The sequence below is a fragment of the Listeria marthii genome (genome assembly GCF_014227425.1).
GTDB classification, from domain to species: domain Bacteria; phylum Bacillota; class Bacilli; order Lactobacillales; family Listeriaceae; genus Listeria; species Listeria marthii.
Map to the genome: position 1 here is coordinate 115,344 of NZ_JAASWB010000001.1, position 57,671 is coordinate 173,014.

General features: G+C 39.4%; 57 protein-coding genes and 1 riboswitch (1 of these 58 only partly in view). Of the genes, 9 read left to right on the forward strand and 48 right to left on the reverse strand.

The genetic code is table 11. From position 1 onward, the window contains the following. From asnS to HCJ55_RS00670, 13 genes are all read right to left on the reverse strand, one after another. On the reverse strand, positions 1-376 hold the 5' portion of the coding sequence (gene asnS, locus HCJ55_RS00610; RefSeq protein WP_008948231.1) for an asparagine--tRNA ligase. It extends 917 nt beyond the left edge of the window; 376 of the gene's 1,293 nt are visible here — the first part of the coding sequence; its start codon is at positions 374-376; its stop codon lies beyond the left edge, outside the window. 13 nt (positions 377-389) lie between these two features. Then, positions 390-1,571, reverse strand: coding sequence for a pyridoxal phosphate-dependent aminotransferase (locus tag HCJ55_RS00615; protein ID WP_185502041.1), 1,182 nt, complete (start codon positions 1,569-1,571; stop codon positions 390-392). Between the two features lie 22 nt (positions 1,572-1,593). Then, the gene (locus HCJ55_RS00620) at positions 1,594-2,115 is read right to left on the reverse strand and encodes a cell wall elongation regulator TseB-like domain-containing protein (RefSeq protein ID WP_185502040.1); all 522 of its coding nucleotides are present in this window, start codon (positions 2,113-2,115) and stop codon (positions 1,594-1,596) included. A 107-nt stretch (positions 2,116-2,222) separates the two neighbouring features. Continuing rightward, positions 2,223-5,009 carry an ATP-dependent DNA helicase DinG, 3'-5' exoribonuclease type gene (locus tag HCJ55_RS00625; protein ID WP_185516631.1) on the reverse strand — a complete coding sequence of 929 codons (2,787 nt, stop codon included), beginning with the start codon at positions 5,007-5,009 and terminating at the stop codon, positions 2,223-2,225. Positions 5,010-5,105: 96 nt separating this feature from the next. Beyond that, positions 5,106-5,489, reverse strand: coding sequence for an aspartate 1-decarboxylase (gene panD, locus HCJ55_RS00630; RefSeq protein ID WP_003728013.1), 384 nt, complete (start codon positions 5,487-5,489; stop codon positions 5,106-5,108). Positions 5,490-5,492: 3 nt separating this feature from the next. After that, positions 5,493-6,350 (reverse strand): pantoate--beta-alanine ligase, encoded by an 858-nt coding sequence (gene panC / locus HCJ55_RS00635; protein WP_185502038.1) that lies wholly within the window; start codon positions 6,348-6,350, stop codon positions 5,493-5,495. 3 nt (positions 6,351-6,353) lie between these two features. Beyond that, positions 6,354-7,187 (reverse strand): 3-methyl-2-oxobutanoate hydroxymethyltransferase, encoded by an 834-nt coding sequence (gene panB, locus HCJ55_RS00640; RefSeq protein WP_185516633.1) that lies wholly within the window; start codon positions 7,185-7,187, stop codon positions 6,354-6,356. 173 nt (positions 7,188-7,360) lie between these two features. Beyond that, the gene (locus tag HCJ55_RS00645; protein WP_008948237.1) at positions 7,361-7,828 is read right to left on the reverse strand and encodes a thioredoxin family protein; all 468 of its coding nucleotides are present in this window, start codon (positions 7,826-7,828) and stop codon (positions 7,361-7,363) included. A gap of 147 nt (positions 7,829-7,975) precedes the next feature. Then, complete coding sequence (locus HCJ55_RS00650) at positions 7,976-8,953, reverse strand: biotin--[acetyl-CoA-carboxylase] ligase (RefSeq protein WP_008948238.1); 978 nt, start codon at positions 8,951-8,953, stop codon at positions 7,976-7,978. Then, positions 8,943-10,124, reverse strand: coding sequence for a CCA tRNA nucleotidyltransferase (locus tag HCJ55_RS00655; protein ID WP_185516635.1), 1,182 nt, complete (start codon positions 10,122-10,124; stop codon positions 8,943-8,945). The genes HCJ55_RS00650 and HCJ55_RS00655 overlap by 11 nt, the downstream gene beginning before the upstream one ends. 14 nt (positions 10,125-10,138) lie before the next feature. After that, positions 10,139-10,543 carry a methylglyoxal synthase gene (gene mgsA / locus HCJ55_RS00660; RefSeq protein WP_003723016.1) on the reverse strand — a complete coding sequence of 135 codons (405 nt, stop codon included), beginning with the start codon at positions 10,541-10,543 and terminating at the stop codon, positions 10,139-10,141. Between the two features lie 15 nt (positions 10,544-10,558). Then, entirely contained in the window at positions 10,559-11,350 is a 792-nt protein-coding gene (gene dapB, locus HCJ55_RS00665) for a 4-hydroxy-tetrahydrodipicolinate reductase (protein WP_185505989.1), read from the reverse strand. Then, the gene (locus HCJ55_RS00670) at positions 11,347-11,682 is read right to left on the reverse strand and encodes a nucleotide pyrophosphohydrolase (protein WP_008948241.1); all 336 of its coding nucleotides are present in this window, start codon (positions 11,680-11,682) and stop codon (positions 11,347-11,349) included. Before HCJ55_RS00670 ends, dapB begins: the two co-directional genes overlap by 4 nt. Positions 11,683-11,822: 140 nt before the next feature. Here HCJ55_RS00670 and HCJ55_RS00675 point away from each other — a divergent pair, with 140 nt between their 5' ends. Then, positions 11,823-12,689, forward strand: coding sequence for a YitT family protein (locus tag HCJ55_RS00675; RefSeq protein ID WP_185502032.1), 867 nt, complete (start codon positions 11,823-11,825; stop codon positions 12,687-12,689). On the opposite strand, the gene HCJ55_RS00680 is transcribed toward HCJ55_RS00675, so the two are convergent. After that, on the reverse strand, positions 12,679-13,785 hold the full coding sequence (locus tag HCJ55_RS00680) for an NAD(P)/FAD-dependent oxidoreductase (RefSeq protein ID WP_185516637.1): 1,107 nt from the start codon (positions 13,783-13,785) through the stop codon (positions 12,679-12,681). The genes HCJ55_RS00675 and HCJ55_RS00680 overlap by 11 nt on opposite strands. 320 nt (positions 13,786-14,105) lie before the next feature. On the opposite strand from HCJ55_RS00680, the gene HCJ55_RS00685 reads away from it, so the two are divergent. From HCJ55_RS00685 to pflB, 7 genes are all read left to right on the forward strand, one after another. Next, a complete protein-coding gene (locus HCJ55_RS00685) occupies positions 14,106-15,242 on the forward strand; it encodes a GGDEF domain-containing protein (protein WP_185503959.1) in 1,137 nt (378 codons plus the stop codon). 25 nt (positions 15,243-15,267) lie between these two features. Beyond that, positions 15,268-16,395: a GGDEF domain-containing protein gene (locus HCJ55_RS00690; RefSeq protein WP_185502029.1), complete on the forward strand. Its 1,128-nt coding sequence runs from the start codon at positions 15,268-15,270 to the stop codon at positions 16,393-16,395. Next, positions 16,392-17,396, forward strand: coding sequence for a glycoside transferase (locus tag HCJ55_RS00695; protein WP_185516639.1), 1,005 nt, complete (start codon positions 16,392-16,394; stop codon positions 17,394-17,396). The genes HCJ55_RS00690 and HCJ55_RS00695 overlap by 4 nt, the downstream gene beginning before the upstream one ends. A gap of 18 nt (positions 17,397-17,414) precedes the next feature. Next, positions 17,415-18,098 carry an EAL domain-containing protein gene (locus tag HCJ55_RS00700; RefSeq protein WP_185505993.1) on the forward strand — a complete coding sequence of 228 codons (684 nt, stop codon included), beginning with the start codon at positions 17,415-17,417 and terminating at the stop codon, positions 18,096-18,098. A gap of 111 nt (positions 18,099-18,209) precedes the next feature. Next, positions 18,210-19,853: an NAD-dependent malic enzyme gene (locus tag HCJ55_RS00705; protein ID WP_185503961.1), complete on the forward strand. Its 1,644-nt coding sequence runs from the start codon at positions 18,210-18,212 to the stop codon at positions 19,851-19,853. Positions 19,854-19,855: 2 nt separating this feature from the next. Then, on the forward strand, positions 19,856-20,863 hold the full coding sequence (locus tag HCJ55_RS00710) for a serine hydrolase domain-containing protein (RefSeq protein WP_185516641.1): 1,008 nt from the start codon (positions 19,856-19,858) through the stop codon (positions 20,861-20,863). Between the two features lie 235 nt (positions 20,864-21,098). Then, complete coding sequence (gene pflB, locus HCJ55_RS00715) at positions 21,099-23,378, forward strand: formate C-acetyltransferase (protein ID WP_185502026.1); 2,280 nt, start codon at positions 21,099-21,101, stop codon at positions 23,376-23,378. A 45-nt stretch (positions 23,379-23,423) separates the two neighbouring features. Here the strand turns inward: pflB and HCJ55_RS00720 are convergent, their stop codons facing one another. The 26 genes from HCJ55_RS00720 to HCJ55_RS00845 all read right to left on the reverse strand — a co-directional run bounded on the left by HCJ55_RS00720 (position 23,424) and on the right by HCJ55_RS00845 (position 49,326). Then, positions 23,424-24,689, reverse strand: coding sequence for a BaiN/RdsA family NAD(P)/FAD-dependent oxidoreductase (locus tag HCJ55_RS00720; protein ID WP_185516643.1), 1,266 nt, complete (start codon positions 24,687-24,689; stop codon positions 23,424-23,426). A gap of 114 nt (positions 24,690-24,803) precedes the next feature. Further along, the gene (locus HCJ55_RS00725) at positions 24,804-25,487 is read right to left on the reverse strand and encodes a zinc metallopeptidase (RefSeq protein ID WP_185516645.1); all 684 of its coding nucleotides are present in this window, start codon (positions 25,485-25,487) and stop codon (positions 24,804-24,806) included. Positions 25,488-25,572: 85 nt separating this feature from the next. Then, positions 25,573-26,169, reverse strand: a complete 597-nt coding sequence (locus tag HCJ55_RS00730; RefSeq protein ID WP_008948253.1) for a DUF1405 domain-containing protein — start codon at positions 26,167-26,169, stop codon at positions 25,573-25,575. A gap of 87 nt (positions 26,170-26,256) precedes the next feature. Further along, positions 26,257-26,802 (reverse strand): proteolytic degradation factor ReoY, encoded by a 546-nt coding sequence (reoY, locus tag HCJ55_RS00735; RefSeq protein WP_185502024.1) that lies wholly within the window; start codon positions 26,800-26,802, stop codon positions 26,257-26,259. A 35-nt stretch (positions 26,803-26,837) separates the two neighbouring features. Further along, complete coding sequence (locus HCJ55_RS00740; protein WP_185503965.1) at positions 26,838-28,091, reverse strand: tetratricopeptide repeat protein; 1,254 nt, start codon at positions 28,089-28,091, stop codon at positions 26,838-26,840. Positions 28,092-28,220: 129 nt separating this feature from the next. Further along, entirely contained in the window at positions 28,221-29,507 is a 1,287-nt protein-coding gene (aroA, locus tag HCJ55_RS00745; protein WP_185516647.1) for a 3-phosphoshikimate 1-carboxyvinyltransferase, read from the reverse strand. A gap of 13 nt (positions 29,508-29,520) precedes the next feature. Then, positions 29,521-30,624: a prephenate dehydrogenase gene (locus HCJ55_RS00750; RefSeq protein ID WP_008948257.1), complete on the reverse strand. Its 1,104-nt coding sequence runs from the start codon at positions 30,622-30,624 to the stop codon at positions 29,521-29,523. Positions 30,625-30,644: 20 nt separating this feature from the next. Continuing rightward, positions 30,645-31,727, reverse strand: coding sequence for a histidinol-phosphate transaminase (gene hisC / locus HCJ55_RS00755; protein WP_185503967.1), 1,083 nt, complete (start codon positions 31,725-31,727; stop codon positions 30,645-30,647). Further along, positions 31,727-32,101, reverse strand: a complete 375-nt coding sequence (aroH, locus tag HCJ55_RS00760) for a chorismate mutase (protein WP_008948259.1) — start codon at positions 32,099-32,101, stop codon at positions 31,727-31,729. Before aroH ends, hisC begins: the two co-directional genes overlap by 1 nt. Continuing rightward, a complete protein-coding gene (gene aroB / locus HCJ55_RS00765; protein WP_185516649.1) occupies positions 32,098-33,195 on the reverse strand; it encodes a 3-dehydroquinate synthase in 1,098 nt (365 codons plus the stop codon). The genes aroH and aroB overlap by 4 nt, the downstream gene beginning before the upstream one ends. A gap of 2 nt (positions 33,196-33,197) precedes the next feature. Continuing rightward, positions 33,198-34,364: a chorismate synthase gene (aroC, locus tag HCJ55_RS00770; protein ID WP_185502018.1), complete on the reverse strand. Its 1,167-nt coding sequence runs from the start codon at positions 34,362-34,364 to the stop codon at positions 33,198-33,200. A gap of 204 nt (positions 34,365-34,568) precedes the next feature. After that, positions 34,569-35,012: a nucleoside-diphosphate kinase gene (ndk, locus tag HCJ55_RS00775; RefSeq protein ID WP_061388095.1), complete on the reverse strand. Its 444-nt coding sequence runs from the start codon at positions 35,010-35,012 to the stop codon at positions 34,569-34,571. An 18-nt stretch (positions 35,013-35,030) separates the two neighbouring features. Further along, the gene (gene hepT / locus HCJ55_RS00780) at positions 35,031-35,996 is read right to left on the reverse strand and encodes a heptaprenyl diphosphate synthase component II (RefSeq protein ID WP_185516914.1); all 966 of its coding nucleotides are present in this window, start codon (positions 35,994-35,996) and stop codon (positions 35,031-35,033) included. 10 nt (positions 35,997-36,006) lie between these two features. Beyond that, the gene (gene menG / locus HCJ55_RS00785; RefSeq protein WP_003726790.1) at positions 36,007-36,720 is read right to left on the reverse strand and encodes a demethylmenaquinone methyltransferase; all 714 of its coding nucleotides are present in this window, start codon (positions 36,718-36,720) and stop codon (positions 36,007-36,009) included. A 22-nt stretch (positions 36,721-36,742) separates the two neighbouring features. Further along, the gene (locus HCJ55_RS00790; protein WP_185516651.1) at positions 36,743-37,510 is read right to left on the reverse strand and encodes a heptaprenyl diphosphate synthase component 1; all 768 of its coding nucleotides are present in this window, start codon (positions 37,508-37,510) and stop codon (positions 36,743-36,745) included. 58 nt (positions 37,511-37,568) lie between these two features. Continuing rightward, positions 37,569-38,138, reverse strand: a complete 570-nt coding sequence (folE, locus tag HCJ55_RS00795; RefSeq protein ID WP_008948265.1) for a GTP cyclohydrolase I FolE — start codon at positions 38,136-38,138, stop codon at positions 37,569-37,571. A gap of 235 nt (positions 38,139-38,373) precedes the next feature. Further along, positions 38,374-38,649, reverse strand: coding sequence for a non-specific DNA-binding protein Hbs (gene hbs, locus HCJ55_RS00800; RefSeq protein WP_003720260.1), 276 nt, complete (start codon positions 38,647-38,649; stop codon positions 38,374-38,376). A gap of 414 nt (positions 38,650-39,063) precedes the next feature. Then, complete coding sequence (locus tag HCJ55_RS00805) at positions 39,064-40,044, reverse strand: tyrosine-protein phosphatase (RefSeq protein WP_185516653.1); 981 nt, start codon at positions 40,042-40,044, stop codon at positions 39,064-39,066. A gap of 101 nt (positions 40,045-40,145) precedes the next feature. Further along, a complete protein-coding gene (locus tag HCJ55_RS00810) occupies positions 40,146-41,162 on the reverse strand; it encodes an NAD(P)H-dependent glycerol-3-phosphate dehydrogenase (RefSeq protein WP_185392097.1) in 1,017 nt (338 codons plus the stop codon). Positions 41,163-41,184: 22 nt separating this feature from the next. Beyond that, positions 41,185-42,495: a ribosome biogenesis GTPase Der gene (der, locus tag HCJ55_RS00815; protein WP_185480910.1), complete on the reverse strand. Its 1,311-nt coding sequence runs from the start codon at positions 42,493-42,495 to the stop codon at positions 41,185-41,187. Between the two features lie 143 nt (positions 42,496-42,638). Further along, positions 42,639-43,784 (reverse strand): 30S ribosomal protein S1, encoded by a 1,146-nt coding sequence (gene rpsA, locus HCJ55_RS00820; RefSeq protein ID WP_185392099.1) that lies wholly within the window; start codon positions 43,782-43,784, stop codon positions 42,639-42,641. Positions 43,785-44,143: 359 nt separating this feature from the next. Further along, the gene (gene cmk, locus HCJ55_RS00825; protein WP_008948270.1) at positions 44,144-44,818 is read right to left on the reverse strand and encodes a (d)CMP kinase; all 675 of its coding nucleotides are present in this window, start codon (positions 44,816-44,818) and stop codon (positions 44,144-44,146) included. Between the two features lie 15 nt (positions 44,819-44,833). Next, positions 44,834-45,796, reverse strand: a complete 963-nt coding sequence (locus HCJ55_RS00830; protein ID WP_008948271.1) for an asparaginase — start codon at positions 45,794-45,796, stop codon at positions 44,834-44,836. Positions 45,797-45,876: 80 nt separating this feature from the next. Then, positions 45,877-46,599: a LysM peptidoglycan-binding domain-containing protein gene (locus HCJ55_RS00835; protein WP_185503972.1), complete on the reverse strand. Its 723-nt coding sequence runs from the start codon at positions 46,597-46,599 to the stop codon at positions 45,877-45,879. A 319-nt stretch (positions 46,600-46,918) separates the two neighbouring features. Next, the gene (locus HCJ55_RS00840; protein WP_008948273.1) at positions 46,919-48,322 is read right to left on the reverse strand and encodes a RecQ family ATP-dependent DNA helicase; all 1,404 of its coding nucleotides are present in this window, start codon (positions 48,320-48,322) and stop codon (positions 46,919-46,921) included. Then, entirely contained in the window at positions 48,319-49,326 is a 1,008-nt protein-coding gene (locus HCJ55_RS00845) for a YpbB family protein (protein ID WP_185516655.1), read from the reverse strand. The genes HCJ55_RS00840 and HCJ55_RS00845 overlap by 4 nt, the downstream gene beginning before the upstream one ends. Positions 49,327-49,479: 153 nt before the next feature. On the opposite strand from HCJ55_RS00845, the gene HCJ55_RS00850 reads away from it, so the two are divergent. Then, a complete protein-coding gene (locus tag HCJ55_RS00850; protein ID WP_185392104.1) occupies positions 49,480-49,704 on the forward strand; it encodes a ferredoxin in 225 nt (74 codons plus the stop codon). Positions 49,705-49,746: 42 nt separating this feature from the next. Here the strand turns inward: HCJ55_RS00850 and ribU are convergent, their stop codons facing one another. The 8 genes from ribU to lysA all read right to left on the reverse strand — a co-directional run bounded on the left by ribU (position 49,747) and on the right by lysA (position 57,519). Beyond that, on the reverse strand, positions 49,747-50,358 hold the full coding sequence (ribU, locus tag HCJ55_RS00855; protein WP_185480916.1) for a riboflavin transporter RibU: 612 nt from the start codon (positions 50,356-50,358) through the stop codon (positions 49,747-49,749). A 188-nt stretch (positions 50,359-50,546) separates the two neighbouring features. Further along, positions 50,547-50,669: riboswitch (FMN riboswitch) on the reverse strand. Between the two features lie 131 nt (positions 50,670-50,800). Continuing rightward, a complete protein-coding gene (locus tag HCJ55_RS00860) occupies positions 50,801-51,319 on the reverse strand; it encodes an acyl-CoA thioesterase (protein WP_070234200.1) in 519 nt (172 codons plus the stop codon). A gap of 15 nt (positions 51,320-51,334) precedes the next feature. Next, positions 51,335-53,125 (reverse strand): ATP-binding protein, encoded by a 1,791-nt coding sequence (locus HCJ55_RS00865; RefSeq protein ID WP_185502011.1) that lies wholly within the window; start codon positions 53,123-53,125, stop codon positions 51,335-51,337. Between the two features lie 99 nt (positions 53,126-53,224). Further along, the gene (locus HCJ55_RS00870) at positions 53,225-53,941 is read right to left on the reverse strand and encodes a response regulator transcription factor (RefSeq protein WP_008948281.1); all 717 of its coding nucleotides are present in this window, start codon (positions 53,939-53,941) and stop codon (positions 53,225-53,227) included. Positions 53,942-54,113: 172 nt separating this feature from the next. Further along, positions 54,114-54,848, reverse strand: a complete 735-nt coding sequence (locus HCJ55_RS00875; RefSeq protein ID WP_008948282.1) for a pseudouridine synthase — start codon at positions 54,846-54,848, stop codon at positions 54,114-54,116. A 2-nt stretch (positions 54,849-54,850) separates the two neighbouring features. Next, positions 54,851-55,447 (reverse strand): SMC-Scp complex subunit ScpB, encoded by a 597-nt coding sequence (scpB, locus tag HCJ55_RS00880; RefSeq protein WP_008948283.1) that lies wholly within the window; start codon positions 55,445-55,447, stop codon positions 54,851-54,853. Beyond that, complete coding sequence (locus HCJ55_RS00885) at positions 55,444-56,193, reverse strand: segregation/condensation protein A (RefSeq protein ID WP_008948284.1); 750 nt, start codon at positions 56,191-56,193, stop codon at positions 55,444-55,446. Before HCJ55_RS00885 ends, scpB begins: the two co-directional genes overlap by 4 nt. A gap of 15 nt (positions 56,194-56,208) precedes the next feature. Continuing rightward, on the reverse strand, positions 56,209-57,519 hold the full coding sequence (gene lysA, locus HCJ55_RS00890) for a diaminopimelate decarboxylase (protein WP_008948285.1): 1,311 nt from the start codon (positions 57,517-57,519) through the stop codon (positions 56,209-56,211). Positions 57,520-57,671 lie beyond the last annotated feature (152 nt).

Sequence of the window (57,671 nt, forward strand, 5' to 3'; positions counted from 1 at the left end):
GGCGATTCGAACGTAGCCATAAATGACGGTGATCCATTAAAAATTCCGTACCGTGTTCTTTCGGTGTGATTGGATAATCATGCGATTCGCTAATCACTTCTACGCCTGATACAGCCATTTCATAACCAAACGGAGAACGTGTATCTTCGTTGATTGTTCCTGTTACAAACAGGCTTGTTTCTTGTGTTAACGCTTTGGCAGTAGCGAAAATATCATCGCCAACTTCTGCTTTTACGACAACGCCTTGCATAAACCCTGTTCCATCACGTAATTGTAAGAAAGCAATTTTACCGCTTGAACGCTTATTCGCAAGCCATGCTCCAATTGTTACTTCTTTTCCGACAAATTCGGATGCTTGATTGATTGTAATTTTCACTTGTCTACACTCCCTATTTCATAAAACTTTTGATTCGATTTATAGCTTCTTGGAATAAGTCTGGATTTGTTGCATAAGAAAGGCGTATATAATCGGGCATTCCGAATCCTGAGCCTGGAATGACTGCGACTTTCGCTTCTTCTAAAAGAGCTGCTACAAAAGCATCTACATCCTGAAAACCTTTTTTATGTGCCGCTTCTTTTACTTCAATAAAGAAATAAAAGGCGCCATCTGGTTTTTTCGGTTTAAATCCTGGAATACTGCTTAATTCTGGATAAAAGCGTTCCATGCGTTCTTCAAAAGCTTGATACATTTTTTCTGGAACTTCTTGGCTACCAACATAAGCTTCAAGTGCCGCATACTGGGCATTGGCTGTTGGGTTACTTGTTAAATGGTCCGCAAGTTTGCTCATTCCAGCAATGATTTCTTTATTTGCCGCTGCGTAACCAATCCGCCAACCAGTCATGGAATAGGCTTTAGAAACACCATTAATGACAATAGTTAGGTCGTATAAACGGTCACTTAGGCTCGCAATAGAGACTAAATCAGCTTTGTTTCCGTAGTATAATTTTTCGTATATTTCATCCGATAAAATGTAAATCTGATGTTTTTCAGCAACTTCACCAATTGCGATTAACTCTTCTTTTGTATAGCACATACCAGAAGGATTATTCGGTGAATTTAAAACTATTGCTTTTGTTTTTTCAGTAATTGCTTGTTCAAAATTTGCTGCTGAAATTTTGAAATCGGCATCAAAACCAGTTTCTACAAAGACAGGAATTCCGCCTGCTAATTTTACTTGTTCTGGATAAGTTACCCAATATGGAACTGGAATAATGACTTCATCGCCCGGATCTAAAATCGTTTGAAACGCAGAATAGAGTACGTGTTTAGCTCCTGTACCTACGAAAATTTGGTTCGTTTCATAGTTTAAGAACTGATCATTTTTGAGCTTATCGACAATCGCTTGTTTTAGCTCAATGATTCCACTGGAAGGCGTATATTTGGTGAAGCCTTTGTTCATGGACTCGATTGCTGCATCGATGATATTTTGCGGCGTGTTAAAATCTGGTTCCCCAGCGCCTAATCCGATAACATCAATTCCTTCTTGTTTCATTTGTTTTGCTTTAGCCGTAATCGCGAGTGTTGGCGACGGGGCTACCCCTTTGACACGTTTTGATAACGGTAAGTCCATTTTATTCCCTCCTCCAATTTAGTTACAAGTTTTCAATTTCTCTGTACCATTCACCTGTTTCAAAGTTAATGTCAAAGTAGTTTAGCTTGTCATTCTTATCTAAGTAGGCAACTTCCCAAATCGGTGTTTCTTTTTCCATGCCTAAGTTCACATGTAAAATTTTCTTTGGGCTTTTTTCTTTTGTTACTTTGTCGCGTGCTTGTTTTTCTGTGATGCCATCAGATGCGAACTTAACATATACTTTGTCGGATTTCTTCTTTGGAACCCAGACGATGATATTCTTATTCTCACTGTTCTTGCCAGTTAATACGTAATACACTTCTTTTGGACCATTGTACAGATAAAATTGATCTGTTGTCTTTAAGTCGACTTGGCCACTTATTCGATCTAAGGCTTCGGTTTCTGCACTAGATACAGGTTTTTCTGCCGATCTAAAGTACAGAAAAGCCAACACGATAAGCACAATAATTATGCCGAGAATAATCGCTATCCATTTGCCAATCTTACGCTTAGGTTTTCTATTTCGCAAAATTATCTCGCTCATTTCTATTTATAAATTACCGAAGTTCGTCCGGCGATATGCATTTTCATTTTCGCATAGATACATTATAGCAATAGCCGCCTAAGATTTGAAGTCATATCAGGAAAAATTTAACCTTCCTTAAAGAATTCACTCACTTCTTCTAATAAATCAGCTTGTTTTCCTTTTAAAATAGGGGCGCTTGGGATGGATTCCAAAAAGGCTTTCCCAAATTTCGTCGTATCTACTCGGTTATCAAAAACAAATACAATTCCCCGGTCGGATTCTCGTCTAATCAATCGACCAAAACCCTGCTTAAATCGCAGAACTGCCTCTGGTAAAGAGTAGGTTTGGAAGGCATTTTCACCGCGTTCTTTTCGAAGCGATATTTGTGCTTTCGTATACGGATCGTCCATTGGTGCAAACGGTAAGCGAACAATTACAAGGCACGATAAGTCTTCACCTGGAATATCAATCCCTTCCCAAAAACTCGTCGTCCCAAGTAAAATCGCTTTATCAAACATTTGGAATTGTTTCGTGAGTCGTGCCGCACTTCCTGCTGAAACACCTTGTGCAAGAACAACATATTCTTCTAACGATTTCTCGTTTTTCATATGATAATACGTTTTTTGCAACATATCGGATGCCGTGAACAGAACGAGCATACGTCCCTTTGTTTTGACAGCAATATGACGAATATATTTAGCCAGTTCCGCCGTGTAGCGCTCGATTGGCGTATCTTTAATCGGTGGCATATCATCCGGAATCATCACGCGCGCATTTTCTTTATAATCAAATGGTGAAGGAATCCGTTTTTCCACGATTTGTTCTTCTTCCAAACCGAGACTTTTCCGTAAATAATCGAATTTACCTTTTACAGTTAAAGTTGCTGAAGTCATAATGACACTTTCTTTTTTCGCGAAAAATTCTTTGCCAAGCGTTGGCTCCACTTCCATGAGTACTGCCTTTAAGCGGATACTCGAAATAGAGTGATTTTTGTCAGCTTGTAAATAAATTGTCAAAATAGGTGATTTTTTATGCAACATTTGTTCCAGCTGCTTCACCATGTTTTTCCAATCCAGTAAAAAGGCATACATTTCTTCTAAAAAGGCACTCTCAGCCTCGCCTAGCTCATTTTCTTCTCGTTTGCCTTGCTCTAATAATGTTTCCATATTTTTTTCGGATTCTTGCAGTAAATACAACACTTTTTCGGCAGCGTAGTAAACTTTGTCATTCCAAGCATCTTTTTCACTGTTTTCTACTAAGACCACTTCTTGCAAATTTTTACGCGCAACGTTCAACTGCATTTTTAAAAGGGCAAAGAATTCTTCTACAGCCTCACCTAGCTTCATTGCCGCAATATCTAAATCATATAAACTATCCGCTTCTGGGAAAGCCATTGCTAACCTTGTTAAAAGAGAATATTTTTCTAATGAACCTAACTGATTCAAAAAGTATTTTAATTTTCGGTAAGAAAGAATAAAGCTTCCTTGCGTGCGGGCACTATCTGCAAAATGATGGGCTTCATCGATTACCGCAAATGCATACTTGGGCAACGTTTCTCTTCCTGAAAAATGATCATTTAGTAGTAATGCGTGATTGACGATAACTAAATCGGCATTTTTCGCTTGTTTAATGTTGAATTTATAGAAATCATGCGCGAGCCACGGATCATGTTTTTCCGATAAAAACCAGCCAGTGTGCTTCATTCGATTCCAGAATAATTCCCCACCACTGGATAAATTCACTTCATCAATATCGCCAGTCGTTGTTTCTGTAAGCCAGACAAGTAGTTTTAGCTTCGTAACAACCACATCATATTGTGCATCGCCTTCTTGCAGTAACTGCTCAAATTTAAATAAATTCAAATAATGGTCGCGCCCTTTAAGTAGACTTGCTTTGACTTTAAATCCTGTTAGTTTCGTTAACAATGGCACATCTTTTTCATATAATTGGGCTTGCAGTAAGTTCGTATATGTACTAATAACAACTGGTAACTCGGCTTGTTTAGCTTGATAAATCGCTGGTAAAAAGTACCCTAATGACTTCCCAATCCCCGTTCCTGCTTCAATCAGCGCATGCTTGCCTGACTTCATCGCTTGGAAAACAAGGTTCATCATTTCAAATTGACCACTTCTAGCGTAAAGCGGCGCCCCTGCTTTCTTAAATAAAGCCATTTTGGCATCATCTGTTTCGGGAAATTCAAGTGAATCGGCCCTACTATAAGTTGGCTTTTGGACTTCTTTTTTACGAATTACTAACCCGCGATGTTCCACAAAAGCTGGATCAAGTGGCTGATTAGCTCGTTCTTTTCTCATTTCGATTTCAAATAATAGCTCTGGTAAATAACTTTTCAGGCTGCCTGAAATAGTCGTCATTTGCCGGATAACTGGTAGCGGCAAATTTTCTAGTTTCTCTAATAATAAAAGTAGCAAATCGGCCGTTACTTCCGCATCACTATCCGCGCGATGCGGCTTATCATGGCCTAGATTAAATTCATCTGATAAATCCTGTAATTTATAACTATCAATACCTGGATACATGATTCTAGCTAATTCCACGGTATCGAGTTTCTTCATTTTGCCAAGTGAAATTCCCGCACGAGTCATTTCCCGTTCTAAGAAAGTCCAATCAAAGGACACATTATGCGCCACAAAAATAGTATCTTCGAGTAAATTCGCGATAATCGGTGCCACATCTTCAAAAAGTGGGGCGTTTTTCACATCTTTTGGAGATATTCCCGTTAATTCTTGAATAAAAGCAGGAATCGGTTTTTCGGGGTTTAAAAAGGTGGAGTATGTTTCCAGCCGTTTTCCAGATTCGACAAAGCAAGCAGCGAACTGGATTATCCGGTCCTCACGTGAAGCTTGATTTCCTGTTGTTTCTAAATCCACGACAATATAACGTTTCTGTTTCATCTGCTCCACCTCTTTCCTTAACTGCTTTTATTCAAAAATAACGATTCAAACAAACGAGTAGCTTGAGCAGAAATCCGCTCAAGCTCCCCGAACTAATTATAAAGTCGTGTGCGCTTTTTCTTCTGGAAGAATCATTTCAATATGATTTTTTTCATCTAAAACGACGATTTTTGGTTCATGTGTTTTTGCTTCTTCCGCAGTAAACATGCCGTAGCTCATGATAATAACTACATCGCCTACTTGGACGTGTCTTGCGGCAGCCCCGTTTAGGCAAATTACGCCACTACCTGGCTCGCCTGGGATTATATATGTTTCAATTCTTGCGCCATTATTATTGTTTACAATTTGCACTTTTTCATTTGGCAGCATATCCACCGCTTCTAAAATAGCAGAATCAATCGTAATACTTCCTACATAATTCAGATTGGCTTCCGTTACAGTCGCTCGGTGAATTTTGCCATTCATCATTGTTCTAAACATTGTTTACCGCCTCTTCACATTTATTAATTCATTATCGATTAAACGAGCTTTCGAGTACTTCACTGCCGCCGCAATAATTATCCCTTTGGACCAATCTGTTACTGGTGTAAATTCGGGATAAGCATATAACGCCAAATAAGCAATTTTCTCGTGGGATGTTTGCTCGTTGATTTTGTCTGTCATTACTTGCACGATTTTTGTTTCATCTGTTTCGCCGGATTCAATAAGCGCTCGACCCATTTGTAAAGCTGCGTGGATTACTGGTGCTTCCTTACGTTCTGTTTCTGTTAGGTAAACATTGCGCGAACTTTTTGCAAGTCCGTCCGCTTCCCTTACAGTGGCAATGATTCGCAAGTTCACTGGGAAAAAGTAATCTTCTACCAAGCCAGAAACAACGGCTACTTGTTGGGCATCTTTTTGACCAAAGTAAGCATTGTCTGGACTCACTAAATGAAACAGCTTCGTTAAAACTGTTACTACTCCATCAAAATGGCCTTCTCGGTCAGCGCCGTCGAGTACCGAAACACGCTTAACGACGTGCAGTTTCGTTGCTAATTCAGTCGGATAGATTTCTTCTACAGTAGGTATAAATAAAATGTCTACGCCGCCTTGTTCTGCGAGCTTTGCATCGTGTGCTTCATCTCGTGGATAGGCATCAAAATCTTCGTTTGGACCGAACTGGGTTGGATTGACGAACACGCTCATAACGACAAAATCATTCTCTTTTCTCGCATGGCTGACAAGCGTCATATGTCCTTCATGTAAAAACCCCATTGTTGGCACGAAACCAATTGAATTATTCGCTTGTTTTTGTTTTAAAATGGCTTCTCTTAGTTCTTGTTTAGTTCGAATGATTAACATCTGCTATTCCCTTCCATAAAGGCCTTTTAAGTCTTCTTCGGCCATCGTAAAGCTATGTTTCACTTCTGGAAATGCTTGTGCTTTTACTTCTTTGACATAGCTTGTAAGTGCTGGTTCAATCGTTTCGTCGATATCCGCATAAGCTTTCACGAATTTGGCACGGCGAGTGATTCCATAACCGATAATGTCATGATAAACAAGGACTTGACCATCTGTTTCCACGCCTGCTCCAATACCAATTGTTGGAATAGAAAGCACTTTGGTTACTTTTTCAGCTAGTTGGCGAGGAATGGCTTCAAGCACAAGTGCAATCGCTCCTGCCGCTTCAACAGCTAAGGCATTATCAATCAATTCTTGCGCTTCTTGAGTGGATTTAGCACGTACTTTATAGCTTCCTGTTAAACCAACACTTTGTGGAGTTAGGCCAAGGTGAGCAACAACCGGAGCGCCGGCTTCTGTTAAACGAGCAATTTTATTAACGACTTCTCCTGCACCTTCTAGTTTGACTGCATGAGCGCCACTTTCTTGAATAATCTTACGTGCATTTTGAATTGTTTCATCAACCGAACCGTGGTATGTCATGAACGGCATATCGGTGACAACAAACGTATCCGGAGCCCCACGCTTCACGGCTTTTGTATGATGAATCATATCAGCAATCGTGACTGGCACGGTTGAATCGTAGCCTAATACTACCATTCCAAGTGAATCACCGACTAAGATCATATCTGCTTCTGCTTGTTCTACGTTCTTAGCAGAAGGATAGTCATAAGCGGTAATCATCGTGATTTTCTCTCCGTTTTCTTTCATAGCAAAAAAGTCTACTGGTCTTTTCATTTTCTTAGCTCCTTTTCGTCCCTGTTAAATTACTTTAATCAAGGCAAAAAACATATTTTTATTAGTAGCGTTAGTATGATCCAATAAAGGTATCATCCATTCATTGCTACCATATGTATAATAACATAAATAGATGCTTACTTAAAGTATGCAAATTGAAGAGAGGTCTATGCTTAGACCTCTTTACTCACTTTATCCATCCATTTGGTTAATTTTTCTGGTTCGTCTGTTGCTGCATAGGTTGATACCACTTTTCCATCCTTTAAATAGACCATTGTTGGGACAGAATCAATATCCATCTCTTTTAAAAGGGCAATCATATCATCGCGGCTTTTTTCGGATGCTTTATCCGTGTTATAGTAAGCCATTTTTTGATCTGGTTGTCTTTTTTCCAGTTCTTTCTTTAGGATTGGTTGAAACGCTTGGCAATCTTCGCATGTTGGGCGGCCAACGTAAACAAATCCAGTTGTTTTATCGGCCATTTTTTGTTTAAAATCTTTGGTGGAAATAGTATTTAAAAAGGTCGAACTTTCTTTTTCAGTTTGGTTCGCCTTCTCTTCGGTTTCTTTTTTATTATCGCCACATGCTCCGAGCGTAAGAACGACGGTAATTAGCGCTAATAGTAATAGGATTTTTTTCATTAAAACAGCTCCTTCGTGTTTATTATACTTGATTTTTTTCAAAAAAGAAAAACTCGAAAAAGTGATTTTCACACTGTGTTTTCGAGTTAAAAGATATGTTTTCAGTTACTTTACTATGGTTAAAACATGGTTTTTCAGGTAGTTTCGTTATTTTTCATTATCTAGCAAAATATCTGCTGAATAGATTGAATGAACCTCGCCTAGCGAATCTTGCAGTAAGAGGACGCCTTCATCAGAAATACCTTTTACTTGTCCGTGGATTTTGCCTTTTGTTGTACTGGCGGTTAGCTTCTCGCCAAAGGGAATTGCTTTTGTTTCCCAAAGTAGTTTTATTGGCGCAAATCCTTTATCAAGGAAAAGTTCATAATATTTCTCTAAAGCTACTAAAATTTCTTGTAATAGTGCTTTTCGCGAGATACTTTCGCCGAGTTCCAGTTTAAGTGAACTGGCTTTGTCTTTGATTTCTTCGGGGAATTCTTGTTGATTTACGTTGATACCCATGCCAATAATGACAGCATGAATAGTTTCTGCTTCGGCTTGCATTTCTGTTAGCACACCGCAGATTTTACGTTTACCGATGTAAATGTCATTGGGCCATTTGATTTTCGGTTCTAGTTTTGTGACATTTTCAATCGCTTCTGTGATAGCAAGTGAGGCGATAAAAGTGAACTGTGGTACTTTTTGAATCGGGATTTGTGGTTTTAAAATCACACTCATCCAAATGCCTTCCCCTTTTTTAGAATTCCAAGGGCGAAGTAAGCGACCTTTTCCCGCGGTTTGCTCATCGGCTACAATAACGGTTCCTTCTGGGCTTGCCTCGATTTGTTGATGGGCAATGATTTGTGTGGAGCTCACCGATTCATGTATTTCTAAATGCTGACCGATGAATGTTGTCTCTAAACCGAGTAGGAGTGCATCTTTCGTGTACTGTTCTGCGGTTGCTGATAAACGGTAACCACGATTTCTGACTGCTTCGATTTCAAATCCTTCTTTGCGGAGTGCCTCCATTTGTTTCCAAACGGCGGTCCGCGAACATCCTAGGCTATCCGCAATTTCTTGCCCGGATAAATAGGCGCCATCACTTTCTGTAAATAACGCCAGTAATTTTTCCCGATTATTCTTCATGAAAGCCTAGCCACCTTTTAATCTGATTTTTTTCATTGTTTATTTCGCTTGAAAGGATGGCACACTCTAGTTTATCAAGTGTTTCCTTTACCCAAGGACCAGCATTTTCTCCGGACCATTTTAGTAAATCAGCGCCAGTAATTGCTAGGTCTTTTTTGGAGTGAATTGGTAGAGCTGCGTATGCTTGGTTGAGCGCTTGTTGCTTGTCTTCTTGGCCACGAAGGACATTTAGTTCATTCACTAAGGAAAAGACTGGCTGCCCAGCATGGTAAAGTTCTTCTGTTTGCCAGATTTCTTTCCTATCGAACGCATCTTGATACGCTTTGTTTACAAGTTGAATAGTCTTATTTGGTAGTTTCCAAGCTTTTAAAAACGCGGTAACGTTACTCGGTTTTACGGCAACTACTAGTCCGAGCCAAATTACTTCTTCACTTATACGTTTTGCCCAGTCCCAGCTAGCAAATTCAGTGAGCGCGGCTTTTTCTCCTTGTAAGCCCGGCAAATATGTTTCCATTTCGACTTTTAGAAGTAGATCCATCGCTCGTTTTACTGCGGGTCCTTTAATCATTTTAATCCATTCGACCGTGATTCGTTCAACGGAAGTGTGCTGTAATAAGGCAATTTGGCTTCCTAAAGCATTTTCCGTTTCTTTATCAAGCTCAAAATCAAGCTGACTAAGAAAGCGGACTGCGCGCATCATTCTTAGCGCATCTTCATGAAAACGTTCCGAAGCTTTGCCAACAGCTTTGATTTCTTTGTGTTGAATCGCTAATTGTCCGGCAAACGGATCGTGTAAATCGAAATGTTCGTCCATCGCAATCGCGTTCATCGTAAAGTCACGGCGTAGTAAGTCTTCTTTTAGCGAGCGAATAAATGTTACTTCGCTTGGGCGCCTAAAATCCTCATACGTCCCTTCTGTTCGAAAAGTGGTCACTTCATAACATTCTTTATTTTCTCTAACGGTAACTGTTCCGTGCGCAATTCCAGTATCATAAGTAGATTGGAAAATTTCCTTTACTTCTTCTGGAAAAGCACTAGTTGCAATATCTACGTCGGAAATTGTTCTATTTAGCAAGTAATCTCTGACAGATCCGCCAACAAAATACGCTTCAAATCCCGCTGTAGTTAATTTTTGCAATACAGGAAGCGCTTTTAGAAAAACGTCATTCATCTGTCATCGCTCCTTTATTCATCATTCCGTCTTAAATCTCGCCAATCGAGGAAACCTGCTCCTAATCCGCGAATTAAAATTTCTGCTGTACCAATATTTGTCGCTAAAGGAATTTCGTATACATCGCATAATCGAATAAGCGCCGTCACGTCTGGTTCATGTGGCTGGGCGGTTAATGGATCGCGCAAGAAAATAACAAGGTCCATTTTATTTTCGGAAATACGCGCGCCAATTTGCTGGTCACCGCCAAGCGGACCTGATTTAAAACGATGCACCGTTAAGCCCGTTGCTTCGATGATTCGTAAACCCGTTGTCCCTGTTGCATATAATTGATGCGGTTCGAGCAAATGTTTATATGCAGTTGCAAATCCAACCATTAAATCCTTCTTTTCATCGTGCGCAATTAATGCGATATGCATCTCATTCACCTATCCTTAGTCTAAAATATTTTCTAAGCCATAAATAAGTGTTTCTAGTTCTTTCGTTTTGCGAACCGAAAGCGCTACGCCAGACATAAAGGAAATTCGGTCATAGGAATCGTGGCGAATCGTTAAGCCTTGTCCTTCTGCCCCGAAAATCACTTCTTGATGTGCTACAAGTCCCGGTAAACGCACGCTATGGATACGCATGCCTTCATATTCTGCTCCTCTTGCACCTTCAATAAGTTCAACTTCTTCGGCTGCACCTTGTTTAACAAATTCGCGAGTTTCCGCCATCATTTCCGCCGTTTTAACAGCTGTTCCACTTGGCGCATCTAATTTATTATCATGATGTAACTCAATGATTTCAACGTTTGGGAAGTATTTAGCTGCTTTTTGTGCGAATTGCATCATCAGTACCGCACCTACAGCAAAGTTTGGCGCAATTAACGCACCGATTTTTTTCGATTCCGCAATCGTTCTTAATTCCGTGATTTGTTCTGGTGTAAAGCCTGTTGTACCAACGACCGCGCGTACACCGTGTTCTAAAATAGTTTTCATGTTACTATACCCAACTTTAGGTGTCGTAAAATCAACAACGCAATCCGGTTTTACTGTTTCTAACATCTCGCTTAAATTACCATAAACTGGTACGTCTAATGAGCTAAACTCAACAATTTCGCGGATATTTTTTTCTTTCGGCTCGTGGTCAAGTACCGCCACCAACTCCAAATCGGCTTCTCTTAAAACGGTTTTTACAACCTCGTGTCCCATTCTTCCTTTAAATCCAGATACTGCTACTCTCATTTTGCTTTTTCCTCCTTTTTCGTCCAGCGGTCTTTATCGCGCTCTTTAAATTTCGCCATAACCGTGTCGTGTGCTTGTTCCATATCAATATCAAGTGAGTTGGCCATACACGTAAGGACAAACAGGCAATCGCCAAGTTCCTCTGCGACGGTTTTAGTTGGTTCACTTGTTTTCTTCGGTTTTTCACCATAATAATGATTAATTTCTCTGGCTAATTCTCCCGTTTCTTCTGTAATTCGCGCCATCATTGCGAGTGGGGAAAAGTAACCTTCCTCGAATCCACCAATGAAATCATCCACTTCTTTTTGTATTTCTGCCATTGTTTTCGCCATCGGTTTTCCCCCTTTTTGTGGTAAACTAAAATTGGTTTTAAGACTAATTGTTAACTTCATTTCATTATACCTAAACAAATACATACAAGTCCATGATTTTTTACTTACATATTAAATAGGTTTCAAGGAGGGAAAAAGCTATGCTAAAAACACTTCGTATGAAAAATATTTGCTTTATTATGCTTGGTACAGCGATTTACGCATTTGGATTAGTTAATTTTAATATCGCTAATAATCTCGGAGAAGGCGGACTGGCAGGGGTAACCCTATTCCTACTCCACTTCTTCCAAATTGATCCTGCTTATTCTAACTTAATCTTGAACATTCCCTTGTTTATTTTAGGTTGGCGTGTGCTCGGTAATCGTTCGCTCATTTATACTGGTATTGGTACAGTGAGTTTGTCGCTGTTCTTATGGATTTTTCAGCGCATTCCTTATACGTTAGATTTACATAGTGATTTGCTGCTAGTAGCGCTTTTTGCTGGTGGCTTTAGTGGAATCGGACTTGGGCTTGTGTTTCGCTACGGCGGGACAACTGGAGGCAGTGATATAATTGCCAAATTGCTTAACCATACAAAAGGAATTAGTATGGGACGCACGCTGTTTGCGATTGATGCGATTGTGCTCGTTGCCTCACTCTCTTATTTGGACGTTCGCCAAGTAATGTACACACTTGTTGCTGTGTTCATCGGTTCTCGGGTAATCGATTTTGTCCAAGAAGGAGCTTATGCGGCTCGTGGCGCACTGATTATTTCCAAAGATAATGACGCGATTGCTTCCCATGTGATGCTCGCAATGAACCGCGGTGTGACGGTACTTGAAGGTCGCGGCGGTTTTTCGAAAAATGAACAAGATGTTCTTTATATCGTTGTTGCAAAAAATGAAATTGTCCAATTAAAAAACATTGTTCAAGCGATCGACCCGCACGCCTTTGTTTCTGTAAGTGTCGTTCATGATGTGATGGGAGAAGGTTTCACGCTGGATGAAAATAAAAATCCTATTTACTAATGTATTTACTTGGTTCGTAGTTTTCTAAAGCTAATTCGACCGAATTTCCGAGGGCCAAATCTGCCAAAATCTTGCCGACATAAGGTCCAGTAGTTAATCCAGAAGCACCAAGTCCATTTGCTAAGAAAACCGATTCAAATTCTGGTAACTGTCCAATCAGTGGCGCAAAATCTGGCGTATAGGGCCTCGTGCCAACAGCTACACGCGCGACTTTACGCGTCAAATCACCTTCCATAAAATGCGTGACTTCCGTTAAAATTTCCGTTTTTCCTGCTGCTGTTGGCTCCGTATTGAAGCCGGCAGCTTTTTCATGTGTGGCACCGACAATAATTTTCCCATTATCAAACGGAACAATCGATTTGGGGCTAGGCGGTAATATCACTGGCCAATCATCCGTTTCAAACTCACTAAAATCAAGTTCCAACAACTGCCCTTTTTGCGCTAAAACATCCGTATGAAATCCAGCTTCTGCTAGCAAATCTGCCAACCAAGCACCAGATGCGATAATTAATTTATCGTAACTTTCTCGTTCCCCGTCAACAAATACTTCCCCGTTTGCCGAAAAATGAGCGCGTCCCGATTTTATTTTCACGCCATTTTCTTTCGCAGCGGAAAGTAACGTTTCACAAAATAAGCCACCATTCACGCGTGCTGCTCCACTGACATAAACAGAACCAAATCCCGGTTTAACGAGCGGAAATTTCTGTTTTGTTTCTGCTTCTGATAATTGTTCAATTTCGCCCATAACATCCGCTTCCAAACGTCTTTCTTTCGCGAGGTTAAACAGTTCCGTTACTTTTTCTTCTGTCTGCCGAAGTGCGAGCACACCAACCTGTTTGTAACCTGAATCGCGGCCAGTTTCTTCCTCCAACATCTGTGCTATTTCCTTATAAAAAGCCGCACTGTTTTTCGCCAGTTCATACCAATATTTATTCCGCCTTTTGGAAAGCCACGGACAAATAATTCCCGCCGCGGCACGTGTTGCTTGCCCCGGCTCACCAGAATCAATTAATGTTACTTCCACATTTTCTTTTGATAATAAATATGCTGCGCTGGCTCCAACAATTCCACCGCCGATGATGACTATTTTTTGCATGATTACACCCCTCTATATCAATTGTGACACAAGTTGACTTTTTCAAGACTCTTTGTAATAATATGTGAAAATAGTTAAGTTTACAAACTACTAAAAATCCTCTACTTCATTCTATCCATTGTACTGAAATCCAGCTTTAATTACAAAAAGGCAGATTTTGGCTTATCTCGTCGTCATTACCACATATCCTCTTAGAGAACGCTTTCGCCCATCGGTTGGTTTTTTGCACTGCGTCTCAGCTAAAAATTCATTTATTTTTTCATTCTGCCTATATTAACTGTTCAGCTGATTAGTTATGCTGAGATATGGGAGATTTTTTTATGCCAAATATTCTTGATTCATTATGGAACAGCATGGCGCTTTTTTTATCAGCGCTTTTTTTTCACGGAATGGCGCTTCGGTCAATTAGAGAAAAAAAGCCCGCTTGGTTCCAAATAAAATTTGCTAATGAAATTATTAATTACGCACTGGGCATTTACTACGGCCTTCTAGGTGTTTATTTTATTATCCGTGGATTGCCTGGCACAGACTCCGGGATTTATACAGATATGTTACTCAATATTTTAATCGTTCTGCATTTGTTCTCATCAGCTGGCCCGGCTACCATTGCGCTATTACTTATCGTAGCAGGAAAACTATTTCTTGGAGATGCGCTATTCGCCAACCTTATTTACGTATTTTTAATTATCGGCTTTCACTTCATTTGTATGGAAGTGGCTAAATTACGCCTTAGTTCCGTTCAAAAAGTCGTTTTAGTGAAACTTAGCGCCATCCCTTTAATGCTATTTTATTTGCATCAAAAAATACATTTGGCATATACGCTGGATGATTTACCGATTTGGATACTCTACTTTGTGGTTTCTTTTTTTATTACCTTTATTATTATTTCAGCATCTTACTATATCGATACGTCCAACAAACTAATTTACGATCTGCAACAATCAACCATCCTTGATCCACTTACTGGTTTAACGAACTTCCGCCACTTTGAAAAAACATTCGAAGCCGCTTTTAATTACGCTACTTTAAAAAAATCGAATTTAAGTGTCATTATTATTGATATTGATTATTTTAAACGGGTAAATGATACATATGGCCATTTAGTCGGAAATGGTGTTCTATCTACTTTTAGCCAAATGCTGTTAAAGATTAGCTTCCCGCCGAATACCGTTATTTCAAGGATTGGCGGCGAAGAATTTGCGATTGTTTTGCCGAATATTAATGTCAGCGAAACACAGCATTTAGCAGAGAAAATCCGCCGAAAAGTGGAGAAAATTGATGTACCGATTGTCGCGTCTGGCTCGGTTATAACTATTTCAGCGGGAATTGCGAATTATGATGGTGAAAATTATCCGAGCGCAAATGAACTACTGCATGCCGCCGATCAAGCCCTTTATAACGCAAAACGAAATGGACGAAACCAAGTACATATTCGCGAGACAGAACCAGTTATTTAAGAGAGTAAAAAGGAGATGAGTCCATTTGTTCGAGCTAATTAATTCATACATAGATAGTTTAGCGCTCTTTCTTGCTATCCTTTTTATCCAAGGGATGTCTTTTCGGAAAATAAGACAATATCGCCCAAATTGGTTCCAAAATGGCAGTAGACGATTATTTCTTTCTATCCTCCTCGGTGTCTATTATGGTTTAGCCGGTATTTACTTTATTTATGAAGGTGCCTATGAAAATAATCCCGTTATTTACACGAATATGCGGATTTTGATTTTAATGGTAACAAGTGTTTTCGGTGGCCGGGTGCCACTCATTTTTGCTTATTTGGTTATGCTTTTCGGCCGAATTAGTTTTGATATTGCATCGCCTGTAACTAGTCGCTATATTATTTTAATGACATTGATTTTCGCCGCATGTTTACTTATTACCTTTTGGAAAAAACAGCGCTTTTCGAAATTTGTTGCGTTGATTATCTTGAATTTCCCAGCCATTCTTTATTATTTCGTGAACAATTTTGACGAAGGTCGGATTTTGCGTGGCTTTGAAATTATTGAATATTTCTTGTTGTTCTTTGTGACCGCCTTGCTCGTGTTTTATGCGTGTAATTATATCGATAAAAGTAATCTTGTCATCCAAAACCTGACCGAAACCGCCATGACCGATAGTTTAACTAATTTGCCGAACATGCGCTTTTTCACCCAACAATTCGCATGGATTTTCGCTAAATCACAAAAAAGGAAAAAAGCATTGTCGCTCTTTATTATTGATATTGATCATTTTAAAGAAATTAATGATTTTCATGGCCATCAAGCTGGCAATACCGTCCTTGCGCAGTTTAGTAGCATTCTTAAAAATCGAACTTTTCCACCAAGAACGATGTTTGCGCGAATTGGCGGCGAAGAATTCGCTGTTTTACTGCAAAATGTCGGTACAGAACAAGCCGCGCTCATTGCTGATTTTTTCCGGGAAGAAATTGAACGGGCCAAGTTCCCCTACAATCCCGCTAGTGGCAAAGTAACCGTATCCATCGGAGTCGCTTCCGCCAGTTCCAAATTTGCAACAACGGAATCTCTGTTTGAAGCTGCTGACCAAGCACTTTATCAAGCCAAACAAAACGGCCGCAACCAAATCGCTATTCATCAGGGGGAAATCGAATGAAACGAATTATTCTTATCTTAATTTTACTCGTCCTACTCGGCACTGGACTTTACTTTTTCCTACGACCTGAACCAAAAGACACTGTGAGCGCACCGAAAGAAACAACTCCTACTTCGACCACAGTGCAACAATATGTAAAAGAAAACTACACCGCCAAAAATGGTTTGATTATTGATTATAAAAATGCCCAAAATCCGCATTACTTAGCCGAGAGCATTGGACTTTACATGGAATATTTAGTTGAAGTAAATGACAGCAAAACCTTCCAAGAACAAGTAACCAGTTTACAAAAAAACTTTATAACGAACGATAGCTTTATTAAATGGGAAGCGACTGACTCGACCACGACGAACGCGATTGTTGACGATTTCCGCATCACCGACGCCCTTTATCAAGCGAGCGAGAAATTCAAGCACAGTGCTTATACGAAACTGGCAGATAAACTATTAACAAATACTAAAAAATATAGCGCCGTTCAAGGTACACCAGTAGATTTCTATGATTTCGTTCATAAGAAAAAAGCTGATACGCTTCATTTAAGCTATTTAAATATCGAAGCCATGCAACAGATTAACTATCGCGATAAAGCCTATCTTCCCATTCAAACCGTGAACGCCGAACCATTTTTTACAGAAGTATTTCAAAATGGACAATTTCACTATGCCGATGCGAATGAAGTTAATATGATTGATCAAATGCTCATCGCGATCGCTTACTATGATGAAAACGGCGATATAGAGCCAAACTTCGATAACTTTTTACAAACTGAACTAGCTTCCAAAGGGAAAATTTATGCACGTTACCAACGAGAAATAAAGAAACCAAGCTCAGAAAACGAATCTACAGCCGTTTATGCCTTTTTGACACAGTATTTTAACAAGACAAATCAAGCTAAAAATGGTAAAATCACCAAAGAGTTGTTAGAGAAAATGGACACGTCAAATCCTGAAACGACCCATTTTTTCGATTATATAAATAAAGAAATAACTCTTAAGAAATAACGGAAAGAAGTTGGACAAATGAAAAAGCCCTCTGTACGTGAGATTATTGATCAAAATCATTTTGATACAATATATGAACCGATTGTTGCTGTTGAAGATACACGCATTTTCGGCTATGAGTCACTCACCCGCTTGAAAACAGATCACTGGAATGCGATTAGTGATTTTATCGAAGAAGCGGAACAGGATGGTCTGCAAAAAGCATTTGAACTGCTCACGCTTCATAACGCAGTGAAACGCTTTAACAAAAGTGGAGATACGCCATTATTTGTCAATATTTCCTATGATACCTTTTTAGAAAATCAAGAAGAATTACATGATACCCTTCTTGATAACGGGAAAATAGTTTTTGAATTTTTGGAAACATCCAAGTTACCACAAGAGCGAATGAACGACTTAGACAAACAACTACAGCTATTCCAGAAAAAACATGAGACTAAATTTGCTATTGATGATTTTGGCTCCGGTTATGCGGACTTACACCGTGTCTTTGCGCACCATTCTGACTTTGTAAAAACCGACCGCTTACTACTTCGAGATTTATTCGAAAGCGACGGCAAAAAAATCTTCTTTGAGCAACTGCATAATTACGTCAAAAAACACCACAAGTCCTTGATTGTTGAAGGTGTCGAAACAAAAGAACAGCTACAATTCCTCCAAGAGATTGGCATTCCTTACGCGCAAGGTTATTATTTTCATTAAGTTTAACAAAAGAAAATCTGATTGTTTTCAGGTTTTCTTTTTATTTTGAATCAGTTGTTATTCTTCTTTCCCCCATGTAAAATAGAATAGAATGAAAAAGGAGTGCTGAAAATGACTTTAAAATCAGGTTTTGACTATCTAAATAATCCGCTATTAAACAAAGGAACTGCTTTTACAAATGAAGAACGGGCAAGCTATCACTTAGACGGATTACTGCCACCAATTATCGAAACAATCGAACAACAAGCCGCGCGCATCGAATATCAAATAGAAAACTTAGAAACAGCTTTACATAAACATCAACTTTTAACCAACTTATATAATGAAAATCGCACACTTTATTATTATGTTGTAACTAAAAATGTCACCGAGTATTTACCACTTATTTACACGCCAACAATTGGCGATGCTGTAATCCATTATCATACAGACTATAATGCTCCAGATGAAGCTTTATTTATCGATGCTTTTGCTCCAGAAAAACTACGTGCATCGATTGAAAACTATGCTAAAAACAATCCGAATATCGATATGATTGTAATTACAGATGGTGAAGGTGTGCTAGGGATTGGAGATTGGGGCGTGAATGGTGTCAAAATCGCTGTAGGCAAATTAGCTGTTTATACGGTTGCCGCTGGACTTGCACCAGACCGCGTGCTCCCTGTTGTGATTGACGCTGGTACAAACAACGAAACACTCCTTGAGGATCCACGCTATTTAGGCAATAAACGTCCCCGACTTTCAGAAAATGAATACGATACATTTATCGCTCAATTGGTCGATGCAATGACAAGCGTTTTCCCAAAAGCCATCCTTCACTGGGAAGACTTTGGGCGCGCAAATGCAAGTCGTATTTTGCATAATTATCGCGAGGAAATTTGTACTTTTAATGATGATATTCAAGGAACCGGTGCGATGGTCGTTGCCGCAGTCCTTGCCACTATTCAAGTTTCTCGCATCCCCTTAAGCGAACAAAAGATTATTATTTTTGGTGCCGGAACTGCTGGTATTGGTATCGCTGACCAACTTAGCGGACAATTAATGCGCGAAACTGGCCTCTCTTTTGACGCTGCAAGAAAACATTTTTACTTAGTTGACCGAAATGGTTTAGTCCTTGATCACATGACTGATTTAACTGCTGGCCAAAAGAAATATACGCATCCCGCTTCTGACTGGGAAAATACGCCGGTAGATACACTAGAACATTTAGTTGAAGCTGTTCATCCAACCATGCTAATCGGCTGTTCTGGCGTTACTGGCGCGTTCAAAGAGAGCATCGTCAAAAAAATGGCGGAGCATACCGAACGACCAGCAATTTTACCACTTTCTAATCCAACCAAATTAGCCGAAGCAACTGCCGCAGATTTGATTAAGTGGACCGATGGAAAAGCACTTATCGTCACAGGAAGCCCGTCTAAACCAGTAGAATACCAACATACTACCTATGAAATTGGCCAAGCAAACAACGCCCTACTTTATCCAGGACTTGGACTTGGTGCCCTTGTTACCCGCGCCAAATATATTACCGACGGCATGCTCGCTGCCGCATCAATGGCTGTCGCTAAGCAAATTTCGCCAAACGAACCCGGTGCTGCCCTTTTACCACATGTCCGCACCCTTCGCGAAACGTCCCGCGCAGTAGCAATTGCTGTCGCCAATCAAGCAATAAAAGAAAACATCCAGCAAACGAAATTAACCAACGTCACCGAAGCCGTAGAGCTTGAAATGTGGCAACCTACTTATAAAGGAGTTTAGTTATGTTCTATAAAACGAAGCAATCACTAGATCAACTCGTCCAAAACGGCTCCACTCCCGGAATTAGTTATCAAATTAAAACTAATCATCTGGAAGAAAATAACATCATGGGGTTAAAAGCTGTTTTTCCAGAAGCAGAAATCTTACCACGAACAACAGAAAACATTTATGATATCGCTTCTTTGACCAAAGTAATTGCTACGACTACTCGTATTTTACAACTTATCGAACAACAAAGATTCCAATTAAACGACCCTATTCAAATGTATTTGCCAGATTTCCGGTACAATAATGTTACGATTATGCATTTACTCACACATAGCTCTGGGCTCGCACAAAATATCCCTAACTTCCAAATGAATGCACCCGAAGATGTAATGCGTTATGTGTACGCGACTAAACAAGTTAATCCACCCGGAACGGAAGTCACTTATGCTGATGCTAACTTCTTACTACTAGGTTATTTAATTAGCAAAATCGACGGCAATTATGAACAAACCATTCAAAAACATATTCTAGAACCCTTAAAAATGACTCAATCAGGGTTTCATCCAACAAATAAAAAACAAGTCATCCCAACTGAACTTGATCAAACACGCGGCTTAATCCAAGGTGATGTCCATGATTTCAAAGCTTGGACAGCCAAATCAGGCACCGGTCACGCAGGCCTTTTTAGTACGCTAGCTGATCTTTCCAAGTTCCGCGATGCGCTTATTTTGCAGCACGGGTCGCCAATCTTATCCGAACAAATGTTACAGCTCATGCAAACCAATCATACTCCTGGCCTCAACCGAAGTCGCGGGCTAGGCTGGGATCTGCGCGATGATTCTGTTTTATATCACACCGGCTTCACTGGAACTTTCATGGTACTCGATTTAAAACACCATGCCAGCTTAATCGTTCTTTCTAACCGTGTCCACCCAAGCCGCGCCAACCCAAATTTCGTTGATAAGCGTGACAGCATTGTCGACACTTTTTTAGAAGAAGTTTCAAACACAAAGGAAGTCTAGCATATTAGCTAGGCTTCTTTTTCTGCCGTTCGCCTCCCGCCATATTTTCGACAAAAAAACTGTATTAACACAGCCTTTGAAAGCCTTTTCTAGTTATATAAAAGAAATTTATTTTCTTTCTCGTTTTATATTGTTTTCATTTTCACAAAGGAGTATGCTGTTCAATGAAGAAAGATTCTAAAGACTAGTTTCTGGCTTTAAGTGAAAAGGAACACAATTGAAGGAGGAAATTATAATGACAAAAGCATGGGATGGTTTTAAAGGAACCGCATGGCAAGAAAGCATTAGTGTAGGACAATTCGTCCAAGATAACTACACTCCTTACGATGGCGACGAAAGCTTCTTAGAAAAAAGTACACCAAGAACAACTAAACTAAATGAAAAAATAAATAAACTAGTAGAAGAAATGGATGCAAAAGGTGGCGTGCTCGATATGGATAACGCTATCGTATCAAACGTTGCATCGCACAAAGCAGGCTATGTTGACCAAGAAAATGAAGTCATCGTTGGTTTACAAACAGATAAACCATTCAAATTAGCATTTATGCCAAACGGCGGTCTTAGAACTGCGGAACAATGTTTAACTGACAACGGCTATTCCATCGACCAAGAATTACACGACTTTTACGTAAAAAATCGCTCGACTGCAAATGATGGTATTTTTAGAGCATATACAGACGATATCAAACGTGCGCGTCACTCCCATATCGTTAGTGGCCTTCCAGATGCATACTCACGCGGAAGAATCATCGGCTTATACCAAAAACCAGCTCTATACGGCGTAGATCGTTTAATCGCTGAAAAACAACAAGACTTGAAAAAAATTGCCATTTCTTCTGATGAAAATATTCGTCTACGTGAAGAAATTTGGTTACAAATCAAAGCACTTAAAGACTTAATCGTTTTAGGTAATGAATACGGTCTAGAACTTGGTCGTCCAGCTGAAAATGCAACCGAAGCTGTACAATGGACTTACATGGGCTACCTTGCTTCTATCAAACAAGCAAACGGTGCTGCAAGCTCATTCGGTCGTATTCCGATTTTCCTTGATATCTACATCCAACGCGATTTAGAAAAAGGCATTATCACCGAATTCGATGCACAAGAATTAATCGAACAATTAACGCTTAAATTACGAATGGTCCGTTTTGCAAGAACAGATGGTTATAACGAACTTTACGCTTCCAACCCTACTTTCGTTACAACTTCTATGGCTGGTATGGGCGCAGACGGTCGTCATCGTGTGACAAAAACAGATTATCGTTTCTTACACTGCCTAGATAACTTAGGAAACTCCGCAGAACCTAACTTAACTGTCCTTTGGGATGCTCGTTTACCTGAAAGCTTTAAAGAATATTGTATGAAAATGAGCGTGAAACATTCCTCCATTCAATACGAAAATGATAAATTAATGCAAGAAGAAGGCTACGGCGATATGCAATGTATCAGCTGTTGTGTTAGCCCACTGAACCCAGAAGCAGACAAAGACAAAGGCGAAACACATAACCTACAATATTTCGGTGCTCGTGTTAACGTCCTTAAATGTCTTCTTGGCGCAATCAATGGTGGTAAAGATGACCTTCACAAAAACCAAGTATTCAACGTTGTAGAACCAATTACAACCGAATACCTTGGATACGAAGAAGTACTAGAAAAATTCGATAAATCAATGGACTGGTTAACAGACACATACGTTGATGCAATGAACATCATTCACTTTATGACAGACAAATACAACTACGAAAGTATGCAAATGGCCTTCTTACCATCCAAAGTAACAGCCAACATGGGCTTCGGTATTTGTGGATTCGCTAACGTTGTAGATAGCCTAAGTGCGATTAAACACGCCAAAGTAAAAACTATCCGCGACGAAGATGGCTTTGTATATGACTATGAAGTAGAAGGCGACTTCCCTCGTTACGGTGAAAATGACGACCGTGCCGATGACATCGCTGTAATGGTCCTTAAAATGTTCAAAGACAAACTAGACTCCCATAAACTTTACAAAGATAGCGAAGCAACCGTTTCTGTTCTAACAATCACTTCTAACGTTGCTTACTCTAAACAATGTGGTAACTCCCCAGTGCATAAAGGACCTGTATTCGATGAAAATGGTAAAATCATCAAAGAACCAGAATTCTTCAGCCCAGGAGCAAACCCTTCAAACAAAGCAAAAGGTGGTTTCTTAGATAACCTTGCAAGTCTTTCTAAATTACCATTCCACTATGCTAATGACGGAATTTCCTTAACTATCCAAGGAGCTCCAAAAATGTTCGGTAAAACAACCGAAGAACAACATCATAACCTAGTTGGTATTCTTGACGGTTACTTTACAAAAGGCGGACAACATATCAACTTGAACGTTCTTAACCACGAAGAAGTAATCGAAAAAATCAAAGCCGGCATCCCAGTAATCTTACGTATCAGCGGCTACTGCTTAAACACCAAAGATCTAAACGAAGAACAAAAAATGGAACTTTGCCAAAGAATGTTCCACGAAAAATTAATCGGTTAAAATAAAAAAGTACCAAATCTGCGAAAAACAGATTTGGTACTTTTTTTATGCGTTCGAAACTTCCGCTGCGTAAGCTCCTGCCGTATGTCCAGTCACTAGCGCGCAAGTAATATTATATCCGCCTGTATAACCATTGATATCAAGTATTTCCCCACAGAAAAATAGTCCTTCCATCAACTTCGACTGCATCTCTTTCGGCTTGATTTCCTTCACAGAAACCCCACCACCAGTTACAAATGCCTTTTCAAAATCAAGCGTACCATTCACCTCAAAAGTGAAATCTTTTAATAACTGAATAAACTGCTCGATTTTTTTCGGACTCACTTGTTTATATTCAGCCGTTTCATCTAGTTCTGCTTTTTCAAGTAAAAACAACAACATTTTCTCTTGTAAAAGCGAACTTAAAGAATTTTTCAATGCTTTCTTCGGATTTTCCTCTAATAATTTATACACATCTTTTGCAAGTTCCCCAGCTGACACATTCGGGAATAAATCAAGACGCATCTTCACCGTACCCGCGCCCGTTTTCTTTAATTCGCGAAGCACAAACATGCTACAACGAAGCGCTGCTGGTCCTGATACACCAAAGTGCGTGAAAATCATATCCATTTGATGGGTAATAATCGGCTTGCCTTTTGCATTTAAAACCGATAGTGAAATATCTCGAAGCGACGTCCCTTGTAACACTTTTTGCTTAATAAAAGGTTCGCTGGATGTAATCGGCACTTCTGTCGGATATAGCTCTGTGATAGTATGTCCCGCTTTTTTCGCCCAAGCGTATCCGTCACCAGTCGAGCCTGTCCGAGGAACAGATTTACCGCCAACTGCGACAATTACCGCGCTAGCTGAAATCTCTTGGCCGTCTTTGAGCGTCACACCTTTAACATGTCCATCCTCGTAATCAACTTGTTTTACAGCTGTTTGCATGTAGATTTTTACGCCAAGCTTTTCCATCCGCTGAATCATCGCCTCGGCAACAGAACGTGCGCTATTCGATACAGGGAACATTCTGCCGTGGTCTTCCTCTTTTAGAGCCACACCTAGTTTCTCAAAAAAGCGAATAATATCTTCATTATCAAACGCATGAAACGCACTATATAAAAAGCGACCATTGCCTGGAATATGCTTTATAATTTCTTCTGCTGGTCGTCTGTTCGTTACATTACAACGTCCGCCACCTGACATAATTAATTTACGTCCCAGTTTCGGCCCTTTTTCAATTAATAGTACTCGTTTATTTTTCTCGGCTGCACTGATAGCCGCCATAAGTCCTGATGGTCCGCCACCAATGACAATTACATCATAATCCATTGTCCCGCTCCTTTGTTTTTATCCGAGTATAAGTATAGCAAGCATTGCGTTCACTGCCAAGCCTTTTTCACCAAACAAAAACCCGAGAAAGCTCTCAGGTCTGTTTTTTAAAATCTAATTTCGATTCATATTCGTAAAAATAAGTAGTAATCTTAGAAGTTCCAGTACAGCTACAGCCATCGCAGCAACATACGTCATTGCAGCGGCACTTAGTACTTTTTTCGCTTGTGGAAGTTCTGATGATGCAACCAGTCCGCCGCTCTCTAATTGAGCGAGTGCTCGTTTACTAGCGTCAAATTCAACTGGCAATGTAATTAATTGGAATAGTACGCCCACTGCCATCAAAATAATCCCTAGTAACATGAAACTAGCAAAGTTTGCGAGCATTCCGATAATCAAGAACACCCATGAAATATTGGAGCTAAACATCGTTATCGGAACAAGCGCCGAACGAAAACGCATAAACGCATAATCTTGTTGATCTTGTATCGCGTGTCCTACTTCATGGGCTGCGACTGCTGCCCCGGCGATAGAACGCCCGCGGAAGTTAGCTTCAGAAAGAAAAACCGCTTTTTTTCGAGGATCATAATGGTCACTTAACATTCCTTTTGTTTCATGAACAGGAACATTCGTTAATCCATTTGTATCCAAAATACGACGTGCAACCTCGGCACCAGTTAAACCGTTTGCTACACCAACTTTGGAATAATGTGCATAGGTAGTTTTTACCCGATATTGTGCCCAAAGTGGGATTGCCGCGACGATAATAAAATAAATAATATACTGACTAAACGACATCTAATCATCTTCCTCCTACTACTTTTTTTCAGTGAATATCCTTATCTCTTAGTATAAATTAACTACCACTAAGACTCAACCTCTTTCACTCATCATGAGGAAATTCTAATGTAAGGTGACCTTTTTTTATGGTTTTTTCATATACAAACCACAAAACCGCAACCGTTAACCAAAAAGTCGCGTAGCCAATTTCCGGCAAGAATTTTTCAAGTCCCATATAAATCGGCATTTGCCCAAATAAATAATCAATGACATCATTATGAAATACCCAAACAGCTGCAATCATAAAATGACCAATCCGAAAACGATAAAACGGTGCATAAAGAATACCTTCCACTGCCATAAAACCATGCGTCAAAATTAACACCACAGAGCCCCAAACTAGCATCCCTTGATCAACCATATAAAAAATATTCATCCCAACTGCCCACAAACCATACTTCACTAAACAAACAAATCCTAGCGCCTCCATCAAAGGCCAGTGCTTTTTCCCAATAAAAGCAACTAGCGCCAAAGTAAAGAACAGAATTGCCGTTGGACTATCTGGCACAAACAGCCAAAAACGCGGCTCTGTTATTTGTAATTGCGGTAAATACCATATGTATCCATAAATCGCTCCAAGTAAATTCCCGAAAAAAAGTACTCGTAAAAAGGCCCGATTTGCGAGCAAACTATATAACAATGTATCCCAGCTCCTTAAAAAAATCCTAGCAAAGCAAGGAAACAACGCGACTTTCACACCATTTCCCTACTCACTAGGATTTATCCCTTATTCTTTTTCCGTATCCATTTGCTGTAAAATTCGAACTAACTTATGAAAAGTTGCTTCATCACGTGTATCAAGCGCCTCATCAATTTGTTGCAATAATTTCTCTCTTGAAAATTGGTGCACCGATTGATAAATAAGTGCGTCCGCCATTTCCTTCTCCTCATCAGCAAGTTTCAGCGCTGTAAAAGGATTGTCTTCACGAACAAGTGCGTATTCGGGAGAGCTCATTGCCTCTTCAAAATGAAGTTCGACATATAACTCTTCGTCCCAATTCAAACGAATATCGTGAAATGCTTTCTCTGGATCAGTCGTCATAATGTTACCTTTAAAAAATAGGAACGGCTCGGATTCAACGCCGTGAGCACTAAGTGAAAGCCCACGCGCACACCCTTCCAAATTATCAACAAAATGAACATATTTTACAATTTGATCATGGCCAGCAATATAATTTAAAACCCACATTGCTTCTCTAGTCTTCATCTGGTGTTTATTTAAAAACCAGCGAATAAAATCTTTCTTCTCGTCTATTGAAATGGATGCCTTCATCTTTCCTCAGTCCCTTCCTGTATTCTTTTTAGCCTTTAATCAACTAAAGATAAAATCTCTGTGTCTTCTGGCTCAAGTTCCAAATAGCTACGCAAAATTTCTTGTGATTTCGCGTGTTCGCCTTCTTCTCTTAAAAATAAACCGTATTCCTTTAAGAACGTAGGATTATTTGTAAAATGTGGATAAGCCAGTTCATAATTTGCTTTTGCTTTATTATATTGTTCTGTTTCCTGATATGCAACACTTACGTCCCAGAAAATTTGTGGTTCGGAAACAACTTCTTCCCCAAGGCCTTCTACTAATTCGATGACCCCTTCATAGTTTTCCTTCGCAAGTAATAATTTGTTCAGTTGCATAATCGCTTCCGAATATTCCTCATCCAGCACGATCGCCTGACGATAAAATTCTTCTGCTTCTTCTGGTAAACGCAGTGTAACAGCCAGTTTCCCAGCTTCTAGGAACATTTCTTTATTAAATTCATCTTGCGTTAAACCATCTTTGAGTACCGCAATCGCTTTTTCCGGTTCGCCATTTTCTTCATAACTTTTCGCTAAATAAGAATAGAGCGTTGTGTACGATGGATCGTGTTCGCGCAAATGTTCCAGCGCGTGAATCGCTTTCGTGTAATCTTTGGCCTGATAAGCCGTTAAACCCATCCCGAAAAGTGTATCGACCGACTCTTTGTCTTCGAGTGCGCGCTCATAGTAAGATAACGCTTCTTCAAACGCCCCACTAGCTGCAAACGCTTCGGCAATCCGTTCATAGACGGACACAGCACCGTTCGAAATAATCGTTAACCCAGCTTCGACAGCCGTTTGATAAGACTGTACCGCCGACGCAAATCTCGCTTGCGATAAATAATATTCCCCTAGTGCAAAATCAATAATCGGCTCATTTGGCGCGATTTGTTTGGCTTCGAGTAATTTCTGCTCACTTACTTCAAACAAACCTTGCATCTGATACAAATCAGCTAACACGAGCAAACTTTCAATATATGCTTCATCTTCTTTGTTCACTTTTTCTAAATAATCTTGCGCAGAGTCGATATCGTCTTTTTCAAGTGCGACCTCGGCTGCTCGGACAAGCAATTCGCCTTCATCCTTGTATTTAGCTAACAGAAGTTCATATAAATCTTCTGTTTCATCTAAAAATCCTAGTGCAAATAATTCTTCTGCTAAATAGTATTGTTCCTCATCTGTTCCCGCTTGCACTACTTCATCAAAATACTTTTTCGCAAGCACCATATCTTCATGCTCTAACGCATGTAACATTTTATTAGCTAATTCCATTTCGGCACCTTCTTTAATAATAAGTCGTTTTTCTATTATACCATTACTTTGCTCATAAGAAAAAGTGATTGCCTCTCTGAAATAAAATACCAGCGCCGATGTTTTCGCACTCAGCACTGGTAGTCATTATTATTTTAAAAGGGAGTTAATATCTTCAAAGAAAGTCGGGTAGGAAACAGAAACTGCTTCTGGGCGTTCTAGCTCCACGTCGCCGTCCTCCACAAGAAGTGCAGCAATTTGTAGCATCATCCCAATGCGGTGATCGCCGTAACTTGTTACATTGGCCGCATGAAGTGGTGTTTTCCCGCGGATAATTAAGCCGTCTTCGGTTGGCGTAATATCGGCACCCATTTTGTTTAGTTCCGTAGCAACAGCATCAATACGGTTCGTTTCTTTGACTTTTAATTCAGCCGCATCTTTAATGATTGTCGTTCCTTCTGCTTGCGTTGCTAAAAGTGCGATAACCGGAATTTCATCGATTAAACGAGGGATAATATCGCCACCGATTTCTGTTCCTTTTAACTCGCTCGTTTTAACCACAACCGTACCTGCTAATTTCCCGGTACTTCTGCTGGAATCTTTTACTTCTAAACTGCCACCCATTTGTTCTACGACATCGAAAATCCCTGTTCTAGTAGGATTTAAGCCAACATGCGTTAGTTCAATTTCGCTGCCTGGCGTGATTAAACCAGCCACGATAAAGAATGCCGCGGAAGAAACATCACCTGGCACGGTCATTTCTTGTCCAGTGAATTTTTGGCCGCCTTTGACGCGAATTGTTAAACCATCCATTTCAATTTCACCGCCAAATTGGCGAATCATGTGCTCGGTATGGTCACGCGTTTTTTCTTTTTCATGAATAATCGTTTCACCTTCTGCTTGCAATGCTGCGAAAATAATCGCACTTTTCACCTGTGCACTAGCAACTGGCATATGATATTCCATTCGTTTTAGCGTTTGCTTGCCAACGATTGTAATTGGCGCAAATTCAGAACCATCTTTACCGTGCATTTTGGCACCCATTTGTTGTAGTGGAAGCATCACGCGGTTCATTGGTCGTTTTGCAATTGATTCATCGCCTAAAATGACAGTATCAAAGTCTTGTCCTGCTAAAATCCCCATCATTAAGCGAATTGTTGTGCCCGAGTTACCAATATCAAGAGGACCATCCGCTTGTTTTAAGCCATCAAAGCCAGTACCATGAACAATAATTTTTTCATCGGTTTCCTCAATTTTCACACCTAAGGCTTTAAAAGCTTTAATAGTTCCAAGGCAATCATCTGCACGTAAGAAATGACGAATGACCGTTTTTCCTTCTGCAATTGCCCCAAACATAATGCTGCGGTGGGACATCGATTTATCTCCAGGGACTGTGATTGCACCAACCAGCCCTTGTTTATTTGTAATTAATTTCATCGTCATTTCGCTCCTATTCGTAATGGCATGTATAGTTACTTCTCGTTTCAATGCAACGTTTTGCCCGGTCCCTGTCTTCATCTGATTGGAAAGTAATTTGTAACACACCGAAAATATCTTCGCGTGTTTCCAAAATCTTGATGTTCGTTAAACTAATTTCTTCCTCACCCAAATATCGCGTCACTTCCGAAATGACACCTGGATAATCTGGTACATCGACAAATAAATCGTAAAACGCTGGAATTGCTCCACCTTGATGAACGGGCAAGGAATCGCGAAATTCTTTTGCGCCATCAAAAAAGGCATAAATCGAAGTAGCATCTTCACTTTCGAGCATTTCAAGCGCTTGGTTCATACTATCTCGCCAAATTGTCAGCTGTTTCGTTAACGTTTTTTGGTTGCTGATAGAAATGTCCGTCCACATTCTCGGATCAGAAGAAGCAACTCGCGTGATATCACGAAAGCCTCCTGCCGCCAGTCGAAATGCAGCTGGATGTTCTTCTGTAAAACTTTGCGTCTGATTAACTAAAGCCGCCGCCACAATATGCGGTAAATGGCTTAGCATCCCTGTAATTTCATCATGCTCATTCGGTGATAACACTAAAAATTTAGCATTTGTTCCAGACAGCCACGTTCTAAGCTCCGCGACTTTGTCTTCTGCGACATCTTTCGTTGGTGTTAACAAGTAATAGGCATTTTCAAACAGCAATTCTTTAGCAGCGCGGACACCACTTTTATGCGAGCCTGCCATTGGATGACCGCCGATAAATGTAATACCACTTTCCCGAAGCGCCGTGGATGCTTCCATAATTGTTCCTTTTGTACTGCCTGTATCAGTGACAATCACATTTTTCTTTAAAGTAAGTCCCGGTAAGCGTGTGAGTAATTGTTCTGTTTCTTTTACAGGACAACAGAAAATAAGTAAATCTGCTTTTGGTCCATCTATTAAAATACTTTCGCCAATTTCATCAATGACACCTAGAGACTTCCCAACTTCTAACGAATGATAGGAAACGTCAATTCCGATGATATGCGCTTCTGGATGTTTGGCTTTAATTGCAAGGGCAATAGAACCACCAATCAACCCCAGCCCAACAATAACTACCGTCCCTTTCATTCAAAAACGCCTCCAAACACTTACAATAATTTTTCTAAAAGTGCAATTACCGCACTATTTTCTGCTTCTTTTCCGATTGTAATTCGAACAGCTGTTGGAAAACCAAGTGCTGCCCCAGAACGAGTTATATAGCCATTTTTTTCCAAGTAGCTAAAAATAGTTCCCGCTTCGATTCCTAAATCTATTAAAACAAAGTTACCGTTCGCCGGATATAGTTTCACTTGCTCAAAACGTTTCGCGAACGCTTCGTATTGTTTAATTCCATTGGCATTAGAAGTTCTGCATGCGTCAATAAAAGCTTGATCCTTAATTGCTTCAATCGCTAATTTTTGACCAATACTCGTTGTATTAAATGGCGGACGAACAATATTCAGTTGGTTGATAATTTCTTTATCCGCAATACCATAACCAACACGCGCACTTGCCAAACCATAAATTTTACTAAAAGTCCGGGTAATAATTAAATTTTTATAAGTGCGAATTAGTTTTTCGTGTTTCTCAGGCTGTGGTGTCACATATTCAATATACGCTTCATCTAAAACAACCAGTACATCGCTCGGTACTTTAGCTAAAAATGCTTCAATATCCGCTAGCTCAATATAATTCCCAGTCGGGTTATTCGGATTACAAATCCAAACAATCGTCGTGTTTTCATCAATCGCGTTCAACATACCATCTAAATCATGCGCACCGTCCTCAAGAAGTGGAATTTCTCTTACTTCCGCGCCTTCAATTAACGCATTTTGACGATACTGCACAAATGTCGGTGTCGCCATAACCGTATTTTTCGTCGTATCAAGTAAAACCCGCGTCAACAGCTCAATCAATTCATCCACACCAGCTGTAAAAATCAATTCTTCTTCTTCCAATTGATAAAAATCAGCCACTTCTTTACGTAAGCTAGAAGCCCAGCCATCAGGATAAATTTCTGTCTCCACGCTAGAATTAGCTTGAAGCGCCGCCACTTTTGGAGAAGTTCCTAGCGGGTTTTCGTTGGATGATAGTTTGGTAATTTTCGTTAAACCAAGTTCTGCCATCACTTCTTCTTCGCGTTTCCCAGGTTTATAAGAAGATAGACCTGCAAGAGATTTTTTCCATTTCATTACGCATCCTCCTCTTTTACTAAATCTGGGCGTAGCACTTTTGCTCCTCTTAAGTAGACATGGTTAATGGCTGCGAGTGGCTTATGTAAATCTGTGAATACCATGAAACGAATACACATTGAAAGCGAATTTGGCACTGGAATTTCCTGCATTCCCATCACAGGAACAAGTTCAAAGCCAGCCGTTTCACGCACAGCCTTCGCTGGAAAAGCAGCAAAAATATCTTCTGTCACCGTAATAATAACCGACGTCAGTTGCTCACTATCCGTTATCTCATTTTGAGTTAAAATTTCCTCAAATAATTCTTTCGTTGCTGCATAAATTTCTTCTGCTGTATTATGTTCTATTGTTGTTGCCCCACGAATCGCTCTCAAAATATATCCCCTCCATTTCGCATCACACGTTTATATGTTTCAAAAATCAATTCCTCTTCTGCTTTAAAAATCACCGGTTTACCAATTTCTTCCAGTAAAACCATGCTTATTTCATTAAAAGTTGTTTTTTTATCATGGCGCATATTTTCCAGTATCTTGCTAAAAGGAACGGTCGCGTCAAAAGTCGTATCATAACCTAACTGGCCTAACCACGTTTTAAACTCTGCTAAATCAAAATCCAGTCCGTAAACCGTCTCACTCATCGCGAGCGCATAAATCATCCCGTAAGTAATCGCCTCGCCGTGCAGCCATTTGCCAAAGTTTCCATAAGCTTCTAAGGCGTGGCCAAATGTATGACCAAAATTCAAAAATGCGCGCACCCCTTGCTCAGTTTCATCCTGCGCAACAATATTCGCTTTAATTTCAATACCGCGCTGTAAAAATGGCGTCAAATCCTTCGTATAAAAGTCTTTCGGCTCCGTAAAGGTATCCATTAAAGCACGTAACAACGTCTGGTCACTAATGAGTGCATGTTTAATCATTTCCGCAAAACCAGAGCGCATTTCCCGTTCTGGTAAAGTAGCAAAAAACTGCGTATCGTAAATGACCGCTTCTGGCTGATAAAAGTTACCAATCATGTTTTTGCCAAGTGGATGATTAATTGCGACCTTGCCACCAACCGCACTATCATGCGCGAGAACCGTCGTAGGAACTTGATAAAACGGAATCCCTCTCATATAAGTAGCAGCGACAAAACCACCTAAATCACCAATAACGCCTCCACCAAAGGCAATTAAAACAGCTTTACGATCTAGCCCTGTTTCAATCATTTTTGTCATCACGTCTTCATACACACGGAACGTTTTCGCTTCTTCACCGTTTGGTGCCACATAATAAGTGACTACAGGTAAATCAGCGAGAACCGCATCAAGTTTCGCTTTATGAAGTTCCGCCACGTGTCCATCCGTTAAGACAAACACGTGAGAAAACTTAGCTAGGCTCTCTGTCCATTTTTCCCGGACGTCTTCAAGTGCAAATTCATTAATATATACTGGATATGTTTTACTTTTAGCACGGACTGTAATTTCTGGCATGTTTAAAACTCCTTCGTTAAGTTTCGGTGTTCCTCCACATGTTTTTTAAGCGTATCAAAACGATCACCATCAAATTTTTCTAAAACAGCGACAGCAACTTCCCAAGCGACAACAGCTTCAGCTACCACGCTTGCAGCAGGTACTGCACAACTATCCGAACGTTCTACACTGGCATTAAATGTTTCTTTAGAATCAATATCAACACTTTGCAGTGGTTTGTATAAAGTTGGGATTGGCTTCATTACGCCGCGAACAACGATTGGCATACCATTTGTCATTCCGCCTTCGAAACCACCAAGATTGTTTGTACGTCTAGTGTAGCCATCTTCTTTACTCCATAAAATTTCATCCATCACTTCGCTACCAGGTTTTCTAGCTGCCTCAAAACCGACACCGAATTCAGCACCTTTAAATGCATTAATACTTACAATCGCTCGAGCAATTTTCGCATCTAATTTTTTGTCCCATTGCACGTAACTACCAAGTCCAGCTGGCACGCCGCCAACAACAACTTCGACAATTCCGCCAATTGTGTCGCCATTTTTCTTCGCGTCATCAATCTTTTGCATCATTTCTTCTGCAGCCACGCCATCTAAACAACGAACTGGGGAAGCTTCGGATGTTTCTTGGATTTCTGCAACCGCGTAATCACGTGTTAAATTCACACGAGTCCCGCCAATTTCAAGTACATGGCCGGCAACTTCAATACCTAGTTCATGTAATAGTTTTTTCGCTACTGCTCCTGCTGCCACGCGGACAGTCGTTTCACGCGCGCTAGAACGTTCTAGTACGTTACGCATATCGTTATGACCATATTTCATGCCGCCAACTAAATCCGCATGTCCAGGACGTGGACGGGATACGCGACGAGATTTTTCATTTTTTTCTGGGACTGGTTCAATACTCATAACCGTTTCCCAATGTTTCCAATCTTTATTTTCAACAAACATCGCAACCGGTGCGCCTAATGTTTTACCATGACGAATTCCAGCCGTGATTTGTACTTGGTCTTTTTCAATACGCATCCGCGCTCCTCGACCATGTCCACCTTGTCTTCTTTTTAGTTCTTTATTTACGTCTTCTGCAAGTAGAGGCATTCCTGCTGGTAACCCTTCAATAATTGTTGTAAGCCCCGGTCCGTGTGATTCTCCTGCCGTTAAGTATCTCATCTGCTCATCTCTCCTTTTTCTATTTCAGCTAGGTATTTCTAGCGTTTATATTTTAGCGCTTTAAAGTATATGTGTAATATCTTAACATATGCCAAGCGAGAACACAATACTTTAGTTTCATTCTTTCATCTTACCAAAAAACCGCATTAAATGGTAATTTCTCTATGAAAAAAGAGCCTAGGTTTCCCTAAACTCTGAGCTATGTTAAATCCAAGTGTCGATTGCTTTTTGATAACTTAAAATTTCATGCGGTTCAAAAAATAGTTGAATTTCCCGTTTCGCACTTTCTGGGCTATCCGAACCATGAATCACATTTCGATTAGTATGTATCGCATAATCCGCGCGAATAGTTCCGGGATCCGCTTCTAATGGATTCGTTTTCCCCATCATTCGGCGCGCAGTCGTAATCGCCCCGTCGCCTTCTAACACCATCGCAAATACAGGTCCAGAAGTGATAAAGCCAATTAAATCCTCGAAAAAAGGTTTTCCAATATGTTCCGCATAATGTTTCTCTGCTAGTTCGCGGTCAATTTGCATTAATTTTCCAGCAACAAGCTTCAAGCCTTTTTGCTCAATTCTTGTTACAATTTCACCAATAAGTCCTCGTTCCACACCATCCGGCTTAACCATTACATAAGTTTGTTCCATATAGAATCCTCCCTCACGTTAATAATTTCTTTTATCTAAAACACGAACGATTTGCTTCAGTGGTTTTAATTCAGGCACTTGCGGCAACGAATCGAGTATTGCTACAGCTTTTTTTAAGTAAGCTGTTGCGATATCTTCGGCCTTTTGGGCGCCCGCTTTCTTTACTTCTTCCACTAAAACCACAATTTCTTCTGCTGGAGTTTCCTCAGTTATTTGGCTGATGCGTTTTTTAAGAAAAGGATCTTCCATTGCGAAAAATACGGGCAACGTTACATTTCCTTGTCTCAAGTCTTCCCCAGCTGGTTTACCGAGTTCTTTTTCTGTTCCAACAAAATCAAGTACATCATCCGTAATTTGAAACGCCATGCCAACATAATAACCAAAACGATATAACTTCTGATAATCTGCTTCACTTTGACCAGAGACAACGCCACCAAGTCCGCAACTAGCTGCGATGAGTAAGGCTGTTTTCCGTTTAATGCGTCGCAAATAATTACGCACACTTTGATCAAAATTGTATTTATCTTTTAACTGTTCGATTTCACCAGTAGAAAGTTCTACGGTAACATGCGATAACATTTTATGCGCGGCAACATCTTTAATTTCCGTCATATACTCAAGTGACTTGGCAAACAAAAAGTCGCCGGTATACATCGCAATATGGTTGCCCCACTTCGATTTAATTGTCTCGCGTCCACGTCTTAAATCAGCATCATCCACCACATCATCATGCACAATCGATGCCATATGAATGAGTTCAATTGCCACACTCGCGTTTTTCACTGCATCAAAATCGGCCTCCGCAGCAAGTCTAGCAGATAAACAAACGAACATCGGTCTAATTCGTTTCCCGCCTGCTTCTAACAAATGGAGTGCCGCATCCGAAGTTGTGTCTGCAGCTGCGCCAGAAAGAGCTTTTTTAAGTTCTTTTTCAACTGAGTCAATGTCTTTTTGCATATTTGCATATAAAAAGTTAAGTTTCATGCTTGCCACCTTATTGTTCCTTCTTTTTAAATCCAAAGTGGGTTGCACTTGCGCCGCCACTGTGTGAAATATATCTTACGTATGAAAATCCGGCTTCTTGAAACATTTCCGCAAGTCGTGCCATTCCTGGAAACTCACGCGTTGATTCTTGTAACCAGCTATATTCTTTATAACTTTTCGCAAAAAACTTCCCGAAAACAGGCATCACGTAACGGAAATACGCATTAAACACTTGTTTCCATCCGGGAATATTTGGTTGCGACGTATCGATACACGCAAGCTGTCCACCCGGTTTTAACACACGGTACATTTCACGCAACACTTGCATATAATCCGGTACATTTCGAAGCCCAAAACCAATCGTCACATAATCAAAACTATTATCCGGAAAAGGTAATTCCATTGCGTTCCCGTGAATAAGTTCCACATTATGCAAATCCGCCTCCTTCACTTTCTCGCGACCAACTTTCAGCATATTTTCACTAAAATCAAGCCCTGTCACATGACCTTCTGGGCCAATTTCTTCCGCCATCATAATCGACCAATCTGCCGTTCCACAGCAGACATCAAGAACATTCGTCCCTTTTTGAACACGCATTAGCTTCATTGTTTCTTTGCGCCATTTCACATGTAGTTTAAAACTAATTACACTATTCATTCGGTCATAACTGGGGGAAATTTTCTCAAATACTTTATGTACTTTTTCTTCTTTAGTTTCCGTCATATCCCGAATCTCCTTCTATTTATCAGTCGTTAAGAACTTCGATGATTCTTTTTTCCAGTATATTAGAAAGCGGCTCGGACTTCTCTTTTAGTCGTTCCACTTCACTTTTCACATCACGAATAATCGCTACTAGCCAACTTTCAAAATTAGTTACAGCTTCTTTCGCAAAATAACCATGATCAAACGCCCGCTTCAATCTAGACGCACCAATTTCCTTGTAAGTAGCAAGTTCCATTTGAAGTCTTTTAAGTAAAAAGAACTGGCAACCAAGCGAGATAAAAGTTTCATCTTTCATAAAGTACTTCGCAAACTTGGCAAAAATCGCCGCATTCGTCATAGTAAGCTGAGATAGATATTCTTCATCTGTCGCTACATGTAATTGGTAAATATTGGTTTTTGCTGTATTTGTTTCTTGTACACCACTTTGCAAAGCCCGCAGTAGTGGAATCATTTCTAATTCAGCAAGCGTGCGGTAATAGAGAGCACTATAAAAATCTCCAGCTAGAACCGTCAGCTCTTGCTCTTTGCGAGTGAGCTTTACAACATCACCCGGCTCATCGATTTTTTCATGTGTATCATGCGCTAAAATCATGTACAGCGTTGCACTAACGACGCGATATGCTGCTGCATCAGTCAAATCAGAGCCAGAAATCGCTTCATGAAGAAATAGCATTTGATCTTTGTCCATTTGCCCGCCTTCATTATTCTCTTGTAAATACTGATAGACTGCTTGCTCATGTACCAACTGCTCCACTTCCTTTAGCCCAGCCTCTCTTGCCTGATAAGTCATTTAACAATCCCCTTTGAATCTCCTTATTACGTAAAATAAATTATACCATAAAGGATATTTAATTATGCTTAATTAAAGCCAAAACTTCACTTCTAAGCTTATCGTCATTTTTAAAAGCACCACGAACAGCACTTGTAATTGTTTTTGTTCCAGGTTTATTGACACCGCGGATTGTCATGCACATATGCTCTGCTTCCATAATGACCATCACACCAAGTGGTTTTAGTTTGTCCATCATAATTTCTGCAACGTTCGTTGTAATACGTTCTTGCAATTGAGGACGGCGACTCACATCATCTACCACGCGTGCAAGTTTGCTAAGTCCAGCAACTCTTCCATTTTGTGGCAAGTAAGCAACGTGAGCTACTCCGAAAAAAGGGACAAGATGATGTTCACACATAGACGAAAAACGAATGTCTTTCACAAGCACTAATTCTTCATGTTGTTCTTCAAAAATAGTATCGAAATGAACAGAAGGGTCTTTTTTAAGTCCAGAAAATACTTCCTCATACATACGAGCTACTCGCATTGGTGTATCAATCAGTCCTTCACGTTCTGGATTTTCTCCTACTGCTTCTAAAATAACTTTTACCGCGTCAGCAATCTTTTGTTTGTCTATTTGCTCCATCCTTAATTCCCCTATCTTTTTAGCATTATATACCTTGTATATCTTAACACAGCCGAACTTCAAGGTAAATTTAATTTGCTTGAATTAGTGATAATAATAGGGTTTTTTTGCTTTCGTAATTATATTCCCTATTTCTAAAACAGAAAACCCAGTAAAAATGGGCATAAAAAAACTAGCCTAGCTTAATTATAAAATTAAGGCCAGACTAGAGTTAGTGCTTAAAAGTCTATGTAGCTTATTTAACAGCTTCTTTAAGCGCTTTACCAGGTTTGAAAGCTGGTACTTTACTTGCAGGGATGTCGATTTCTTCTTTAGTACGAGGGTTACGGCCTTTACGGGCAGCACGTTCACGTACTTCAAAGTTACCAAATCCGATTAATTGAACTTTTTCACCTTTAGATAAAGAAGTTTGAATAGTTTCGAATACAGCTTCTACTGCTTTCGCTGCGTCTTTTTTAGAAAGATCAGCTAGTTCAGCAACGCTATTTACTAAATCAGTTTTATTTGCCATTGTGTTTTCACCTCCTTCACAGAATACTACAAAATAAGCAGGCACTAGATGGTACCTGTATTTCTCTTTTTTTTCCAAAAACAAAAATTGATTTTGGAAATCTAAGGAGAATCATGACTGAAATGGCTTAACTACAAGCCTTAACAGTAATTCTGATAAAAGATTATCACATAATCCCTACAACTGCAAGGAATAATGCCAAACTGACACCGTTTCTTAACATTTTCAATCACAAACTTTTCTCTCAAATGGCTTGAAAACGTGATAGTATCAACCTGTTATCCATAATACTAACTTGGAAGCCTTAGAATAGCAAGCGATACCACCACAATCGGCTAAAATAGTTCTTTTTTCATAAAAATACGACTAAATTTGCGTCTATTACCTGAAAACTCTAGGTTTCTGAGCCTAGTTTTATTCTAACATTTCTTTCTGGAAAGCTGCTTTTTCTGACGCTGTAATTCCAATTCCTTTTTCCAAATAATCCGCTACGGAACCATATTGTTTTTTCATTTCATCAAAAGCGATTTCCAAATATTCCGGACGTGCTTCTGCCATTGGACGGAATGTTTCTAAATCGATTTTTTCAGCTCCACCCGCAAAGAGTGCAACAATTCCACCCATTTCTTTTAAAATATCATCCTGATAGCGATTAGTGATGGCATAATCGTCGAAAATCGTTTTTTCTGGCACATCTAGCAACGTTAACAATAATGCCCCTAAGACACCTGTACGGTCTTTTCCTGCCGTGCAGTGAAATACGAATGGAAGGCCCGCTTTTGTATCTTCTAAAACTTCCATAAAAATTTCTTTAAAACCTTCAACCGATTGAACAAATACACGATAACTTTCACCCATGAGCGGCTCATAAATCGTTTTGTCATCTGTTACTGGCAGCTTTGTTTCTTCATTTTTGGCTGTACCAATCGGAATATGCTTATTCAGTACCCCTTCAATTGCCGGTGTAGGCTGTGCTTTTACTTCCGAACTACTGCGCAAATCACAAATCCATTTAATATGTAATTTTTGAAGTAAAGCAGCATCTGCCTCGTTTATATTTACTAAATTAGAAGAACGGTATAACTTGCCCCATTTTACATGTTTACCATTTTCGGACTCGTAACCGCCCATATCGCGAAAATTAAAGACACTTTCGAGCGGTAAAACTCGTTCTGAAACAACCGTTTTGTCTCCGTTTGGCGCCTGTAAAAAGAAATACACGGGGATATCCTTTGTTTCATAAGTAAAGTGATTGACCTCACTAGTCACTTTGAAAACAGGCTCACTATTTGCATCTAGGCTAGGACTACTACTTACAAAAACCAATGTTCCTTCGCTGACTTCTTCTTTTTTCCACGTTAATGTTACGGCTTTATCTGTACGAGTAACTTCCATATTTTCCACCTACTTTGTATTATTTGCTCTTCTGCTTCATTTTAGCATAGTTCACAAAAAAAGAGCCAAAATAAGCGAGTAGCTCATCTTGACTCTATCTATTAAAATGATTCTTTTTCGATTTTCTTTTTACGACCCATTAATAAATCAACTGCTTCACGAGCATCTTTATTTTCAAATAAAATCGCGTAAATCGATTCAGTAATCGGCATATCAATATCTAGTTTTTTCGCCCAACCATGTACTGCTTTGGCTGTTCGAACACCTTCCACGACCATGCCCATTTTTTCTAATACTTCATCTAAATTCTCGCCTTTACCAAGCATGTTACCTGCACGCCAATTACGTGAATGCACACTTGTACAAGTAACGATTAAGTCACCAATACCAGTTAGCCCGTAGAAGGTTTGCGGGTTAGAGCCCACAGCAACGCCGAGACGAGTGATTTCTGCCATTCCGCGAGTCATTAGTGCTGCTTTAGCATTATCGCCGTAACCAAGGCCGTCAGAGATTCCTGCGCCTAGTGCGATAATATTTTTCAGCGCGCCACCAATTTCTGCGCCAATCACATCATCATTCGTATAAATGCGTAAGTTATTATTGATAAAACGATCTTGAACGATTTCTGCGGCGGTTAAATCTTTACAGCTCGCACAAAGTGTAGTTGGATGACGAAGCGCAACTTCTTCCGCATGACTTGGTCCAGAAAGAACCACAAGTGCTTTGCGTTTTGCTGCGTCCACTTCTTCTTCAATCACTTCGGACATTCTAAGATTTGTTTCAGGTTCAATACCTTTACTTACATGTACTAAAATAGTTGGTTCTTTTAACGCTTCGTTTAGCTGTTTACAAACGATACGCATCGCATTTGTTGGAATAGCAATCACGACAATTTCTGCACCATCAATCGCTTCATCAAGTGATAATGTCGCTTTTACCTCAGTTGGTAAAATAATATCTGGCAAATAGTGACTATTCGTGTGCGATTCGTTAATTTCATTCACAATTTTATCTAAGTTTCCCCAAATAACTGGTTTATGATTATTATCGGCTAGGACAAGTGCAAGACCTGTTCCCCAACTTCCAGCGCCAAGAATAGCTACTTTTTTCTGTGTCATTATATTTTTCCTCCCGAAAACTTTACTTACGCTTACGAGCAATTACTCGAATTGGCGTACCCTCAAACGGAAATGCTTCTCTAATCCGGTTTTCTAAGAAACGTTCATAAGAGAAATGCATTAGTTCTGGATCATTAACAAATACAACAAATGTCGGTGGTTTAACAGCCACTTGTGTTGTATAGAAGATTTTAAGTCGTTTACCTTTGTCCATTGGTGATGGGTTCATTGCAACAGCATCACTAATAACATCATTTAGCATACTTGATTGTACACGTAATGAATGGTTATCGCTTACTTGGTTAATGAGTGGGAATAAGTTATTTAAGCGTTGTTTTGTTTTAGCAGATACAAAGACAATTGGTGCATAGCTCAAGAATTGGAATTGCTCCCGAATATCTTCTGTCCATACATTAATTGTTTTTTCATCTTTATTAATTGCATCCCATTTGTTTACAACGATAATAATCGCACGTCCGGCATCATGCGCATATCCAGCAATTCGTTTATCTTGCTCACGAATACCTTCTTCTGCGTTGATAACCACAAGAACAACGTCAGAGCGTTCAATGGCTCTCATTGCACGAAGCACACTATATTTCTCTGTACTTTCATACACTTTCCCACGTTTTCTCATTCCGGCAGTATCAATCATGACATAATCTTGGCCGTCGAATGTGTAAGTTGTATCAATGGCATCACGTGTCGTTCCAGCAATATCTGAAACAATCACACGGTCTTCCCCAAGCAGTGCATTTAGAATGGAAGATTTCCCAACATTTGGTCGACCAATCAAACTGAATTTCACTGTATCATCTGGATACTCTTCCTCTTCTTCTTTTGGAAAATGAGCACGAACAGCATCAAGCATGTCGCCAAGCCCTAGACCATGCGAACCAGAAATTGGATACGGCTCACCAAACCCAAGCGCGTAAAAGTCATAAATCTGATCACGCATTTCTGGGTTATCTACTTTATTAATCGCTAAAACAATTGGTTTATTAGACCGGTAAAGAATTTTTGCTACTTGTTCGTCTGCATCGGTAACCCCTTCACGACCATTGGTAATAAAAATAATTACGTCTGCTTCATCAATTGCGATTTCCGCTTGTGCGCGAATTTGCTCTAAGAATGGTTCATCGGAAAGATCAATACCACCTGTATCAATAATGTTAAATTCTTTTCCAAGCCATTCCGCTGAATTATATATGCGGTCACGTGTCACACCGGGAACATCTTCCACTATGGAAACACGTTCACCAACGATTCTGTTAAAAATAGTCGATTTGCCAACGTTTGGACGTCCGACAATCGCTACAACTGGTTTTGCCATTATTTCACCTTCTTTTTTCTCGAATCCTATTTATCAAACTTTCTTTAGTTTATCAGTAAAACAGCTTACTGGCAATGAAAAGTTCGAGCTAAAAAAGAAAAAGAGCCTATGGGAACAGTCTCCCTAGGCTCTTTTGCGTACAATTATTTATCGTCGTTTTGAAGTCCTTTTAATTTATCACCAATTAAATCGCTCATTTGGAATCCAGTATTTTCTTCTGGAAGTTCATAATCAGCTTCTTCTACCGGCGCATCTTGTAAATCTTTAATACTTAAAGATAAGCGTTGATCTGCTTCATTTACTTCAAGTACTTTCACTTCTACTGTTTGGCCTTCTGAAAGGACTTCTTGTGGTGTCCCGATATGTTCGTGAGAGATTTGAGAAATGTGAACCAAACCTTCTACTCCTGGGAATATTTCCACAAATGCACCAAAAGTAACTAGACGAACTACTTTTCCTTCTAAAACAGAACCAACAGGCGCTTTTTCAGCAATGCCGTCCCAAGGTCCAGGTAAGTTCGCTTTAATAGAAAGAGAAATACGTTCGTTTTCAGGGTCAATCCCGATAACTTTAACGGTTACTTTTTGTCCTTCTTCAAGTACTTCTTGTGGTGTTGCAATATGTTTATAAGAAATTTGCGAGATGTGAACTAACCCGTCCACGCCACCGATATCAACGAATGCACCGAAATTAGCTAAGCGTTGAACAGTTCCTTCAATCACGTCGCCTTCTTTGATTTCGCTGAGTAGCGCTTGTTTTTGACTAGCTTTTTCTGTTTCCACAACTGCACGGTGGCTTAAAATTACTCGGTTGTTTTCTGGTTCAAATTCTACTACCTTGAAAGTAAGGGTTGTTCCTTTGTAATCAGCGAAATCTTCCACAAAATGATCTTCTACTAGAGAAGCTGGAACAAATGCACGAACACCAAGGTCAACAACTAATCCGCCTTTTACAACGTCACTAACAACTGCTTCGAAAACTTCACCAGACTCAAATTTAGCTTTAATATCATCAGATGCTTTTTCAGCATCCACTTTTCTTTTAGATAAAACAAGTACATCGTCTTCTACTTTAGTGACAATCAAATCAAGTGTGTCGCCTACGCTTACAACGTCAGAAGCTGTCTCCACATGTATATTGGAAAGTTCACTTATTGGAACGACACCATCAAGTTTGCTATCAGGAATACCAACATAAACTTGTTTATCTTCCACGCTTGTAACTGTGCCAGTGACCTTGTCTCCTTCTTCAAAATTTCTAACTTCTACATCAAATAAATCTTCAGACATGTGTAGCCCTCCATTCGTTAGTCGAATTTTAGGAGTTTCTAATTCAGAAGCAACCTTCACGCTCGCCTCATCTGCTTGACTAGTTTTCCTAGATAGGCAAATTCCGATTAATTAAAGAAAAAATATCAAATACACCTTCTGTAAAACTGATCTTCCAGCTAGAAAATCCTATCAAGATACTTTTCACAAAGTAAAAAATCTCTCTTATAACATCCTACAAATCAGCACATTTGTCAAGCTCTTTTAAGGGGGTGAAAATGCCTATAGGGCGTGAAATCGCTCAGTTTGTTTGGGCTTTCAAGCTTAAATTAAAAAAGTGCTCCATTCCTTTTTAGTTAAGAAAATGTAGCACTTTTTCATCAATTATTGATTTTTAGTTCAGCTAGTGAAAGAATTTTATTGGCAACTTCATCAATCGACATGGATGTTGTATCTACCTCGATCGCATCGTCCGCTTTTTTCAGTGGAGAGTGTTCTCTTGTATAATCTAAATGATCGCGTTCTTCAATTTCTTTTTTGAGCTGGTTTAAGTCTCCGGCAAAACCTTTCGCCATATTTTCTTTATAACGACGTTCTGCTCGTTCTTCTACACTCGCTAGTAAAAAGATTTTTAGTTCAGCATTAGGAAGAACCGCTGTACCGATATCGCGGCCGTCCATGACAATCCCACCTTCTGTTGCAAAAACTTGTTGGCGTTTTTGCAAAGCTTCACGAATGGCCGGATGCGCCGCAACGATGGATACATGATTTGTTACTTCTAATGAGCGAATCACTTCCGTCACATTTTCTTCGCCTACAAATACTTGTTGTACTTCGCCTGGTTCAAAACGGATGACCGTTTTTTCTAACAAAGCTGCAATGGCTTTTTCATCATCATATGCAAGGTTATTTTGTAAAGCGATATATGTTACCGCGCGATACATAGCACCCGTGTCAATATAAACAAAACGCAATTTTTTCGCAACGATTTTTGCTACAGTACTTTTTCCTGCTGCAGCTGGTCCATCAATCGCGATACATATCTTTTTAGTCATAGAATAAAACTCCTTTTATCTGAAATTAGTTTGGTTAATTTCTTCTTGGGATGCTAAAAGTACCATTAGTTTCATCCGCGCTTTCTTGCTATCGTAATCTTTGCCTAAAATAACGCCACGATTATACAAGTCAAATGTGCTACCTTCATAATCATATGTCGTATATACATTGCCTTCTTCCGCACTCGTTGTAATAACGACTGGGATTCCCGCATCTAAAGCTCTGATAATTGCTGGCATCATTTTTGGAGCAACTTGCCCGCGACCGACACCTTCTAAAACAATGCCACCGACGCCATTATCAATTGCCGCATCGATAAACAAACCGTCTGCACCTATGTAACATTTAATCACAACTACGTCCGGAAGATCTAGCCGAATATCAAAACACTCATGCTCAAGCGGCTTTTGATAAAGAAATACTTGGTCATTATCAATGATACCCAGATAACCAAAACCAAACGCGCTAAATCCTTGGATATTAGACGCATGGACTTTTTTTACATATCTTGCTGCGAAAATCCGTTCATTGAAAACAACGACCGTTCCCGCTTGACGTAAATTTATTTCACATGCCGTGTAAATAGCATGACGAATATTAACATAAGCATCTGTCCCCGGCTCTTCTGGCGCCCGCTGCGAACCAGTTACAACGACTGGACGCGCATCAGTTACTGCAAGATCGAGAAAATAAGCTGTTTCTTCTAATGAATCTGTTCCATGCGTCACCACAATGCCGTCGTATGTTTCATCCATAAAGATAGATTCAATCAATTGTTTTAAACTGATTAAATCTGGAAGTGTAATGTGCATAGATGGAAGTTGAAAAGTCGAATAGATATCTATTTGAATTTCTGTTGGTAATTGGCATAACGCAGCTAATTCTTCTCCAGATAATTCACCTGATGCAAGTTTTCCTGATGCTGTTTTCTTACTTGCAATCGTACCGCCTGTTGTAATTAGTGCCACTTTTGCCATGGTTATTTCCCCCTACATTTTCCATTTAAACAAACAAATGAGTCTCGGAAGCGTTTCCCAGACCCATTCAGTGTTGTTTATTACTGTGGAATTGTTAGAACTGTGCCAACTGGAACATTGTTACTTCCCAGTCCATTGGCTTGTTTAATTTTTTCTACCCCAGCAGCTGCTCCAGCTTGTCCGTATGCAGAACGCGCAATGCTGTATAAGGTATCGCCAGCTTTAACTGTGTGAGAGCCACCAGATTTTTTCTGTGTAGATTCACTTGCTTTTTTCTGTGCGGCTTTCTCAGCGGCAGCTTTGTCGGCTGCAGCTTTTTCTTCCGCTGCTTTTTTCTCTTCGGCAGCTTCTTGTTCTTTTCTTGCATTTGCAGCTTTAACTGCCTCTTCTTCTTGCGTTTTCTTATCTGCTGCAGCTTTTTCTTCAGCCGCTTTCTTTTCTTCGGCAGCCTTTTCAGCAGCTGCTTTTTCTTCGGCAGCTTTCTTCGCTTTTTCTTTATCTTCTTTCGATTGTGTGTTGTCAGATACATTGACAGTTGATTCTGTCTCTGTTTTTACTTCGTTTGATGAACCCATGTTTTGTACTGTTACAAATACAATGACGATAACGATTGGAATTAGTAAGAAAAATACAATCAATAAATTAAGTAATGGGTATCTAAAAATAGTTTTCTTTTTTACTTTTCTGCTATCAGAACGGGATAACATCGGCGGTTCATTATTAAATTCATCCTGCCCTTCAGCATTCATATCATAATCAGCCGGTTCTTCATATTCCCGTTTTTCTTTTCTTGTTTTTACCACTCAAAGTTCCTCCTTTAGTGCTTTCTAAAATTATCCTATGCACTATAATTGGCACAGAGAAGTGTTACATAAGATGTTAATAAATGAAATACCTTTGAAATAATTATACCCATAAAAGCAACATACAACAATACTTAAAACGCTTTTTTAGAAAAAAAAGCAATAATCATTATAATTTAGTACTTCTGGCATATAACTATTCCTTGCTTTACACAGATTACTGAACAAAATAATAACAATTTTTTCGATATTAGACAAGTCTTTTTTTAGAAAAAATGTGAAACTATTTACTTTTTTGTCGAATTTCGTAACGGCAAAACTATTGCAGTAAATAAGCTAAATAGCTTTCCCATGTTGGAATTTCTTTTTGGGAGATTTTTTCTCGTTTTTCAAAATCTGTTATTTCTGCACCATCCAAATCACAACAATTATCTGCAGCGACTTCGAGCGGTGCTTCTTCAAAATAGCGCATAATATAGTTACGTCGACAATCTTCTGTGTGAAGGTAACCAATAAATTGCTGCAAATTAGCTCGCTTCCATTTTTTCCGATAGTCCATTTTGGCGGTTAATTCTTGCGCACTTAAACCGCTTTTTTGGTAGTACTCAATGAAACGTTGCTCTGTTTCTGGTAAAGTTTTGCGTTGTTCATTCGTCAAATTAATTAAACTAGCGTCCGGTATATCTTGATCTGCTAATTGCATTTGGATAAATTCATCCCCGTTTGCATATAGCAAAATGGCGATACTATTCTGACCATCACGCCCAGCTCGTCCGATTTCTTGTAAATAAGCTTCTAAATCCGCTGGCATATGATAATGGATGACAAAGCGAATATCAGCCTTATCAATCCCCATTCCAAACGCACTAGTAGCGCAAATAATATCTAATTGCCCATAAACAAATTGTTGCTGAATAACAATTCTATCTTCGGCCTCCATATCGCCATGATAATAAGCAACTCTTAATTCGGCCATTTCCCTTAATTCATGCGCAATGCTTTCCGCTAATTTTTTACTCGAAAAATAAATAATTCCTGGTGTTTGCAGTTTGCGAACGAGATCATATAAACGTTCTTTTTTCAGTTGTTGGTTAGAAAACTTCTCTACTTGCAAAGAAATATTCGGCCGATTAACCGAGTAAATGATTTGCTCACAATCCGTTAGTTGCAGTTGCGTTAAAATATCTGCCCGAACTTTCTTCGTCGCTGTGGCCGTAAGCACCATCGTCACAGGAAAATTGGCTTCTTTGATAAACTGACCTAACATTAAATAATCTGGTCTAAAATCGTGTCCCCACTGAGAAATACAATGCGCTTCATCAATAACGAATAAGCTGATTTTTTGTTTTAACAGCAAACTTTTTACCGCTTCATTATTTAACATTTCTGGTGATAAAAAAATAAATTTATATAAATGAATATTCGCTAGGATTCGACTTTTCTCTTCCCGTTTCAAAAAGCTATTAAGAGCCGCCACTCGTCTTTCCCCGTGAGCGCGCATTCGCTCCATCTGGTCTTGCATCAATGAAAGAAGTGGCGATACTATCAACACTAATCCATCCATCAAATGTCCCGCTAATTGATAACAAATCGTTTTCCCCGTTCCAGTAGGTAACATCGCAAAAGAGTTTCGCTTCGCTAAAGCCGTTTCAATGACTTCTTTTTGACCGGGGCGAAATTCATCAAAACCGAGATAGTCTTTTAGTTCTTGTTCTAAGTTCACTGCTCGCCCTCCCTGCTAACAACCGCCAACCGAATTTGATAATAATCCAAGTCTGGAAATTCCGCTTTTATTTCCCGAAGTAAATTCCATTTTTTTGTATTAATCGTTTTTATCGTGGTTTCTTCTGGTAAATACGGGACATCTGCATCCTTCAAAGTAGCCCGAATTTCCACAAAATGATCTTGGATTGTACTTATTTTCAGATTACGTATTCGTTCAATCGCTTCTAAATCTGCTCCATTTTGCCAAAATGAATAGGTTTGCATTGCCGAAGTTGTGAGTCCTGTAAGTTCATCTGGCACGAAACTGGCTAATAACGGCCACTCTTCCGGACGTTCTTTCATTGCAGTCAACAACCGGTGGATTTCATGAAGCACTTCAAAATAGACATCCCACTTCTCTACTTGATACTTCGTGGCAATCTGTTCCGTTGTATATCCCATTAATTCCCCGCCTGAAAACCGTTCCACTAAAAATTCCGGCCTAGCTACTGCTAATTTTTCAAACCAGCGAATGAGTTCTGAATACAAATCATCTGCTAAATTCACGTTGTCTTGCTGTTTTAGCCACAGCTTAACAAACTGCTGTACTTTCTTATCACGAATGACTGGTAAATAATAACTTTCCTGATGGTGCTTATTACTAACCACTTGCACAGCGAGCCGCAAATGCGCAAAAAAATCAAACGCCTGGCGCTGCAAAGCAAAGCCTTGAAAAGCTGGATAAGTATTATCAAAAGTCATCGCTAGTTTCGCCTCGATAAGATAACCATTTTCAGTAGAAATAATCGCACCTTGCCGCACCAATTCCGCTAGCCGGATTTCCAGAAAATTCGCCTTCAGATTTGGCACAAGTCCAAATAAATGTTGCATTTGAAAAAGATGGATATCTTGAACAGCTTGCCCCGTTCTTCGTCCCGCTAAAACCGTATGGATAAACGGCAATTTCCTAGGGGTAATACTTTTTTCTAAAATTGTCATTATATAATAATCAAGCATATCCAAGACATTCCACCACCTTTTTTGTTCCTACAATCATACCACAGAAACACTTGTTCTACATTAGTTTTACCGAAAAAAACTTTTTCAAAATATGTTACAATAGAAAAAGAAAAAATCTGGCTTCAAATTGTTATTTTAGAAAGGAAGCGTAGAAAATTGAAGTATTCTCTTGTCGAAAAAGATACTTGTATAGCTTGTGGAGCTTGTTCCATTCATGCACCCGATGTTTTTGATTATGATACAGAAGGTCTTGCCTTTAATATATTAGATGATAACACTGGAACAAAAGAAATCCCTGAAGACTTGGTCGAAATGGTGATTGACGCTGAATTTGCTTGTCCTTCGCTTTCTATCAAAGTTTCTGATAGTCCATTTCATTAAAAAAATCCGGCAGCCCATTTAGAGACTGCCGGATTTTTATATTTAATGGCTTGTTTCTTGTTGCCTTTTTTCAAATTTGCGCCGTTCTTTTATTGTTTGATTTTTAGCAATCCAGTTTTTCAATCTAGAGTATAGCAATAAGAATACAGCACTAACGATGACACCTTTTAATAAACTAAATGGTACAATCGTATATGTGACTAACCAAGCAACATCTGTATCCGCCGGAAGTCCACCAAGTTTAATGTAAAATGGTAATAGTACAAAATAATTAAATACCACCATTGCGCCTGTCATTACTAACGTTCCAACTGCTGTTGAAAGCACCATTCCTTTTGTTGAGCGAAACCAATGAAATAAATAATAAATCGGTAATACATAAAAAATACCATTAATAAAATTGGCTAATTCTCCAACCGGAACTCCGACTGGACTACCTGACACAATGTAAAGTAGCACATTTTTGATTAGTTCTACTAAAATCACTGCGAGTGGACCGAATAATAAGCCACCAATCAAAGCTGGAATATCACTAAAATCAAGCTTTAAAAATGGTGCACTTGGTAGTAACGGAAATTGTAGCATCATTAAAATAAATGCTAAAGTACCAAGAACCGCCACACTTACAAAAACCTTCATTGAATAATTCTTCATTGTCATTTCTCCCTTGATGTTCACCAAGAAGCGAGGACATCACTTAACGAATGCAACCCAAGCAAATAAAAAACCTCAACTAAAAAAAGTTGAGGGAGAGTTTGTGGATTAATAAACAAGCACTGAATACTCAAATAAGCATCACAGCTTGCTAACACATGCTCGTGAAGACAAACGAAAAGGTCTGCCAACATCTTCTCCCATCCAGACTATACTGTCGGTCCTGGAGTTACACCAGAGTCAACTGCTAAAAAAGCAGATCGTGGACTTTAACCACCGGTCGGGAATTACACCCTGCCCCGAAGATGAACGAATATTTTATTACAATTTTTATTTTACCATGAAAAAATTTTTTCGCAAGTCCTTTTGTATGTTTTTTCACGTAAGCGTTTTCTTGATTTACATAAATAAAAAACCAGACTAAGCATCTGGTTTTTATTTATTACCACGGAATATCGGTAGACAATGATTCCGCTAATGATTGATTTTCTTTTAAACGAATTTTACGCGCGATGCTTCTTGCTTCTGCTCCAGCATGGATTCTTTTTTGTTCTTCTGTTTCTGGTTCAACAAGTGGAACTTCCACCGTTTTGCCGTCTGAATCTAACGCAACAAATGTTAAAAAGGACGTTGCTGCTAAATAACGTTCGCCTGTTTTTAAATTTTCCGCAATGATTTTAACGAAAATTTCCATTGAACTTCTTCCAGTAGACGCAACATAAGATTCTAAACAAACTGAGTGGTCATTTTTAATTGGTTTTAAGAAGTCTACCGAGTCTGTGGAAGCTGTTACGATTTCTGTGCGACAATGACGAGATGCACTAATCGAAGCTGTATCATCAATATAAGTCATCAATCTCCCACCAAAAAGGGTGTTATGGTTGTTCGTATCTGACGGGAAAACCCGGCTCGTTTTAATAACTAAAGATTCTTTACAAAATTTTGTTTGTCTTTTTTCCATGTTTTTCGCTCCATTCTATTTATAGAGAGGCAAGGTGATAATAAAATCCGATCCTTTACCAAGTTCACTTTCAACTGAAATTTTTCCGTTGTGTGCTTCTACAATGTTTTTCACTATCGCAAGGCCAATTCCTGTCCCCACTGCCTTACCACGTTTTCTTGCTTTATCGACTTTATAAAAACGTTCGAATAAATATGGGATATCTTCTTCTGCAATCCCGCTGCCATTGTCGGACACCGTAATAACAAGATTACTCTGTGCTTCATCAATCGTTTGTTTTAAAATTACTTTTCCAGCATAGCCCTCTTTACCGGTATGGCGAATCGCGTTCATAATTAAATTAATTAATACTTGCTCCATCCGGTCCGGGTCAAATGAATATTCTAAATCCGGCGTTTCTAATTCTAAGCCTAATTCTACAAAGTTCTCTTTGGCGAGCACATCAAAATTAGAAATAACTTTTCGAAGTAATGGTGCCAGTGGTAATTTTTGATTATCCATTTGATTAAATCCAGCTTCCATTCTGGCAAGGTCAAGCATATCATTGACTAAACGGCCAATCCGGAGCGACTCATCATAAATAATTTGCGCAAACTCTCGCACTTCTTCATCCGATTGGGCAACCCCATCAATAATCGCCTCGCTATAACCTTGTAACATCGAAATAGGCGTTCTTAGTTCATGCGATACATTATTAACAAAATCACTCTTCATTTTTTCCAGTTGTTTCTCTTCTGTCATATCACGGATAACTGCAACAATACTGCGCACGTGTTCCCCTGTATAAAGCAACGTCAAAATCGCAACATACGTACGGTCAGCAAAAGTAATCTCACCAACTTGGGATTCTTTCTTTTCTAGCGTGTCATTTAATAAGTCATTTAAAGCTACAGGAATGAGTACTTTTTCCGTATTTTCAGGAGAGAAGAACCAATTATGTAAAAATTCTTCTGCTGGCGGATTACTAAGTATAATCGTTTTATCCACGCTAAATTTAATAACGCCATCTGCCATCCCAACTAAAATATTGGATAATTGTTCCTTTTCCTGCCTAAGGGCGCTAATATTGTACTTTAATTGTTTCGCCATATCATTAAAAGCGACGCCAAGCTCCCCAATTTCATCATGCGTATAGGTCGGCACACGATTATCAAAGTTCCCTTTCGAAACGGCAATAGCAATCTTTTTCATTTCACGAAGCGGAAAAGCCATTCGAGAAGAAAAGACGAAAGATAGAATAGACGTTATAACAATCGCAATGACGCCTGAAATAATCAGCGTACTCATCGTTTTCTGGTTCACTTTTAAAATATCGTGATACGACTGATACACGTAAACAACACCAGTTTCGCCATTCGCTAAGGTGAATTTCTGAGCTGATACTTCGACTGGCAAAGAACCGTCACCTGTTTTAAAATTATATTTCATCGTGACGCTATTATCTTTATCTAATGCTTTGTCTAATGCTTTATCTTGAATTAATTTATTCGCTGATGCCGTGGAAACAGTATCCGGTGATTGCGATTGATAGGTGCTTTTTCCATTTTGTGCAATAATTACGCCCATCGTATCATCCAACAAAATAAGCGCGGAATCATTTTTATTTTCTGCGGAAATCACTTCATCATTTTCTTTCATCACGGTAATAATACTGGATGTTTTTTCTTCTAATTCTTTTGTAATTCGAGTGATATTATTTTTTTCATAAATCATCGCCACTAGAAATCCCGAAATAACTAAAATCCCGATTAATAACAGGATTATTGTACTCCAAATTTTCCCAACAATACTGTTCCAAATCTTCATCTTTTCTCACCTCGGTTCCAATAAAAAATAACGAACAAAGCACGTGCGGCATAACACTTGCCGATTAAACGTCTTTGCCCGTTATCTTAGTCTGTTTTATTAATCTTCGGGAATTTCAAATTTATATCCAAGACCCCAAACTGTTACAATCATTCTTGCAGCGTCTTCTGATACATCATGCAATTTTTCACGCAGTCGTTTGACGTGTGTGTCAATCGTTCTTAAATCACCAAAGAATTCATACCGCCACACTTCTTTTAAAAGTGACTCACGATCAAACACTTTATCCGGGGATTTAGCTAAATAATACAGTAAATCATATTCTTTCGGTGTTAAACCGATTTCTTTTCCATCAACAATAACACGATGAGCTTCGTTATCAATTTTCAAATGTGGGAAGGTAATAATATCTCCCGGTGTTCCACCAGCCGATTCTTCTGAAGATTGTTTCGCACGACGAAGAACAGCCTTCACTCGTAGTACAACTTCTCTTGGGCTAAATGGTTTAACGATGTAATCATCTGCGCCCACTTCAAAGCCTTGTACACGGTTAGCTTCTTCTCCTTTTGCTGTTAACATGACAACAGGTGTCGATTTAAACTCCCTCAGTTCACGACAAACTTCAATGCCATCTTTGCCAGGCATCATTAAATCAAGTAGGATTACTTCATAATTGTTGTTTAGCGCCATGCTCAATGCTTGATCACCATCACTAGCTTCTTCAATACGATAGTTCTCTCTTTCAAGATACATCTTAAGAAGACGGCGTATCCGGTCCTCATCATCCACAACAAGCACTCTAACTTGTTCACTCATAAGTACTCATCCCCTAACTCTCATTTACATAAAACGATCATTCAAATAAATGGAATCTTCCGTACCCACATACGAAAAAACCATACAATTGCCTATACCAAATTTCCTACGATTTAAATTATACATGTTTTTCACAAAACACGCTATTAGAAAGTATGTTTTGGTCGAAAAGTCATTTTTTATTTTTACCAAATCTAGCTTCTGTTTTTAATTGTTTTACTTCGTGATGGGACAATTCTCGTCTTTCTCCCGCGTTTAAACCGCGTAAATTCAAGAACGAGTATTCTTCTCTTGATAGTTTTTGCACTTCAAAACCAACTGCTTCAAACATTTTACGTACTTGGCGATTTCGACCTTCATGAATGGTGATTTCAACAATTGCTTTATCTTTTGTTTTGTCAGAAGAACGCACTTTTACTTTTGCTGGCGCTGTTTTACGACCATCAATAACAACTCCGCGCTCTAATTGGCGAATCACTTCTCGTTCAGGAATACCTTTAATACGAGCAATATATGTTTTGGAAACTTCATTTTTGGGGTGCATTAGCAAGTTCGCAAAATCCCCGTCATTTGTCATTAATAATAAGCCAGATGTGTCATAATCAAGTCGTCCAACTGGATAAAGTCGTTCTGGAATATCCGCAAAATAGTCTGCTACTGTTGTGCGGCCTTTATCATCCGTTACAGCCGATACTGTTCCTCTTGGTTTGTAAAAAAGGAAATAGCGGTGTTCTTCTTTTGTCAGTTGAATTCCTTCTACTTCGATTCGTTCCGTACCACTAACTTTTACACCTAATTCTTTCACTACTTTCCCGTTCACTGTTACCTTACCTTCTTGAATAAGCTTTTCTGCTTTTCTTCTTGAAGTAATACCCGCATTCGCAATTACTTTTTGTAAACGTTCCATTCTTATTCCTCCTCCTGTTCTTTACTTTGGTTAAACCGGTCAAAAAACAGGTCCATTTCATTCTGATCTGGTTCATCTGCCGCTGGATCAGCAAGTTTCGGTAAATCCTCTAAAGAATTAAGCCCAAAAGCATCTAAAAACTCACTTGTCGTAACGTATAGTTTTGCTCGGCCAGCCCCGTCGACACGCCCTTTATCCGTTACGAGTCCTTTGGCAACAAGGGTTCTAATCGGACCATCTGTTTGAACACCGCGAACCTCATCGACTTCCATTCTTGTAACAGGTTGACGATACGCAATAATCGCTAATGTTTCTAGTGACGCTTGCGATAAAACGGTGTTGCTAGGAACTTCGACTAACTTACGTAAAAATTCCGCGTGTGCTTTTTTGGTAGCTAATTGAAACGATCCAGCTAACTCTAATAAAATAAGCCCTCTGTCTGCATTCCCGTTATATCGTTCACTTAAAAGCTCTAATAAATTGAGCGCTTCAATATGCGTGATTTCCATGACTTCCGTTAATTGTTCCGTGGAAAGCCCGGCATCTCCCGCTGCAAAAAGCAAACTCTCTAATACGCCTAATTGTTCTTCTCTGTTCACGATAGTTCTTCCCCTTTACCTTGCACATATAAATCCGCAAAACTTTCCGATTGCTCTACTTCGACTAATTTTCGTTTCATTAGTTCTAATAGTGCTAAAAACGTAACGACCAATTGTTCTTTCGTTTGTTCTTCAAATAGCTCGTCAAATCGTAAGCGGTGATTTACTTGTTGATGTAATTTTCCTAACACAGAATCCATTCTTTCATCAATCGAAATTTCCTGTGTCGTAATTCGTGTATGAAGTGGTTTATTTAACTTTTTGCGTCGTAGCATTTTGTTAAAAGCGCTTAACATATCGTTTAACGACACATCTAGTTCGGCCACTTTTGTTCCATCATCGTATTCCGCTAAATCCATCGGCGGCTTACTGAAATAAAAGCTTCGTTCGGCCTCTTTTTCTTTTAGTTCTTTCGCGGCTTCTTTAAAGCGTTTATATTCCATTAGCTTTTCAACTAAAGCGTCACGTGGATCTTCTTCCTCTTCTAGTGTATCATAGTCGATTTCTAGTTCCTGTTTTGGAAGGAGCATTTTACTTTTAATGGCTAGTAAAGTTGCTGCCATCACTAAATATTCACTAGCAACGTCTAATTCCATTTCTTGCATTGTATGAACAAATTCCATATATTGGTCCGTAATTTCAGCCATTGGAATATCATAAATATCAACTTCTAATTGTCCGATTAAATGAAGAAGTAAGTCAAGTGGTCCCTCAAATGCATCCACTTTAAAATTCATTTCTACCATATCTGTCCCGCCCTACTATAATGAAAGATCATTTTGCACTAAATTTTCATAGGTTTCGCGGGCAACGACTAATTTATCGATTCCGTTTTCCACAAAAACTACTGGTGGTCTTGGGATACGATTATAATTACTTGCCATCGCATAACCATAAGCACCTGTACAAAAGACTGCTAACACTTCGCCGGCATTTGATTTCGGTAGTGGTAGATCCCAAATTAGCATATCCCCAGACTCGCAACATTTTCCAGCGATAGCCACAGTTTCTTCTGCAACTTTTTCTGGGTTGGCTGCAAGAACAGCATCGTAATGTGCATCATAAAGCGCTGGACGAATATTGTCTGACATACCGCCATCTACTGCAAGGTAATTCCGAATCCCCGGAACTTCTTTGCGCGATCCCACTTTGTAAAGCGTTGTACCAGCTTCACCAACAAGTGAACGACCAGGTTCAATCCAGATTTCTGGAATAGCGATATCATTACTATCAGCCACATCACGCACTTCATCCATAATTTGGCGCACATATTCACTTGGTTCCAGTGGCTCATCTTCAGCTGTGTAACGAACACCGAATCCGCCACCAAGATTAAGCACTTTTGAATCAAAGCCAAGCGTCCCGTGCCATTCAACTAATTTATCCATAATTCGACGAGCCGCTAATTTAAAACCAGTCGTTTCAAAAATTTGCGAACCGATATGGCAGTGTAGCCCGATTAAATCAAAAGATGCACTTGCATGAAGTACTTGTTTGATTGCTTTTTCAGCCTGCCCATTGGTAAGACCAAAGCCAAATTTTGAATCATCTTGTCCTGTTAAAATATAATCATGTGTATGGGCTTCAATCCCCGGTGTCACACGAATTAACACAGAAGCTTTTTCATTTCGTTCTATTAATATATCTTCTAATAAACTAATTTCATAATAATTATCAATAACAAAACAGCCGATACCGTAATCAAGTGCCATATGTATTTCTTCTGCACTTTTATTATTTCCGTGAAAATGAATTCTTTCAGGAGGAAAATTCGCTTTAATCGCAGTATAAAGTTCCCCACCCGAAACAACATCGAGTGACAAACCTTCTTCAGCCATCAGTTGGTAAATCGCTACAGCAGAAAATGCTTTACTCGCATAAGCCACTTGCGCTTTTACACCTAACTCTTCAAAAGTTTTCTTAAATCCTCTTGCTCGGTCACGGATTAGCGCTACATCATAAACGTAAAGTGGCGTACCATATTTTTCAGTAAGCTTTAAAGTGTCCACCCCTCCAATTTCGAGATGTCCTTCTGCATTTACATTCATTGTTCCAAGCCGTTCAAACGTCACGCCAATCCCACCTTTACATTATAGATTTTTAAAAGTTCTTTTATATAGTAGCACACTAAGAAGCCGAGCGACAATAACTATCTGAAAATAATATCAAATACGTAAAAAACTCAGCCCAAATCGATTATCTTCTTGCTTCAGAAAATAATAAA

Excerpts from the sequence above, each read along its gene's own strand:
- HCJ55_RS00615 (WP_185502041.1), bottom strand. The coding sequence starts at position 1,571 with ATGGACTTACCGTTATCAAAACGTGTCAAAGGGGTAGCCCCGTCGCCA.
- HCJ55_RS00620 (WP_185502040.1), bottom strand. The coding sequence starts at position 2,115 with ATGAGCGAGATAATTTTGCGAAATAGAAAACCTAAGCGTAAGATTGGC.
- HCJ55_RS00625 (WP_185516631.1), bottom strand. The coding sequence starts at position 5,009 with ATGAAACAGAAACGTTATATTGTCGTGGATTTAGAAACAACAGGAAAT.
- panD (WP_003728013.1), bottom strand. The coding sequence starts at position 5,489 with ATGTTTAGAACAATGATGAATGGCAAAATTCACCGAGCGACTGTAACG.
- panC (WP_185502038.1), bottom strand. The coding sequence starts at position 6,350 with ATGTTAATCATTCGAACTAAACAAGAACTAAGAGAAGCCATTTTAAAA.
- panB (WP_185516633.1), bottom strand. The coding sequence starts at position 7,187 with ATGAAAAGACCAGTAGACTTTTTTGCTATGAAAGAAAACGGAGAGAAA.
- HCJ55_RS00645 (WP_008948237.1), bottom strand. The coding sequence starts at position 7,828 with ATGAAAAAAATCCTATTACTATTAGCGCTAATTACCGTCGTTCTTACG.
- HCJ55_RS00650 (WP_008948238.1), bottom strand. The coding sequence starts at position 8,953 with ATGAAGAATAATCGGGAAAAATTACTGGCGTTATTTACAGAAAGTGAT.
- HCJ55_RS00655 (WP_185516635.1), bottom strand. The coding sequence starts at position 10,124 with ATGAATGACGTTTTTCTAAAAGCGCTTCCTGTATTGCAAAAATTAACT.
- mgsA (WP_003723016.1), bottom strand. The coding sequence starts at position 10,543 with ATGCATATCGCATTAATTGCGCACGATGAAAAGAAGGATTTAATGGTT.
- dapB (WP_185505989.1), bottom strand. The coding sequence starts at position 11,350 with ATGAGAGTAGCAGTATCTGGATTTAAAGGAAGAATGGGACACGAGGTT.
- HCJ55_RS00670 (WP_008948241.1), bottom strand. The coding sequence starts at position 11,682 with ATGGCGAAAACAATGGCAGAAATACAAAAAGAAGTGGATGATTTCATT.
- HCJ55_RS00675 (WP_185502032.1), top strand. The coding sequence starts at position 11,823 with ATGCTAAAAACACTTCGTATGAAAAATATTTGCTTTATTATGCTTGGT.
- HCJ55_RS00680 (WP_185516637.1), bottom strand. The coding sequence starts at position 13,785 with ATGCAAAAAATAGTCATCATCGGCGGTGGAATTGTTGGAGCCAGCGCA.
- HCJ55_RS00685 (WP_185503959.1), top strand. The coding sequence starts at position 14,106 with ATGCCAAATATTCTTGATTCATTATGGAACAGCATGGCGCTTTTTTTA.
- HCJ55_RS00695 (WP_185516639.1), top strand. The coding sequence starts at position 16,392 with ATGAAACGAATTATTCTTATCTTAATTTTACTCGTCCTACTCGGCACT.
- HCJ55_RS00700 (WP_185505993.1), top strand. The coding sequence starts at position 17,415 with ATGAAAAAGCCCTCTGTACGTGAGATTATTGATCAAAATCATTTTGAT.
- HCJ55_RS00705 (WP_185503961.1), top strand. The coding sequence starts at position 18,210 with ATGACTTTAAAATCAGGTTTTGACTATCTAAATAATCCGCTATTAAAC.
- HCJ55_RS00710 (WP_185516641.1), top strand. The coding sequence starts at position 19,856 with ATGTTCTATAAAACGAAGCAATCACTAGATCAACTCGTCCAAAACGGC.
- pflB (WP_185502026.1), top strand. The coding sequence starts at position 21,099 with ATGACAAAAGCATGGGATGGTTTTAAAGGAACCGCATGGCAAGAAAGC.
- HCJ55_RS00720 (WP_185516643.1), bottom strand. The coding sequence starts at position 24,689 with ATGGATTATGATGTAATTGTCATTGGTGGCGGACCATCAGGACTTATG.
- HCJ55_RS00725 (WP_185516645.1), bottom strand. The coding sequence starts at position 25,487 with ATGTCGTTTAGTCAGTATATTATTTATTTTATTATCGTCGCGGCAATC.
- reoY (WP_185502024.1), bottom strand. The coding sequence starts at position 26,802 with ATGAAGGCATCCATTTCAATAGACGAGAAGAAAGATTTTATTCGCTGG.
- HCJ55_RS00740 (WP_185503965.1), bottom strand. The coding sequence starts at position 28,091 with ATGGAATTAGCTAATAAAATGTTACATGCGTTAGAGCATGAAGATATG.
- aroA (WP_185516647.1), bottom strand. The coding sequence starts at position 29,507 with ATGAAATTAATTACAAATAAACAAGGGCTGGTTGGTGCAATCACAGTC.
- HCJ55_RS00750 (WP_008948257.1), bottom strand. The coding sequence starts at position 30,624 with ATGAAAGGGACGGTAGTTATTGTTGGGCTGGGGTTGATTGGTGGTTCT.
- hisC (WP_185503967.1), bottom strand. The coding sequence starts at position 31,727 with ATGAAATGGAAAAAATCTCTTGCAGGTCTATCTTCTTATAAACCTGGG.
- aroB (WP_185516649.1), bottom strand. The coding sequence starts at position 33,195 with ATGCCAGAAATTACAGTCCGTGCTAAAAGTAAAACATATCCAGTATAT.
- aroC (WP_185502018.1), bottom strand. The coding sequence starts at position 34,364 with ATGAGATACTTAACGGCAGGAGAATCACACGGACCGGGGCTTACAACA.
- ndk (WP_061388095.1), bottom strand. The coding sequence starts at position 35,012 with ATGGAACAAACTTATGTAATGGTTAAGCCGGATGGTGTGGAACGAGGA.
- hepT (WP_185516914.1), bottom strand. The coding sequence starts at position 35,996 with ATGAAACTTAACTTTTTATATGCAAATATGCAAAAAGACATTGACTCA.
- menG (WP_003726790.1), bottom strand. The coding sequence starts at position 36,720 with ATGACGGAAACTAAAGAAGAAAAAGTACATAAAGTATTTGAGAAAATT.
- HCJ55_RS00790 (WP_185516651.1), bottom strand. The coding sequence starts at position 37,510 with ATGACTTATCAGGCAAGAGAGGCTGGGCTAAAGGAAGTGGAGCAGTTG.
- folE (WP_008948265.1), bottom strand. The coding sequence starts at position 38,138 with ATGGAGCAAATAGACAAACAAAAGATTGCTGACGCGGTAAAAGTTATT.
- hbs (WP_003720260.1), bottom strand. The coding sequence starts at position 38,649 with ATGGCAAATAAAACTGATTTAGTAAATAGCGTTGCTGAACTAGCTGAT.
- HCJ55_RS00805 (WP_185516653.1), bottom strand. The coding sequence starts at position 40,044 with ATGGAAGTTACTCGTACAGATAAAGCCGTAACATTAACGTGGAAAAAA.
- HCJ55_RS00810 (WP_185392097.1), bottom strand. The coding sequence starts at position 41,162 with ATGACACAGAAAAAAGTAGCTATTCTTGGCGCTGGAAGTTGGGGAACA.
- der (WP_185480910.1), bottom strand. The coding sequence starts at position 42,495 with ATGGCAAAACCAGTTGTAGCGATTGTCGGACGTCCAAACGTTGGCAAA.
- rpsA (WP_185392099.1), bottom strand. The coding sequence starts at position 43,784 with ATGTCTGAAGATTTATTTGATGTAGAAGTTAGAAATTTTGAAGAAGGA.
- cmk (WP_008948270.1), bottom strand. The coding sequence starts at position 44,818 with ATGACTAAAAAGATATGTATCGCGATTGATGGACCAGCTGCAGCAGGA.
- HCJ55_RS00830 (WP_008948271.1), bottom strand. The coding sequence starts at position 45,796 with ATGGCAAAAGTGGCACTAATTACAACAGGCGGTACGATTGCAAGTAAG.
- ribU (WP_185480916.1), bottom strand. The coding sequence starts at position 50,358 with ATGAAGAATTATTCAATGAAGGTTTTTGTAAGTGTGGCGGTTCTTGGT.
- HCJ55_RS00860 (WP_070234200.1), bottom strand. The coding sequence starts at position 51,319 with ATGGAAAAAAGACAAACAAAATTTTGTAAAGAATCTTTAGTTATTAAA.
- HCJ55_RS00865 (WP_185502011.1), bottom strand. The coding sequence starts at position 53,125 with ATGAAGATTTGGAACAGTATTGTTGGGAAAATTTGGAGTACAATAATC.
- HCJ55_RS00870 (WP_008948281.1), bottom strand. The coding sequence starts at position 53,941 with ATGAGTGAACAAGTTAGAGTGCTTGTTGTGGATGATGAGGACCGGATA.
- HCJ55_RS00875 (WP_008948282.1), bottom strand. The coding sequence starts at position 54,848 with ATGGAACGTTTACAAAAAGTAATTGCGAATGCGGGTATTACTTCAAGA.
- HCJ55_RS00885 (WP_008948284.1), bottom strand. The coding sequence starts at position 56,193 with ATGGTAGAAATGAATTTTAAAGTGGATGCATTTGAGGGACCACTTGAC.